This window comes from Bartonella japonica (genome assembly GCF_040545385.1).
In the GTDB taxonomy this organism is placed as follows: domain Bacteria; phylum Pseudomonadota; class Alphaproteobacteria; order Rhizobiales; family Rhizobiaceae; genus Bartonella; species Bartonella japonica.
Window position 1 is genome coordinate 1 of sequence record NZ_JBEPLT010000009.1, and the last position, 57,671, is coordinate 57,671.

The following is a 57,671-nucleotide window of genomic DNA, read 5'->3' on the forward strand; positions in this document are numbered from 1 at the left end:
GAGAGGGTTTGTGATGAGAAAATCTTACTATATTCGGAGGTCTAATTCAATATGAATAACGACAAATTATCTATATAAATCAATGTGTTGAATTCTCTTTGAGGTACTAGAGGATATAAAACCAGCACATATTCTATCATTTTGAGCTTTTATTATAGGGATTTGAGCTTTCATTATAAGGGATCTTTGTAACTCATTTTTAACTTATTATCGACTTTATTTGAACAATTTTCTCAATCGTATAAATTTTTTTTGGTGAAAGATAATATCCTCAACTTTGTATCTCAATTCCACTAGGTTAAATACCCTTTATTTTCTAAAGCGTTCAATAGAATATTTTTATACTTGTCTTTTCTTGTTCACTTCTCAAAAAGAATAAGTGCTTCATCCCTTTTTCATATTCATGACAAATATGTTTGAAAATACTCAATATTCCCCCTTTGTCTTTATCTTAAAAATTAAAAATGCGCTGTATGTTAGTCTTTCTCTTAGATCATAAGAGATTTTTACCTTCAGGAAGATGCAATCTATAATGTCTTTTTACATATTTCCTTTTTAAGATTTCTTCTTTACATCTTTTCGCTTAAAACCTTGCTGCCTCTGTATTTCTGTATTACAATGGAAGTATCTGTTTATATCACCTAGCATAGAAAATACGGTTTTAGATGGGGAGTGAAATAATGTCTGATCCCAACGATTCCATCTTACCGCCTCTGAACTGGCTATCTGACCAAAATCTTTCAGTACCAGAAAACATCCGCGATTGGCTTATGGAGTTGGGTTCAATGACTCTTCGATTGAAGAAACACTGCACCTGCCTACGCGTCGAACCACAACGTGAATGTTTTATTACGCGTGATAAATTGCAAGAACAAGGAGAAGCCGAGCATTTATCCAACAGTGCACGTTATTGGCTACGTGAAGTTGTATTAATAGGAGATAACCAGCCTTGGCTTCTTGGACGCACTGTAATCCCAGAAGAAACCCTACTCGAACACAATCAAGCAATCATGCAGTTGGGTAATGTTCCACTGGGACATTATTTATTTAACAGCGGTAAACTAACCCGTGATTACATTCATATTGGCCAACGAGGTGCATTATGGGCACGCCGTTCTCGTTTACGATTAACAGATAAGCCTTTATTATTAACCGAACTGTTTTTAACAGCTTCACCAATTTACGCAATAAACCCCACATAAATACCCCCACATAAATAGAGAATACTCTCCTTCTCCATGTCGCGACACAGCACCCGTGAGTAGTATAGCTAAAAACCATTGACACCATCACTTTCCACTTATGAATGTATAATCCAACAGCAGCATATTTGCCAGCTCATGGTATTGCCGACAACCTTGCATTAAGACAGTTCATAAGAGATATTTTTAGTCCTTTTTAAAGTGATTTTGCACACACACCAACTCCGCTTGTGGCATGAAAGCGAATGATTTTGATTGATTGAATATAAACAGATTTGAATGAGTAAAACTTACAATATTCAGAACTCTCATTCAATATACAAAACAGTAAATTATCATTATAAACCAATATGTTGCTATTAAAAGAAGTTTATTGATTTTTATATTTTTTAAAAGATAAAAACATAAAATCCTCAAATCTATCTCAACAGCATAACGTTCTAAAATTCTTTTCAAAGTTCTTTTTGAATCCTCTCAATTCAAAAATTTTACTTTTGAAAAAGGAATAAAAGATCCCTCTTCTCTTAGAAGAGTTATTAAAACATAATAAAAAATCGTCTTTAATAGTATTGTTGTGTGTAATATTAACAAAATTAGCTCTATTTAAATGAAGAACTTTAAAATACGACAGTTAATAATAAGAAGTATTTTAGAATATCTAAATAATTAAATATATCCGGTAAAATTCGCAATTTATATGAGAGCGATTTTTTTACTACCTTATTTTCTCGAAAAGACTTCCTAGATTGCAGACAGTAGATTTTTATAAAAGGTGACATACCCGTAGTCCTTCCAAAATGAAGCAAACACTTTGAAGAAGTGTAAAATAATCACACAGAAAGAGATAGATTCTTTCTCCATAAGTAGAAGAAAACCCTAGTCTAGTTGGCGACAAAACATTCCCTTATGATAAATGAAATAAGCATTGCTTATCCGCTTATCTCTATGTTCTTGAAAAACTTGATGAGTTCCTTGTTATAAAAAATGCTTTTTACATCTTATGACTCATTCTAATTTTTCACGGAGGCTCTTGCATACTTTAGAAAAGTTCATTTATCCTGCATAACGTTCCTTAAGCCATGCCATAACTTTACCGACATCACGTAATTTTTCAGCCTTTGTTTGTGCTAAGGCTTCCAAAAGCGCCTGTTCAACCTGCACTTCATCAAGCTGATAGGGAAGAAATTCACGAATGATTTCCATTTCCACTTGCCCTTTTTCTACTAACTCCAAGCAACCAGATTCTTTATAAATATGCATTGCCTTCTCACGCTGTTGAAGCATTTGTGTAAAGACAAACTGGATCTGCTTACCATTCACTTCTCGTTTTTCGTCACCACTTTGAAAACTATCACGATCTTTCACTGCAGCACTCATTAAACGAAGTGTAGCAAGACGTGTACTATCTTGTGCTTTCAAAGCAACTTCAAGTGCCCTATCAATCTGCTCACGTAACATGAATTTACCCAATTTATTCAAATGGAAAAGCAGCTTTTAGCCAACCTTTATATATCTTGCAATGCATAGTAAAAAAAATAATGAGCATACAAAGTCTCAGAAAATCTAAAAACAGGACTTTACCTCTTCGTAGAATATACTATACTTCCTGTCCCAAGCGAAACATTGCAAGAACAATATACAGAACCTCTGTTATGGTTGTGCTTTTTGTGTAACGTTGGTATTATCCTTTCAGATAATAACGATACCCTTCAGATAATAAATTGTAGGTGCATACTATGACACAAATTATCCCATCTTGCGATTCTTGGAGTGTAAAAAAGCCTACAGCCCTCTTAATACTAGCCGATGGCATAGTTATTGAAGGTAAAGGTGCAGGTGCTACTGGCATTGCTGAAGCTGAGGTGTGTTTCAATACCGCTATAACCGGCTATGAAGAAATCCTCACAGATCCATCATATACGCAACAAATCATTAACTTCACTTTTCCTCACATAGGAAATGTAGGAACAAACAACGAAGATATTGAGGATCTTACTCCCCTCAACTGTCATGGTGCGGTTGGTGCTATTTTCAAAGCAGATATTACGCATCCCTCTAACTACCGTGCAAATAAAAATCTTAATCAATGGCTTGAAGCACGCAAAATTATTGCACTTTGTAATATTGATACACGTGCACTCACCATTCTTATTCGTGAAAAAGGTGCACAAAATGCTGTCATCGCCCACAACCCTGATGGGCATTTTGATATTCCCGCTTTAAAAAAACGAGCACAAAAATGGTCTGGTCTCGTTAACCTTGACCTTGCGAAAGATGTGACATCTCAATCATTAAAGCAATGGAATGAAAAGCCTTGGGTATGGAATGAAGGATATGGTACAAACGATGTGCATAATCTTCATATTGTTGTGATTGATTATGGTATTAAACGTAATATTCTTCGTCTTCTGGCTGCCCAAAATGCACGCATCACTATCGTACCTGCACACACGAATGCAGAAGAAATTCTGGCAATGAATCCTGATGGTGTTTTTCTTTCTAATGGACCAGGTGATCCAACAGCTACAGGTGAATACGCTGTTCCAACAATCAAAACATTGATTGACCATAATCTACCACTTTTCGGTATATGCCTTGGTCATCAACTTCTCGCTCTTGCTCTTGGTGCAAAAACCATAAAAATGCATCAAGGACACCACGGTGCCAATCATCCTGTTAAAGACCTTAGCACCGGAAAAGTTGATATTGTATCAATGAACCATGGCTTTGCTGTAGAAACAACATCTTTACCACAGCATGTCCAAGAAACCCATATTTCCCTTTTTGATGGTTCAAACTGTGGCATTCGGATGATTGGAAAACCCGTTTTTTCTGTTCAACATCACCCTGAGTCTTCTCCTGGACCACAAGACAGCCACTACCTCTTTCAACATTTCTGCGATCTTATAGTGGATTACAAAAAACAGTTTAACTAAAGTGCTGCTCTTTTGGATTCTCTCCTTCAGATTATACTTGTTTTTTTTCAAGCAAACATGTTGCTTTGTTAATACCACAAAAATTCACATCACGAAAAGTGCAATCTACTTAGAGATACAAGTATCATTTGCTTTTTGCATTGCACAATCAATTAATGATCTATTACAGAACGCCAAGTGGTATCCTGAAACTTTCTTTCACGATCAATATTGTTACAATAAATGAACTGCAAGAAGCATTTAATTTTGAACACCCCAATATACTGGTTGAATCAAATATCTTGTAAAGACTATACTACCCTGCAGAAGATCTAAAGAAGAAATGTAGTAAAAAACCTTAAAATAACGAGAAATAAAAACAAGCATGCTCTTATCTATGTTGCTTCCTATAATATATATGAAAGCCATTTTTATATAACGGTTTTTTTTATAATAAAAATTATTTATTCTCTAAGAACTATCTGCCTATTAAATTACAAATAAATATGTAAAAAACATTTTAATACTTACTTTTTTCGTAACTTAACCTATAAATTATTTTATCCTCAAAGCTTAATACTGTCTGCAACAAAATCCACACGAATATTCATTATAGAGAAAAATCATTGTCAAAACATATACAGTATAAAATCTATTCTTAATCATTAGATGCGGGACCTATTATTAATCAAAAACATGAATTTTGCTATTTCAAGTATACAATCTTGTAAAACATTAAAAGAAGAAGATTATCGAATTATTTTGGTTAATTCTAACTCTGACACCATTATGACAGATCCATATTTAGCTGATATGGCTTTATATTAAACCTATCACCCCTAAAGTCATTGCACAAATTATTTTCCGCAAATGTCCCAATGCTCTTTTACCAACTATGAAAAAACAAACAGAACTCAATACTGCACTGCTTTGTCATTAAAGCGTATGAGCATTTAGACCGCTATCATGTTGAAATGATAAGTAGCCAATACCGATACTATCGATAACAACTGAACATAGTGCCCTCTTTCACAAGGCTACGGAAAAAATCGGTTTGGAAACACCGCATTCCATGTTAACCAATGTAACTAGAGCTTAAAGAAGAAAATCGCTGACTACATGCAAAAATACGTGACGAACTTAACGCAAAACTCTCTGAGGGAATACATTTGACCAAACATCGGAAGATGCTTGAGCGTAATTGGCGAAACATAAAGACTGATCATCAGTAACATTATATTGTACATATTTATATTGCATATGCCACTGCAAAAATGATTCAGGTTCTTGATATTGTTGGATTCACAATGATTACCCTTCCTTCATTCACACTTGGTAATTAGGTGGTGGAATTTCTTACAACTCTTCTGAATTTTATAAACTTATTTTCTACCCCTTGGAAATAAACCGTAAACAAAAATTCAATAAACATGGAATGCATTTAACTATTTTGAGAATACCATGATTAGTGTTATGATATATATCTTCTTACCTTTAATATTATTATCTTCAAAAACTCATCAAAAATTTGGTATCAAAATAATAACTATAAAATTCCTTTTAAAATAATATTTTATCTTTTTATATCAACATACTATAAACTCAAATGAATACAGTTAAAATATTTCACGTAAAAATAAATCATATTTTATTGTATAAAATATGATCTCATATAAAATAAGCATTTTTATTTAAATAATTGTTAGTATTTTAAAGTATTTTTCTAATAAAAATATATAAAATAATTTTTATTCTTATAATATTAGAAATATACATCCCATGTGTAATTTGTATAATATTAAAAGTTGTAAAAATATCTATTTAGGTTATGCTTCATAATATGCTATCATTAACTCAACGCCAATCTAATCAGCATAGGTGAAATACTACCTTTAATGACGATTAACCGGCAAGCTATTAATTCAAAAATGGTGTATAAAATGCGAAAAATATTTCAATTAATTTTACTCTCCGCGTTGGCCGCAGGATGTGACGTTCAGAATTCTGATAAGAACAAGGATATTCCAGAAAATAAAACGGAGATACAACAAACAACTAAAGTAAACCTAGATCCATACACTGTAAATAAACTGAATACCCTTCTTGAAAAACGCTCGAAAGCTGATCACAATGAGAGAGGAAAAATGATTGATTTACTTTCTAAAGATTTTTTAGAGACACCTTACCAAGCAAATATGTTACATGGCTCAGAAAATACACCAGAAGAACTAATTATTGATTTTAGAGGTTTAGATTGTTTCACTTATCTGGACTATGTTGCAGCATTATCGCAATCAACATCACAAACAGAATTCATAAATAACGTCATACGGACGCGTTATGTTGATGGTAACGTTAGTTTTTTGAATCGGAAGCATTTTTTCACTGACTGGGCTTATAGAGAATATAAAATCGCTACTGACATTACCGCTCAAATAAGCCCTAACGCAGTAAACACTGAAAAATATCTCAATAAAAAAGCCGATGGCGGAAACTATCTTCCCGGACTACCAGTTGTTAAACGCAATATAACATATATTCCTAGTAAATTTATTAACGAAGAAGTTATAAATCATTTACAAACTGGTGATTTCATTGGTATTTATACTAAATTGGCTGGGTTAGATGTAACCCATGTAGGTTTTTTTATCATGACAGAGAATGGTCCAATGTTCCGGAATGCTTCTTCACGAAAAGAAAATGAAAAAGTCGTCGACTCTCCTTTTATGGATTATATCGCGAAAACACCAGGAATTATTGTTTTAAGAGCCCTCCAATAATCTATATGGGGGTAAATGCCCCCATATTGCCATATATACTGAAATTATTAAGCTAAATATTAAATTCGTGTAATCTATATATCTATAATATATTTATTTATACTTTTAACAATAGAACAATTATTTTTATCTGGATTCATATACTAATAAAATATCGTACTTATTACTTATCATAAAATTGAAAATTATGTTCATGATTTTTATATTATTTTACTTTTAATATATCATCGAACTTATTTAAACAATAAAATATAAGTAATTATAATTTAGAAATTTATAATAATAGAAATATTAATAATGATAAAAATTATTAGTATTATATTTTATCATTCAAAGTTTTACTGTTATACAAATAACAACTTATCCTTTATTTATCAAATAATATACTTGAATATTTAAAATATGCTATGAATTATTATTTTATTAAAGATCATATTTTCACATCCCCAAAGAAGATATTTAGCTTCCACTCTATGAGAAAAAAAACATGGAAAAGGCATTTTAGTGCTTACTTTCTTTGTCACTTAACCTATAAAACTACTTTAGCCTCAAAATTTATGCTGTCTGCAACCATCGCACACGAATATTCATTATAAGGAAAAATCATGCCTAAACGCACAGATATAAAATCTATTCTTATCATTGGAGCAGGACCTATTGTTATTGGACAGGCATGTGAATTTGACTATTCAGGTACACAAGCATGTAAGGCATTAAAAGAGGAAGGTTATCGCGTCATTTTGGTTAATTCCAATCCCGCGACTATTATGACAGATCCAGATTTAGCCGATGCAACTTATATTGAGCCGATTACTCCCGAAATAGTTGCACAAATTATCGCTCATGAGCGCCCTGATGCCCTGTTGCCCACTATGGGAGGACAAACAGCACTCAATACAACTTTATCCTTAAAACGTATGGGTGTTTTGGACCGTTATAATGTTGAAATGATAGGTGCTAATGCCGATGCAATTGATAAAGCTGAAGATCGTGCTTTATTTCGCAAAGCAATGGCAAAAATTGGTTTGGAAACACCACGCTCTATGTTAGCCAATGCAACAGAGCTTAAAGAAGAAAATCGCCGACAGCACGCAAAAATGCGCGACGAACTTACAGCAAAGCTTTCCGGTAATGCACTTGACCAAGCATTGGAAGAGCTTGAGCGTAATTGGCGGCACACAGAATCTGATCGCAAACAACACTATATAGCCCATGCAACAGCAAAAGCAGTTCAAGCTCTTGATGTTGTTGGGCTCCCAGCGATCATCCGCCCTTCATTTACACTTGGTGGAACAGGTGGTGGAATTGCTTACAACCGCTCTGAATTTTATGAAATTATTGAACGTGGTCTTGAAGCTTCACCGACAACAGAAGTTTTAATTGAAGAAAGTGTTTTGGGATGGAAAGAATATGAAATGGAAGTTGTTCGCGATAAGAACGACAACTGTATCATTGTTTGTTCTATTGAAAACATTGATCCGATGGGAATCCATACCGGTGATTCCATTACTGTAGCCCCTGCTCTCACTTTAACTGATAAAGAATATCAACGGATGCGCAATGCTTCCATTGCTGTCTTGCGTGAAATTGGTGTCGAAACTGGTGGATCCAATGTACAGTTTGCAGTCAATCCTGAAAATGGCCGCCTCATTGTTATTGAAATGAATCCGCGTGTTTCTCGATCTTCAGCGCTTGCCTCAAAAGCAACGGGTTTTCCCATTGCCAAAGTAGCTGCTAAATTGGCAGTTGGCTATACGCTTGATGAATTAAAAAATGATATCACGGGTGGTGCAACACCAGCATCATTTGAGCCTTCTATTGACTATATTGTTACCAAAATTCCTCGTTTTGCCTTCGAAAAATTTCCTGATTCATCTCCTGTCTTAACAACTGCGATGAAATCGGTGGGAGAAGTTATGGCAATTGGGCGCACTTTTCAAGAATCTCTGCAAAAAGCGCTTCGTGGACTTGAAACAGGTCTTACTGGTCTTGATGAAATTACGATCCCTGAACATGCTGAAGGTGATGAAAAAAGCTCTATACGCTCTGCTATTGCAATACCAAGCCCTGATCGTCTGCGCTACATAGCCCAAGCAATGCGTGCAGGTTTATCCTTAAATGAAATTCATCAAATCAGCAAAATTGATCCATGGTTTTTGAAACAAATAGCCTCTATCATTGAAATGGAACAGCGCATCCGTACCAATGGTCTTCCCCAAAACGCAGATAATTTCCGTATGTTAAAAGCCATGGGCTTTTCAGATGCGCGTTTAGCCACACTTACAGGACAAGAGCCAGATGATATTTCTGCTTTGCGCAAATCTCTTAATGTGAAGCATGTTTTCAAACGGATTGATACTTGTGCTGCGGAATTTTCTTCACCTACAGCCTATATGTATTCAACCTACGAAGTTCCCTTTGCTGGCGTAGAATGCTCGGAAGCGCAAGTTTCTGAGCGTAAGAAAATTGCTATTTTAGGCGGGGGTCCAAACCGTATCGGGCAAGGCATTGAATTTGACTATTGTTGCTGCCACGCTGCTTTTGCTCTCCGTGATGCAGGCTTTGAAGCTATTATGATTAACTGTAATCCTGAAACCGTCTCAACCGATTACGATACCTCTGATCGTCTTTATTTTGAATCTTTAACCACTGAAGATGTTATCGCTATTTTAGAAACAGAACAGGAAAAAGGCGAATTAATTGGCGTCATTGTCCAATTTGGTGGACAAACACCCCTAAAATTGGCAAGCGCTCTAGAAAAACACAAGATCCCCATTTTAGGTACTTCACCCGACGCTATCGATTTAGCGGAAGATAGAGATCGCTTTCAAAAATTGCTGTTCAAGCTTAACTTAACACAACCTAAGAATGGTATTGCTCATTCGGTCGAACAAGCGCGCCTCATTGCCCATGAACTAGGCTTCCCATTAGTTGTACGCCCTTCCTATGTTTTAGGAGGGCGTGCTATGGAAATCATTCGCGACGAGCGTAGTTTGCAAAATTATTTGTTTGAGAGTGTTCCTGAACTGGTTTCAGAAGACATCAAAGCCCGTTATCCCAATGACAAAACGGGACAAATCAATATATTACTTGGTAAAAATCCACTTTTATTTGATACCTATCTGACGGAAGCGATCGAAGTTGATGTTGATTGTCTATGTGACGGTGAAGAAACACTGGTTGTTGGCATTATGGAACATATTGAAGAAGCAGGTATCCACTCTGGTGATTCAGCCTGTTCTTTACCAGTCCATACACTCTCCCATGAAACAGTCACTGAATTAGAACGTCAAACCAAAGCATTAGCTCACGCACTTCACGTTTGTGGCTTAATGAATGTACAATATGCTATTAAAGATGGTACAATTTATGTCTTAGAAGTAAATCCCCGAGCTTCACGGACTATCCCGTTTGTTGCCAAAACAATTGGCCGCCCCATTGCAAAAATGGCAGCACGTATTATGACAGGAGAAACTCTCCACCAAGTTCTTGAAGCTTATGGTGGATTAGTCTCAATCCAGAAAAAACAACATATTGCTGTTAAAGAAGCTGTTTTTCCTTTTGCACGTTTTTCAGGTGTCGATACGCTTCTTGGTCCAGAAATGCGTTCAACTGGTGAGGTTATGGGACTTGATTATGAATTTTCCCTTGCTTTTGCTAAATCCCAACTTGGAGCCGGTGTTGAACTTCCCAAAGAAGGAACTTTATTTGTTTCTGTGAGAGATGAAGATAAAAAACGTATCTTAAATCCCGTAAGAATTTTAACTGAGCTTGGTTTTTCTATTTTAGCAACAAGTGGAACACAAAAATTTCTTACCGAACATAATATTGAAGCAAAAAAAATTAACAAAGTGCTAGAAGGACATCCCCATATTGAAGATGCTATTCGTAATCGACAAATTCAATTGATTTTCAATACGACCAGCACTGCCAGCGCTATCTCAGACTCCAAATCACTACGTCATGCCGCACTGATGCAAAAAGTCCCTTATTATACAACAATGGCCGGAGCGGAAGCTGTCGTAGAAGCTATCAAAGCACTTAAAAACAATCATCTTGAAGTACGCTCACTGCAAAGCTATTTTACGTGATTTTCTTGCTATGATACAAAGCATGTTTTCCTTATATTCTGTATTTTCTTTGTATAAAAATATCGATTAAGACTTGCTTTTTACCCAAAACTTCTTTATATGAAAATTATCGGACTTTCGGTTATGTGACTTTCTTTCCTGTGCAATCTGCACTTTCAACGAAACTTCTCCCACCTAATTTCGATTTCAAATTGTATTGAGGGCTTTGCGCATTCAGTACACTATATAATATATAATTATCCTATTTTAAGGAGTCTTCTATGTCTACAGGAACAGTTAAGTGGTTTAACACAACAAAAGGTTTCGGATTTATTCAACCTAGCGATGGAAGTGCCGATGTATTTGTGCACATTTCCGCTGTTGAGCGTTCAGGTTTAAACCACCTTAATGAAGGACAAAAAGTTTCTTATGACGTTCTACAAGACCGTCGTTCCGGAAAATTTGCTGCAAGCAATCTTTCTACACTTTGATCTTTAAATTCTACAACAGTTATAAATCTTTGTCTTAACAGATGAAGATTTATTTTTTATGAGCGTGATTTACTTTTATAAAGCAAATTATGAACTCTTTTATTTACGCAATAATCAAGATATTCCTCCCCTTCTCTTTAAATCCTTCAGATTTTTTCTCCAAAATTTCAAAAAACAATAATAAGATCATAAGCATCAAAATGGCAGCCACCTAATAAGCTTATATTACTACCCCTTATGCGTGATAATCTTAAGAGATGGCGTTTTGAAAAAAGTAAAATGTCTTTCTAAATTTATAATACAACGCTATGCATTTTTTAAGAATTGCAATACATTTTTCGTATTTCCCAACTCAGTAGGAACATTCTAAAAATACGGGTTCTATAGCTTCACGCCAAATGGAATAATAAAAAGACAAAAATTTATCAGCGTCGGTTTGTCCCATTGCAATCACCTCTTCTATGGGAACAAGGAAATTTGTCTCATCACAACCATTTGCATCATATTGCTGACGATTTTTTAAACCCTTGCGTGAAATAGCAACAACCTGACGAGCTATTTCTAAAATGATAGTCTGACGAAAAGGTGTTCTTAATCCTTCTTTAGGAACCCGTTTGCGCATATCCCAAACTTCTTCAAAACACCAATCTTTAGTCAAAGCCTCTGCATCATTAAGAGCTTCACTATCATAGAGAAGTCCGACCCAAAAAGCGGATAAGGCACAGATACGTCTCCAAGATCCACAATCCGCACCTCTCATTTCTAAAAACCGTTTTAAACGTACTTCGGGAAATAAAGTTGATAAATGATTAATCCAATCTCCCATATTTGGTACTGAATTTGCAATTTTTTCTTTTAATGCCCCATTCATAAACTGACGAAAAGTTATATGTGTACAATCATAATAACGTCCGTCACGCACAACGAAATACATTGGTATGTCAAGTGCCCATTCAACATAATCTGCAAAACCAAAACGATCTGAAAATACAAAGGGAAGAACCCCAGTTCTTTGATTATCAGTATCACACCAAATTTCAGAACGCCAAGATAAAAAGCCATTTGGACTCCCATCTGTAAAAGGGGAGCTAGCAAATAATGCTGTTGCAATAGATTGTAATTTCATTGATACTTGCATTTTTCGCCGCATGTCAGATTCAGATGAAAAATCCAAATTAACCTGAATTGTTGAGGTGCGATACATCATATCAAGGCCACTACGACCAACTTTTGGCATATAATCAGCCATAATTTGATAACGTGATTTAGGCATTCGCGGTGTTTCAACCAATGACCACTTCGGACTAGCACCCATACCAAAAAAACCAATCCCCAATGGCTCTGAAATTTTTTTGAGAAGAGCTAAATGCTCCATTACTTCACAATAAGTATGACCAATTGTTTTTAACGGTGCACCAGATAATTCAAATTGTCCTCCAGGTTCCAGAGAAATAGCCCCTTGCCCCACTGATGACCCTACGAGCCCAATAATATTCCCTTCATCTAAAATAGGTTTCCATCCCAAAGCTCTTTGCATTCCTTCTAAAAGAACGCGAATTCCCCTTGTGCCCTCATAGGGAACAGGACTAAAATCAGCTATATAGAACGGAAATTTCTCATGTTCTGTACCGATACGCCAATCATTTTCTGTTTTACACCCCCCTTGGAAATAACTCACCAAGGAATCTAAGTTATAAATTTCACTTTCATCAGTTATATCAAGTGCCATAACTTACTTTATCCCATCATCAGTTCCATCATTTTAAACAAATCCTGTAAAATGATTCTATAGTTTACTCAATCCGTTGACCAATCCCCTAAAGTAGCATTAAGAAGAGCCAAAGCAGCAACAGCTGCAGTGTCAGCGCGTAAAACACGCGGACCTAACGATATCGGAATTACAAAAGAGTGTTTTTTTAAAAACTGCTGCTCCTCTCTACTAAACCCACCTTCTGGTCCAATAAGGACACCTAGTCTCGTCACTTCACGCCTTTTTAAAAGAGACAATAAATTATGCGATTTATGCGTTTCATCACAAAAGAATAAAGGCTGTGTTTCATCCCAATGCGATAAAAGTTCTGACAACGACACAGCGGGTAAGCACTCAGGCAAAGATAAAATACCACACTGCTCAGAAGCTTCAATGACATTAGCCTCCATCCGCGCCATATTAATACGCGTAACCTGTGTGTGATGCGTTACAACAGGCTGCAAAACAGACGCCCCCATTTCTACAGCTTTCTGCACCATATAATCCAAACGCGCATTTTTGAGTGGAGCAAAACAATAAATAAGACTCGAATGCGCTGTTTGTAATCTTTCTTGATGGATAAGCCGAACCACAACAAACTTTTTTCCAACAGTGATAAGTTTAGCAAGCCACTCACCATCCTGTCCATTAAAAAGTAAAATTTCAGCTCCTTCCTGCATACGCAAAACACGTATAAGATAAGAAGCTTGCGCTCCCTCTATTTTTATTTCTTCATTCAAAGCAAGTGGCTGTAGAATAAAAAGTCTTTTAAGTTTGTAATTTATACGCATAAAAATCGTACCAAATTCAGATATAATCACCTAAAAAATGAAGAGAAATATATAACAAAAAGAAAAAAATATATCTATAAAACTATAGAATTTTTTAGTTTTATGAAATAATAGTGGGAACAAATAGAATTCTAAATGATTCTATCTTTAATTCTATAATAATATACCATGCACCCTTGCATTTAGTATTTAATTACATGATTTAGAGAGAAAATATGTCTGCTAAAAAAGCAACACTCATTACCATTACCACATTCCTAGCCTTTATTCTTATTACCTTAGGCATCGGTTCCGTTGTTGCAGATGGAAAGCACACAACTATCACGGATGGCTACGGCATTTCTTCTGAGATTCAATAAAAGTATGCTAACTTATTCCTAAAACTTCATATCAAGATAATTTTCTAACATTTTTATCCACAATGAAAGGTGATACTCAATTTATATCACTATTCTTTCTAACCCAAAAATTGCCGCGATCTTGCTCTGTAGAACTAAGAGAAAAAACAAAGGGCTGTGCGAGACTGTTAGTAAGGCATTCAACATCTTTGCATAGAGTATCTGAACGATTTCTTTTTTGTAACTGTGCTTTCAATATCAATCCATTTTGCTGATCTTGAGCGATAGCAGTTGCTATTGTACCCTGAATGAATAAATTCCAATCCATTATATGCATTAATGACTCTGTAACCTTTATCATACCATCTGAAAAACTGGTTTTAATATCCCAACGGTCAAAGGTTGTTGAAAGAGCATTATCGTTCTTTAAAAGGAATTGCTCATTTTCTGAAAGTCTTGAGTATAAATCGTGTACATCATATCCTAATAGCCGTCCAGAAGACATATTGATTTCTAATTCCCCTTGCATTTTTGCAAAAACTTCCGACCAAGAACTGGCAAGCGTTCGCATCGTCATAGTAAAGTTAGCTTTGGTTTGTGCAAATGGGACAATTCCTAGAACCTCTGAAATATGCTGCATTTCAACAGAAGTACCTGAAAAACGCCCTTCACCTCGCATTTTTTCATCAGATGATGTAACTTCGATATTGCCTTGAAGCGAGCCACCAAAAACATTAGCATGTCCAAGATCAAAAATGCCATGCCCATTTTTCATTTGTATTGCGGCAGCTAAATGAGTAAGCGCAATGTTCCCTATTTTTGCTTGTGGAGCAGAGAGCCTAATATCTATCCCAATATGGTCAAAAATTGTCATATCAAGGGATGAATTTTTCTCTTTAATTGGAGAAAACATCGATCCCAAGAGATTAAAATCTAAATTATCAAATGCTAAAGATCCCATTACAATCGGAACATAATCTTGGAAATCAAGTTTCAAAGCTCCACGCGCGTTTGCTGTACCCATAGTAAATGTAACATTATCCATTTGGATATGCATTGGTTGTGCTAAAAAATGAGACTCCCATACAAGAGGTGCTTTTAATTCATATCCCCCAAAATGATTACCTCCAATCCAAGTTAATGTCTGATTCCAACTTGGCGAACGCATTGATACCTTTCCATCAAAAATATAATATTCAGATAATCGTGCCTGACCGATAAAGGTGATACCACCACGCACAGAATTAAAACTTGCCTTAACTTGACTTTTCCCTCCTGCCAAAAGCAACAAAGCTTGCTCAGCATCGATTGATAATTTTGTCAATTCTCCACGCCAACGAGCATCTGCACGAAACCGTGCTGCCTGCATTAATTCCGGCCAATCTAAAGTTGCATTTAATCCCGTTATTTTCTCTGCTACACTAGAAAAATCATCATGATATACAAGCACACCATCTTCAATGATAATCCGCCCAAAAGGTTGATTTAAAAGGTGCTTCATATCGGGTTGATGAGGATTATGCTTCAATATTTCACGAGTGTTGCGTATCGCTGATCCTAATACACCTTGTGAACGCGAAAATTGATCAAAAAAATCTGCTACTGTTTTAACAGGCTTTTCCATAACAAATTGTGGATGCACAATACGCGTTTCTGAAAAAGAAACAGATCCCCAAAAGAGATCTATCAAAGAAAGATCAACCTCTATTGATTCAGCTTCCATTAACGGTGAAGCGTTATTCATTTTTGATGTTAATGTAACACCAGAAAGAAATGCTTTAGGATAAGGAAAGAGATTCAATCGTGGTGGATCACGCAATTGTACATGATACCCCGTCCACGTACTTAAATCCTGTGCTAAACGAATACGAATCGCATCTGTTGACACAACATAAGGTAAGACAAGAATACCAACTACAAACAAAAAAATAACTGTAATAAAAATTCCGCTCAAAAATTTTATTATTCTGACGCGCACAATCTTCCTCTACATTTTCAGCCCTATATCAGCCATATAACAGATTAAAAGTAAATCTAAATGATTGTTAAAAAACTTTTTATGTTTTTAAAATTCGCTCTATTTCATTCAATAGATTAATTATTCTTGTTCTTATCCAAAATTTATGAGAACAGCAATATTGTTGCTTCTTTACAAAGAAATTATTCTAAAGTCCTTCAAAATTATAAACTATATAAAAATTATAAACTATATAAACGTTATCGAACCACTCTTACCGTTCTCATATGAATATTGCTACAAAGTTCTATTGTATTATTAGAAAATGCTTTACAAAGAAACAAACAGCTACCTGAAAGGATCTCTCTCATGAATAATATTATCGATGGAAAAAAGCTTGCTGAAGAGATTATTGTGAAAATTAAGGCTGAAACAACAAAACTCCGCACTAAATATAATATACAGCCAGGTATTGCTGTTATCATTGTTGGAGACGACCCTGCAAGTCAAATATATGTTACCTCAAAGAGCAAAAAGGCCGAAGAATGTGGTTTTTTTTCAAAAAAACATATGATTTCCAAAGAAACACAAGAAAAAGAACTCCTTCAACTCATTGCAACATTAAATTCTGATCCTAAAATCCATGGTATTTTGGTGCAACTTCCCCTTCCTGTCCATATTAATACCAACCATGTAATGCAAGCTATTGCTTTCCAAAAAGATGTTGATGGTTTTCATTACATCAATTTAGGAAAACTCGCTGCCAATGCACTTGAAGATGCTATCATACCCTGCACACCAGCGGGAGCCATGATGATGATTGAACAACAATGCGGACGAGATTTATCCGGTCTTGATGCCGTTGTTGTTGGGCGCTCTAATATTGTCGGTAAACCTATGGCTTCCCTCCTAATAGCAGCGAATGCTACTGTGACGATCGCTCATAGTCGTACCCGTGATCTTGATGATGTATGTCGTAGCGCCGATATTTTAGTCGCCGCCGTAGGACGCCCACAAATGATTAAAAAAGACTGGATTAAAAAAGGTGCGATTGTTATTGATGTTGGCATTAACCGTATTGTAGCACCAGAAAAAGGTGTGGGGAAAACACGTATCGTTGGTGATGTCGATTTTGAAGCAATAAAAGAAAAAACCACCGCGATCACTCCTGTCCCTGGAGGGGTTGGGCCTATGACTATTGCCATGCTTATGGTAAATACGCTTAAAGCCGCTGCTCGAGCACATAATTTGCCTGTACCCAAATTTTAAGCACTTTACGAAATTTACCGCACACGCATTACTTTTTTCTTTTCCCGTTTTGTTTACACCATAAAAACAGAAGCTCCTTGATCTGCACAATTAACAGATTGACGAAAAACTCGAAAGAACTCGCGCTCAACCCCATATTCATTTTCCAGAAGGTCAGGAAATATGACCGTTTGAGCGCTCAATTGTGCTATATCTTCCAAAATAGCTAACTTACCCACATAAGTATCCAAGCAAACGATATCACCATCCTACAAGCAACGCAATGAGACTATTATCGCAAAACTTCTGATGTCACATAAATTGCAGCAGGGATTTTTCCTGATGCTCCAGACATACGTCCGTCCATTATTAATGCTCCCTTTTGCCTCTGATCTTGTAAAAGACCTAAAATTATTGTTCGTCTGTGCAGTTCTGGCATACCATTGGATTTTTGTTTTTGATAGAGAATAACAGCTATAAAATCTCTATTATTCAACATTCAAGCTTTAAAAGCCTGTTGGAGTTCCTCTTGATCATTAAAGATAAGGATTTGAGATTCAAATCCTCTAATGCTTAGATTTACAGATGAAAATTTCATGACAGCTGTTCCTAAATTTCCTAACAAAACACCAATACCACCATCAGGTTGGAACGGCTTTCTCTACTCCACTAACACCTTATGATTACCATTTTCATTGAGAACAGACTCGCGCACCACATAACCATCAGCACAAAATTTGACATCAATTGCATAAACATTAAAATATTTATCAGAAACTGTACAGATATCTTCATGCCCTAAGCCAGCCTCAATGAACTCACAAATAATAAACTCCATCCCACCAACTGCATGAAAATGATTTATATCAGCTAAACCATTAAGATAAATACGTTCTAAAAGAAGAACAATTGACGAAATTTCTACAATATCATGCCATGCTAAACGAATACCGCAAGCAGCAGCAATAGCAATCAAATGAATCGCATGATTGGGTAGATTCTCCTGTTGCACTTAATCACACAATAGCATTCACAAAAGAACGCTCATTAACTATCATAGCAAGAGGTCTATAATCACCGATAAGAACTGTCATTTCAAAGAACACGCTGAATTTTTTCCTTTGTTAAAACATCACGCAATGGTATATTCGCATTGATGAAAGAAGCTAAGCATGTGTAGCCCCGCCATCCCCAGTACCACCTGATTTAAGTTATAAATCTCATAAAATGTACATGTTCTAGATCCATGATAAGAACGTGCTTCTTATTCCGGTAGTGTTTGGCGATCTATTTTATTTTCTGGATAAAGCTGACATATTTTTACTTTTTATCATTGCCTTGATTACTGGACTTGCAGGAACAAAAATTCTTAGTAAATGACCAAATGTTAGCATCCCAATCATTAAACTAGGTATGATTTTATCACAAACCCAAAGATACAACGCGGCATCAAACATATCGTGTGAAAACCTATAGCCATCGCAATCACGTCACGTGAAAAAAGTGAAAGTTCCATACTAGCGTACTCTTGTGGTACGTCATCACATATTATAGGCACAACACCTGCCACCTGTGCCACACCGCCCGCCATACAGGCAGACTCTTTAATTAAATGAGGAAAAGACTCAAAAGGCTGATGAGCTGATGAGCTGATGAGCTGATGAGCTGATGAGCTGATGAGCTGATGAGCTGATGAGCTGATGAGCTGATGAGCTGAAACTATATCATCATACCTAACAATAATACCAATATTTTCAACGATATTACACTTAAAATACTCTTTATCTATTTGACCACAAGCTGCAAAACCATGGGGCTCTGATTAGCATACTTCAAAAAACTCCGATTTGGGCGATTTTCCCGTGCTTTAGCAATATGGTCTAGATAAATTTCCCGTGTTGGTAGAGAACGTTTATAAATCTTCTGTGTAACGGTATCAATTGTTTTGGAAAGTGCCATGTTTATCCCCCCATCACTTACGCATCCCATCATCAAAGATGAAATTGCTCTCTACTACATTCGTATCATGGTTTTACTTCACTTATTTCATTTGCATCTGGTGACCAATAAACTTGAACAAGATGATGAGCATGACGCAAAACTGCTCTAATAGGCATTTCCATTTCAGGTCCATCTTGACAAGCGACTTCAAAACAATCGCGTTTTTGATCACCTTCAAAATGGAGAATAATACAACGAGACTGTATGATAACTGGCAAAGTCAACGAAAGTCTTGGTTCAGGAGCACTCTTTGCATAAAGTGGTAAAACAAGTGCCTGCGTTTGAAGATCAAGCGCTTGCTTCAAACGGTCAGCACTAGGAAAAAAGGAAGCAGTATGTCCATCCGTTCCCATTCCTAAAACAGTAACATCAAAGGGTCTCGGCAAAGTATTGATACGAATCGCTGCTGAAAAAGCAGCAAGCTCAGCAGTAATTGCTTTATGATAAAGTCCTACAAAATGCGCTTTAGCTGCAAAGTTTTTCAATAAATGACATCGTACCATATGTTCGTTAGAACGCTCGTGATGTACAGGAACAAAACGTTCATCAACCAAAGTAATAATAATATTTTGCCAATTAATATCAGCTTTTGATAAATAATGAAAAAACAATTCTGGTGTTTTACCACCAGAAACTGCTAGAATTGCTTTTTTCCGCTCAAGAACAGACACACTAAGCTCTGCCGCAACACGGTCAGCCAATGCTAAAGCTAAGGTTGTCGGTGTTTCAAAATTTAAACGATCAATATTCATTCCATGCATATTTATTGCTCTAAATTAAATTGTTCCACATACGTCCATCATGTTCCATTAAAAATGCCGAAGCAGACGGTCCCCATGAACCAGCGCTATAACCATGAAGAGGCTGTTTTATTGCCTTCCATCCTTCAAGAATTGGATCAATCCAACGCCAAGCAGCCTCAACTTCATCACGACGCATAAACAATGTTTGATCTCCACGAATAACGTCCATCAATAATCGTTCATAAGCATCAGGATTACGCTGAGAAAATGCAGATGCAAAACTCATATCCAATGGAATATGACGAAATCGCATACCACCAGGCCCAGGATCCTTGATCATCAACCACTGTTTTACACCCTCATCAGGTTGAAGACGAATAATAAGCCGATTAGAAAAAATCTCATCCGAATAAGTATTAAAAATATTATGAGGGATAGGTTTAAAAACGACAACAATTTCAGATATCCTCGTGGACATACGCTTACCAGTCCGTAAATAAAAAGGTGTATCTGCCCAGCGCCAATTATTAATTTTAACTTTTAACGCCACAAATGTTTCACTCTTACTAACCTCTTTTCCTATATCATCAAGATAAGATCTCAGAGTAATACCATCCGATAAACCAGAAAGATACTGTCCACGTACGGTATTTTTCTCCACATTATGAATATCAAGAGGTGTTAAAGAATGCAAAACTTTCAATTTTTCATCGCGCACAGCATTTGCAGTGTTAGCAAATGGAATTTCCATTGCAACTAAACAAAGCAATTGTAGCATATGGTTTTGTACCATATCGCGTAACGCACCTGCACACTCATAATATTCTGCACGTCCTTCTATCCCCAAAGACTCAGCAACCGTTATCTGAACATGATCAATATAATTAGAATTCCATAACGGCTCATAAAGCGTATTAACAAACCGCAACGCCATCAAATTTTGAACAGTTTCTTTACCCAGATAATGATCAATGCGGAAGATCTGACCTTCATTAAATACTTTTGCAAACATATCATTAAGTTCAACAGCTGTTTTTATATTCCAACCAATGGGTTTTTCGATGATAATCCGTGTTTGTGGAGTTACCAAACCGCTCTGCCCTAATTTTATTGTGATCTTATCAAACAGTGACGAACCAACCGCAAAATAAAATGCTCTGATGTCAGCTGGATCTTTTGACAATAATAGAGCTAAATCCTCCCACCCTCGGTTTGAAGCAATATCAATAGACACATAAGTCAAACGTGCAAGGAAACGATTGAGTTCAACTTCGTTTAGATCTTTTGGATGAACATATTGCTTTAAAGAAGCGCGAACAAAATTTCGATATTCTTCATGACTTAATAAAGAACGTGAAGCTCCAATGATACGTGTTTTTTCACGAAATTGCCCCACACACTGACAATGATAGAGAGCAGGTAAAAGCTTGCGCAATGCCAAATCACCATTGCCACCAAAAACAACACAATCAAAGGGAGAAACTGGAATAATTTTACATGCCATGAACTTGTTTATTTTCCCATTCGATTATGAAAGCTGAAAAAATGATAGACGCTTCCAATCGTTAAAACAGACAGATACAAAACAAGCCATCGATTTTCTCTATTTCAAACAATATTCCATTAAAAATGATCCATCAAAGAAAACCAATGCATTGCCAAAAATACAAGTGGATAACGCAAAATTCTTCCACCTGGAAATGATGAAATCTTCAGATCTTGAAAATAGGAAAAGCGCTCGCGCTTGCCTGTTAGCCATTCAGCGTATAATTTTCCTATAAAAGGTGCAAGCATTACTCCATGCCCTGAATAACCTCCACAATAAATTATTCCAGGTAGAAGTTGGCGAACATAAGGCATACGTTCAATTGTTATAGCAACTGTTGCCCCCCAATGATGAGTCAAATTTATAGATTGTAAATGAGGATAAATTTCAGTGATTTGCCGTCTTATACGTTTATCTAAATTTGTAGGACACTGATTATCATAACTTTCTACCCCACCAAATAATAAGCGATTATCAATAGTTTTGCGAAAATAGCGAACCATAAAACGAGAATCATCTACCGATTCACCTCCCAGTAAAATTGAATTGTCTTCTGGTAATGGTTCCGTTGCTCCAATATAAGAACGAATAGAAAAAATATTTTTCTCAACAAAATGCTGAAGTCCAAGTTTATACGCATTGGTTGCCAATAAAACATGCTCAGCCTTTATGTTGCCTTGTTCTGTTATCACTTTCCAATGACGCCCATTGCGCTCTACTGCACTGACTTTTGTCTTTTCATAAAGCTTAGCACCAGCACCTTTTGCTTTTTTTGCTAAATAAACAATCAATTTTAAGGGATTGATATGACCAGTGTCTGCATCATAAATGCCACCACAATAAAAAGACGAACCAAGCCGCTTCACTGTTTCATCCCTATCCATAAAAGTGAGACCATGATAACCATAACGCTGCATCGTCTCAACATGTCGTTGATAAGATACAAGCATACGCTTTTTATGTGTAACAGACAATTGTCCTGTCATAAAATCGCACTGGCAATCAGACATCGAACACCAAGATAAAATATCCCTTTTGGCTTCTTCAGCTAAGTCAAAGAGTGCTTTACTTCGCTCAAAATCATATTTTTTCTCTAGGGTTTCCACCCATTGTCGTTGCCCCGTTCCCAATTGCCCACCATTGCGCCCTGAAGCCCCATCACCAAAACGTGAAGCTTCAAACAAAACAACACATACTCCAGCCTTAGCTAAATGATAAGCAGCTGAAAGCCCTGTAAATCCCCCTCCAATAATCACAACATCACACTGTTTCTGTCCATCAAAAAACGGATAGGAAGGACGTTCTTCCAAACTGTCTTCATACCAAGAAATACCTGGAGAAATCGGATTATAATTAATCATCGTGATAAAGCTCAAACATTAAGCAAGAGATATTCGCGCTCCCAAGGGCTAATCACTTCCATAAAAGTCTCAAACTCTTGCCGTTTAATTGCAGCATAAGTGCTTACAAATACATCTCCTAGAATAGCACGTATTGCTGTATCTTGCTCGAATAAATTAACTGCTTCAATGAGTCCGCGTGGTAATTCAATGTTATCAGTATTCACATTACTTGTTGTTGGCTCATCTGGTTCTAGATTTTGCTGCAAACCAATAAGACCACAAGCCAAAGAAGCGGCAAGCGCTAAATAAGGATTAGCATCTGACGAAGGAAGCCTATTTTCAACACGCCGCGCCTGTGAAGAAGAACGAGGCACACGAAACGCCGTGGTGCGATTATCATACCCCCATCGTAAATTAACAGGTGCCGAAATATCAGGCATAAGACGTCGATAAGAATTTACATAAGGAGCAAGCATCACAAGTACCCCAGCCATATGTTTTTGTAATCCACCAATAAAATGGCGAAAACAAGCACTTTCCCCACCATCCTTTTGTGTAAAAATATTCATACCTGTTTTCTTATCAACAACTGATTGATGAATATGCATAGCAGAGCCTGGCTGCCCTTGAATAGGTTTAGCCATAAAAGTCGCGTACATATTATGCTTAAGTGCTGCTTCACGAATTGTTCGTTTAAACATAAAAACCTGATCAGCTAATTCAATTGGATCACCATGACGTAAATTAATTTCAAACTGTCCCGCCCCTTCTTCATGAATGAGCGTATCAATTTCTAACCCTTGTGCTTCTGAAAAATGATAAATATCATCAATGAACTCATCAAATTCATTCACACCAGCAATTGAATACCCCTGGCCTCCACCAATTGAACGTCCAGAACGACCAACCGGAGGAACCAAAGGATAATCAGGATCGGGATTCTTTTCTACTAAATAAAATTCAATTTCCGGTGAAACAACCGGCTTTAATCCCATTTGCGTGTAGAAATCTATGACTTTTCGCAAAACATTTCGTGGCGTATAATCTACAAGCTGTCCATTCTGATACACAAGATCACAAATCACCTGTGCAGTAGGCGCTTCTTCCCATGGCACAATACTTAACGTAGAAAGATCAGGCTCAAGACGCAAATCACCATCAGCTTTGGGATATTCAAAACCATGCCCATCTTCAGGATAATCTCCTGAAATTGTTGCTATAAAAACAGCTGAAGGCAATGCCAACGATGTTTCTGATGTAAATTTTTTAGAGAGCATCATTTTGCCACGCGGAACGCCTGCTTGATCAGGTGTAATACATTCAATATCTTCTGCATTACGGAAAGCAAGCCACTGCGAAACTTGCTCCCAATTATCTACACCACGTAAATTTTTAAGAAAATGAGATACAGGCTTAGAACCTTTTTTTTTCATTTGTTTATCATTTTTCACAGCCATAACATACCAACTTACAACACAATCAATTCCCGTTATTATGGTACCATTCTACGCATAAATGTCACAAAAAAAATTTTAATCAACTTAACTTTTATAGAATGTATAATATCTATCAAGGTAGAATCGACCTTATCATCATTATAAACCGCTATTATACTAAAAATGATGGGAAAATGATCCTGCACACGATAAATCGGTCTAACTTTCTCCTCATATAAAACAGCATAAAGGAGCGTGATCATTGTCCTTAGTCTCTTGCCAATATCGTTTGACAGACAACAGAAAATTCGTAACATTTAGCAGAAAAAGACACATTTTAGAAGGTATCAGATGCCCCCTAAAAAATTAATTATCCACAATAACACTGCTGAATTTCTGATTTTCACTCAACAAGCTGGTGAAGATGGCATTGAAGTTCGCTATGAAAATGATACAATCTGGCTTAATCAAAGCTCATAGCAGAATTATTCAGTGTAGATGTATATACAATCAGCGAGCATTTAAAAAATATATTTGAAACTCAAGAATTAGATGAAAATTTAGTTATCCGGAAAATCCGGATAACTGCCTCTGATGGTAAAAATTATAATACTCAATTTTACAACCTAGATGCCATTATCGCTGTTGGATATCGGGTTAACTCCAAACACGCGACACAATTTCGACAATGAGCGACACAAATATTACGTAATTTTGCAATTAGAGGCTATGTCATAGACAAAAAGCGCCTCGAAAAGGATCTAACTCTTAATGAAAACTATTTCGAACATTTACTCGCTGAAATAAGAAAAATTCGCCTTAGGGAACGGCGTTTTTATCAAAAAAATACAGATATTTATAAAACCAGTATAGATTAAACAAAGATGCGCCAACGACGTGCGATTTTTTCGCACAGATTCAGAATAAGTTGTTGCTGTGCATAGACACACAACAGCTGAACTAATTGCTAAGCAATAAGACAGAAAAAAACATATGGGCTTAGCAACATGTGAGAATTCTCTACATGGTAAAATTGTAAAAACCGATGTTACAATTGCTAAAAACGACTTAACACAAGATGAACTTAAGCAGCTTGGCTTAAGTGTTAATGCTTATCTTGATTTAGCAAAGAACCGTGCCGAGCGAAAATTGCCAATGACGATGAAAGACTAGGCAAAACAATTAGATAAGCTCCTCGAGTTCGATGGGCGAGATATTCTACAAAATGCTGGAACAATCACAACAAAAATTGCCAAAGAACATGCCAAAACTGAATTTGAAAAATATCATATCATTCAGGATAAATTATTTGAATCTGATTTTGATAAAGAAATCAAAGCCCTTGAGAAAACTAAGCGAAAAAAGGTGATGACTAAGCTTGCAATGTACTTGAATAAAGCTGTCTTAAGCGCGGTGTATACTGACCAACGCTTCTAAAATATTGAATCTCGGCACTTTCCACAAATGTGTATATGCACGCAACAACACTCCCAGCACAAGCCAACAATCCTGCATTCATGAACACCAACGCCTAATTCCCACCTCAATCTCACCCTGCCCCAAACATAGGATTGCGTTTTATTAAATGACCCACGCGCATATAATTAAAAAGAGAAACAATTAAACTTGCACCAATCATTCTGGAACAACTACCGCAGCACTGGGAAACTCATGCGTGCCTTCGGGCAAAGTACGCTTATATTCGCGCCAATTTGTCACCGGCTGGTCATTAAACGCAACGCCCGTCTGCAGTGCAGCAAAATGCGCTTTGCCGCATTTAATCTTCAGCATTTCTTTAAGGCGCAAATCAAACTCGCTGTTTGCTCCTTTTGTCTCCAACACAAAGTAAAGCTTTTGTTCGCCATCCTGCTCTAAAAAGATCGCCCAATCAGGCGTATAAGAACCAATGGGAGTGGCTATTTTAAAATTTCTTGGCAGTTTAAAAAACAATCTGACTTCAGGATCATTTTCAAGACTTTGTGCAAACTCTTTCTCCACACTGCTTTCATAAACCACATGATCATACACACTCTTCTCACTCACAACAGCTGTACGCTCTAAATTCGCCACAAGCTCTTCATTGGTAAAAAACTCTTGCACACTATATTCTTGCCCAGCCAGCTTTAAATATTTAATGCCATCAATTGTAAGATTAACATAGGTTTTATTGAGTATTTCTTCTATGCGCTCTAAAAAAGCTTGTGGATTTTTCACAAACTCATGCTCACGACCACTCTTCATCAAAATACCAATAATCGTCTTTGCAGTTAATTTCAGCTTTGAGGCCAAATAATGTACAATGTTCGGCAGTGCACACAAACTATAATCAAGTGCACTCTGCTTTAATAACTGCTCTTCATAGGTCATACCATCACTATCCAGTTCTATCTCTGCTGTCTGATAAACTAAATATGCGGGCGCAACTGGCGCCATTTTTTCCACTGCATCCACTGCTTCGGCGACAAACTCTGTGTGGTCAAGCTTTGCGCGATAAGTGGTCTTTTTATTGATTTTCTCCCACAAGTCCAAAAACTCTGGCGAAGCCACTGTTTGCTTTTTAAGCTTAACCTGCACCTCTCGCGTAGCATTACGAATAATCGGCATGGCTTGGCTCGCTTCTAGCGCCTGCAGCACAGCCTGTTTTTGCCCCTTACTAAAACGTTCACTTAAATCCAACGTCCCAGTTGCCCATTGCGCTTTTAATGTATCTGTGATTTTTCCTGCTGATGTAAGCAAGCCTTTTTCACGCAACTCAACCAATATATCAGCAGTCTCTTGCGAAGACAGAATCTTTGTTTCCGTCACAGCTGTCGTATAAATCAGATCTTGCAACGTCTCAACATTAATAAGCGCGCCCGCATCAGTTTTTTTCACAATTTCTTGACGCAATTCGCGTGGCATTTCTTCCTCCCCTATAGCTTCAAATTCGCTCGCCACTAAATCTTGATCTACTCTAATGACACCCGCCTCATCAATCAAATCTTTTGCAACAAGTATTTTAACAATTTTTTGTGCTTGCGATATTTCCACTTTAGCAGCCACATATTTTACATCTTCATAACTACGGCCAACCAACCGATCCATCTGCAATGTACCAAGTTTATAACCAATATCCGCCTCTAATTCTTTTTGCAATGTACTTATAAACTCAGAAAAGCTTTCATTCACCATAACATGCAGCACATTTATATCTTTATCTTCTACCTGTTCACCTTGTTGGTTTACGCACAAACGCAAACCGCGACCAATTTTTTGCCGTACAGTAAAATTCGATTTTTGCTCAATCAACATGCATACTTGAAACACATTCGGATTATCCCAGCCTTCTTTCAAAGCCGAATGCGAAAAGATAAAACGCAAGGGACATGCAAAAGATAATAACCACTCCTTATCGCGCATAATCGTGTTATAAGTGTCATCATCAGCTTGGCTATCGCCCTTTGTATCCTTATACACGCCTTTCTTGTCTTGCGAAAAATAACCGCCGTGCACATTTCGAACATTTTGTGCAAGATTCGTTCGCAAAGAAGCGTATTTCTCTTTCGCCAACAGCTCTTCATAACATTCTTCAAACATACGCTCATAAAATGCTGGCTCTTCATCATTGCTACGATATTTAGCCACCTCATCAATAAAAAAAAGTGATAAAACTTTAATCCCTAAGGGCACAAACCGCAGTTCTTTATCTAAATGTGTTTCTATAGTGCGATAAATTTGCGCGCGTTTCAGCTCTATTGTATTCACATCACCAAGAGCGTGGCCAAATTTGACAATTTCAGTATCAGAAAACTCAACGGCTTCATCCCCCGCCATGCAATTGATACCCGAAACAATATACCCCCTATAAAGCTCACGCCCGCCCGTAACGCGATACAGATCATCGCCTTGCCTCACTGTAACTGTTTTGCGGCTAACAATACCATTTTTCCCCGCAATATCCAACTCTAAACGTGCCTTAAAGCCATGTTCGTGTGATACGGATTTCAAGGCAATATAGGGACGGTTAAAATCTTGCTCTATCTGATTAGAAGAGACACAAATTTGCTTCACCAGTCCTTTTTGATAAGCATCAACAGGTGTTAAACGATATAAAAGATTAATCTCATCTTTATGCGTAGCACTATAGCGGAAAACACAAAGCGGGTTAAGGCTCGCAATAGCTTCCTTCGCTTTTACTGTATTATCCACCGATTACGGTTCATCTATGATCACAATCGGATTTGTGTCTTGGATATAGCGCATAGCACTTTCGCCATTCAGTCTATCCTGCGGAAGGTTGATAATATTTTCTGCTTTTTTAAATGCATCAATATTGATAATCATAATTTCAATATTGGCAGAGCATGCAAATTGGCGAATTTGCGAAAGATCTTTTGAATTATATATAAAATAATGATAGGGTAGATTATTAAACTCTGCTTGAAAATGCTCCCTCGTTACCTGCAGTGATTTATATACCCCTTCGCGAATAGCAACACTTGGTACGACAATAATAAATTTGGTAAAGCCATAGCGTTGATTTAACTCAAAAATCGTCTTACTATAGACATAAGTTTTGCCTGTTCCCGTTTCCATTTCAATAGAAAACTGCTTTTGCTCTAGCGTCTTACTCACCAAGAGTTTATTGTTCTGTTGCACCTCTTGTCAATTTGCTAATATGCTTTCATCACTGATCAATAATTGATTACCCTAGCCAAATTCATTTAACGCAAATAGAAGAATCCCGTCGTGGTTGGCCTTTAAATAAATCAATGACGCTTTTAACCGCATCATTTTGAAATTCTTGTTGTCTAAACTTAAGTTTCATATCGCCGCCCCAATCGTCTCTCTATAGCTTAAATTTTATCAAAACTTACTTCATTGTCTTTAAAGATAAAGTCGCAATTAATAAGCGCCTCATCACTTTTAAAGGCTGTATCAAGCGCTACGATTTTTACGGGCAGGTACTTTATCATCTCTTCGGCATCTTCTGGTTCAAAGGGCGAGTCTATGGCTATAATCACCAAGACATCGCCTTCGCTCTTGCCTATGTAATAGAATTTTTTGCCATTGATTGGTAAAGGATAAATTTTTAAATCCAGTGGCCAACCATATTTAAGTATAATCTCGAAGATAATATCTTGGTGAGAACGCTCAGGTTTCACCACCTGCAAAAGACGATCAAAGCGCATCTTCAATTGTTCTTTAACATCAAGTGCATTCGGATCAATCGGACTATCGTCCCATATGGGAAAGTTTGAACTATCAAGCTCTAGCACACGAAATCCAGTATCTAGAGGCTGCTCGCTTGTGCGTTCTGCTTCATACTTTTGCTTGATTTGTGTACCAGCACGGCGAATACGTTCGCTACCTATATCGCAAATAGTTTTATAACCAACTTTATAAGCTTCGCTCTTTTCATCACATAATTCAGGCAATTGCACTATGATGAATTTGCGATTGCCGCCATCTTGGGCATTTTGCGCCATCACTGCATGCGCCGTTGTGGCAGAACCAGAGAAAAAATCGAGAATGATGTCGTCTTTGTTGGTGCCAATTTGCATGAGCAATTTTATGAGTTTGGTAGGTTTAATATATTCAAACAGTCCTTGAACATGCATTAATTGATCAATTTCACGTTTGGAAAAAGCGGTATCTCCTGCAAATTCACGTTTAAAAATCCCCGCAAATTCTTCATCAAAATCAGCATCAATTTCCTTGCCAAAAAACGTTGTGGGCACCAACCCATCTTGCGTTTCACTTAAAAAACGTTTGATCATAGGATAGGATTCGCCTTCGCCCCATATGATCTCATCATTAGCAATTTTTTCTTTCAAAACTTTTTCGCTAAAACGCCAATACCCGCCTTGGAGGCGTTTTAACACAACACCATTCGGCTTTGTAATTGTATAATTGCCGCATAAGGCTTATGCGCAGTAATAGGGTCTGCTTTCCAAGGACCCTTGGGGTGATTATCTGGATTCTTATATGCAGAGCTATCCTGCCGTGGTAGTAAATTCCTCTTAAAATTCTCCTTATGCTTTGCGTAGCATATAATATATTCATGGCTGACAGAAAAATATTTCGCTGAATTCTTGCGTGTGTGAACCTTCTCCCACACCAATTGTGCGACAAAATTCTCCTTGCCAAACACTTCATCACAGAGCTTACGCAAATTATGCACCTCGTGATCATCTATTGATGATAAATATCACCCCATCATCACGCAATAAAGTCTGTGCCAAACGCAAGCGCGGATACATCATATTCAGCCATGCCGTGTGAAACCGCCCCATTGTCTCAGGGTTTGACTTCGTTGTCTGCTTGGTCACTTCCTTATATCGCGCCAACGGGTCTTTAAAATCATCATCATAGATAAAATCATTCCCCGTATTATAGGGCGGGTCTATATAGATCATCTTCACTTGGCCAAAATAAGCCCGCTGAATAAGTTTTAACACTTCAAGATTATCGCCCTTAATATAAAGATTATGCGTATTATCAAAGTTTACGCTCTCCTCGCGCTTCGGGCGCAATGTCGCCAGTGAAGGCTTTTGTGCAAGCTTTAAACTTGCTCCTTTGCCCTTCCACTCAAATTTGAACTTTTCAAAATCATTATCGATATATTCACCGCAGAGATTAAGAAGCTGGTCTATATCCAGCTTTCCCTCAGCAAAACATTGCGGAAAGGCTGCTTTTAACTTTTCTATGTCTGGATTAATTGGGCTTTGACTCATGCCTTCTATTTTATCTTCACCCGTTATTATACTCATCTTTGCGCTTCTCCATTACGCTCAGTATAAAATATGTCTATGAATATTTCCTTTGTACATCGCAATTCCTTTTATCCTATTTATTTCTGTATCCTCTGCAAATTTACTTTCATGAAAAATGTCGTATAAGCTATTCTCTTTATTTTTTAAAGTTTCTTGTACTTGTTTTATATCTTTCTGCTCACACAAGTCAGCTAGATCAATTAGCATTACCACATTTTGATCATTTTGCTTTTCTTTGATTTGCAAGAGCAATAATTTCACGCTCTACGTTGGCGCGCTGTTTGGCATAATAAAGACGGCTATTTTATATTTTTTCTTGTATGCTATTATGGGCACTTACAAACATTATCAGTAAGCTTATCAATTGGTACAAGCCCATCCAAAATATGTCTATCTTTTGTCCTTGTCATATTTACGACAAGTCGAAGAGCTGAATCGTCAATTTGACGACATGTCATTATGGATAATTTTAAAGACGCAATAAAAACCAATTTCTCAAGGGATTATATCAGCATCCACTTCTAGTTCTCTTTTGTCTACGCAAGCAAGATTTGCTAAAATGTCTTTTAGGGAGAGTAGAAGCATACTCAAACGCCCGCCAGCAGGCTAAAAATCCTTCCCATGCTAAAGACGCTTTTCCTTCATAGATTCTATATTGTGCGTCAGCTTCATAATAAAATAAAACATAGCTCTTATCATTTTGTCCCTGAATGATTTGTGTTGCCTCATCAATCATATAATTAGGCTCATGTGCAAATCATGCTTTTACAATCTGCCATAAGAATGTATTAATTTTTTATACTCGCTCCTTAAATGTATTGCGGCACGATTTTTACATTATCAGCAACGTTGGTATTCATTGCTAACCTTCATGACAGTAAGCTTTAACAAAGCTTTCCCCTGCTTCTTTTTGTCGTCCAGTGAATTAAACACTTGTTCTAAACCTTCTTCAGTGATTTACGTCTATATATAACACCACCTATTGGTTTTATCGCTTGTTTAAGCACCTTTCTTGTCCCCTGTCATCCCTCTCATCCCCGCCTTACAAGGTAAAAAAACAAATGGCCATTCCAATTGATGTCGGTAATATGCTTGGCAATAGCTTTCAAGCTTTTGTAAATCTTGCCCCCATATTGATAGCCTTTGGGCACCACAAGCACATGATGTGTCTGTCCTAAATAGTCGTCGCGGCGCAATTGTATACCCTGTATACCCAAAACGGACGCTTTTCTTTTGCGTGCTCTTTATTTTAGCCGACTATTCATCACGCAAAAAGACCAGTGTCTCTTAACTTAAACCAGCATCTTCAAGCAATTGCATGCGATCAACCAGATCATAGCCAGTGTTACTTTATTGCGCCTTAGCACATCCTCACTGAAATAAGTGTGCCATAAGGCTTTGATCTCCTACATTGACGTATACTTTACAGTAGCTATTTCTTGCTCTAATTGTTCACAACTCATTGTCTAATCCCCCTCAACATATGGATGTTCTATTTCCTCGATTAGTCCAGAAAATAGTGTGTGTTCACAAAGTCAGAAAAAAATGCAATTATATCGAAAAATAACCTATGCTCAGTGCAAAAAAACAATTTATTCTTTTGCATTATAGCTCAACCCTCCTCCACGCTTAGAACCAATAAATCTAAGCTTATTGATCACGTTTTTCTATATACCTCAATCGATCAAACACAATTTAAATAAACTCCTCAATAATGACGGTGTCTGCTAACTATACGCTTAAGCTTGTTGCTGCTATAAGCCTACCGTGCACCCAAAACAAGTAATTTATATCCTATTGAAAAAAATAATAAATTTAGAAGATCCCTTCTTAGACGAAATCTCGACTAAATAAGATGGTTTGGGCATTTTTAGCAAAGAGAGAAAAATTTCACCGTCTCAAGGGTCTTCGCTACGTTATCGATCATATGCAAAAAAGACCGAGAAATGCAGATTTCTTAAAGAAACAAAAGAAATGAGAAAAGTTGTAAGGAAATCAATGGTACGGTTGGTGGGATTTGAACCTACGACCTCTGGTGCCACAAACCAGCGCTCTAACCAACTGAGCTACAACCGCATAAAATAAATGTATCATAACTGTTTACAATTTCATAAACACTTATTCCCTATCTGTGTGACATAAGGAAGATCAGAAGAGTTTGCAAGCCCCTTTAAAAAAATCCCATTGTTTTTATCCAGAAAAAATAATTTCATCACGAAGGCAGCACATATTTTGCCCAATACTCAACACGATGATCACGGTAAGCTTTAATGCTATCAATACCATCTTTCTGCATAAACTGCAAAATCTCTTCTAGAATAGTTATAGCAAGATCTGGCCCCTTATAAACCATTCCACTATACAATTGAACTAAGTCTGCTCCAGCTTTCACTTTTTCCAAAGCTGTCTGTGCATCCTTCACACCACCAACACCAATGATTGCAATTTCCTTACCTAATTTTTGGCGCATTTTTGCAAGTACAATCGTTGAGCGTTCAAAAAGTGGCTGACCAGAAAGTCCTCCTTCTTCACTGCTTAATAGACTGTTTGTAAGTCCTTGGCGTGAAAGAGTGGTATTTGAAACAATGAGACCATCAAAATCAGAAACTTTTATTTCTTCAGCAATATCATCCAATTCCTTTTCCGATAAATCAGGTGCAATTTTTAAAAAAATGGGAACGGAAAATTCATGCTTTTTCTTTTGCTCATTGCGCGCCTGCGAAATTGCATTCATCAAAAGATGTAAATTATCCCGCACTTGTAAATCGCGTAACCCCGGCGTATTCGGTGAAGAAATATTCACAGTAAAATAATGAGCAACATCATAAAAATAAGTGATACCCGCAGTATAATCGTCAATTTTATTGATCGTATCCTTATTGGCACCAATATTAATACCTACAATACCGCGTTGTTTATGCGCGCGAAGTCTGTTGTAAACAATTTGATGTCCATCATTATTAAAACCCATTCTATTAATAATCGCTTCATCTTCTCGTAAACGAAAAAGTCGCGGTTTAGGATTTCCCGCTTGAGGTCTTGGCGTCACCGTACCAATTTCAGTAAAACCGAATCCTAAACGAAAAATAGCATCGACAACCTCTGCATTTTTATCAAACCCCGCAGCAAGACCAATGAAATTTTCAAACTCAAGCCCCGCAATAGTTACACACAAACGCGAGTCAATGATCCTCCGACAACTGTTCAGTCCACTTTTTAGCGCAATAATCGCTAAACGGTGTGCATGTTCTGGATCCAACATAAACAAAGTAGAACGACCAATACAACGAAAGAGACTCATAAATCCTTCTCCAAATATAAAATTGATCCACTGCACCACATATAAATCTTTTTTTTAAAGATCATCCATAAGAATGGCATATCATTTAAATTAAGAACATCTACACACTATAAAAAAGTTTATAGTTATACACTGTAAAAAAAATTATAGTATAATGACAAAAAGTTCATAAGATTATCGCCATTAACATTTGCGTTTACGCACACTAAGCAAAAAAGACTCTCAGCTTTTTTCAATTGTTCAAACGTTTAAGATTGGAAACCTACACAAATAGGTCGACACATTGATTTACAATAAATAATTTATCTTTTGATATTTAGATGAGAGAGAAAAATACTGTAAGACTTTCTCATTTAAAATCCTTTTTATGATGTATCAATCAGACTCTTTCCTTGCATATCATAATTAGGATCAGTATGCGGATAAAATCACTTTAGAAAATAAAGATACCTAGCCCTTCTCAATGCAAAAGTTATCGTAATATTGGGAGTTATCAAATAGAATGATGACGCCAGCTTGTATTAAAAAATAAACGTCCCATAAAATAGCTTTATAATATTATAATTATAACGGATTTATAAAGCAAACGTTCTTTTTTTCTTTTAATGGAAAGAAGATAAATCTTTTATCAAAAAAGCTTTTTATCGTTCAGAATTCCGCGAGATACCCTTATATTTAAATCAAACAGAATTCTTGATTGGATTTTCTCTCATGTCATCATACTCTTGGAAAAGCTTTAAGAAAATAAAAACTGCCCTTTCTTTTTTCATTAAAAGCGGTAATTAAGTATTACTATTGCATATATACAAGGGGAAAACACAATGCTCAAAGAATTCAAAGAATTTGCTCTCAAAGGCAATATGATTGACCTCGCTATCGGTGTGATTATAGGAGGTGCTTTTGGGAGTCTGGTTAATTCAATTGTTAATGATATTTTTATGCCAGTCATTGGACTGATTACAGGTGGAATTGACTTTTCTAACATGTTTATTCAACTTGCTGGTGAAAAACAGTCTACCTTGAATGCCGCTAAAGCAGCAGGAGCGACCATTAGCTACGGAAACTTTATCACGTTGCTTATCAATTTTCTCATTATTGCTTGGGTTCTTTTCCTATTTGTTAAAGCTATGAATAAACTACGTCGCAAACAAGAAGAAGAGGAAATTTCTCAAAAGATGTCTCTAGAAGAACAACTTTTATCAGAAATCAGAGATCTTTTGGCTAAGAAAAAATAAATTTATGCGCGATTTGCTTCATGGAACAGAGGAAAAAACATTTCCACCGTTGTTCCATGACTGGGCTTTGAAAATAACAAAAATTGACCACCGCTTTCTTCCACCATTGCTTTGCACATCGGAAGTCCTAACCCCGTTCCAACAAAACTACTATCACCAGCTCGTCCATCTTTGCGCTTTATTTGACCATAAGGTTTGAGTGCCTGTACAATCTCTTCATCACTCATCCCTATACCATTATCACTGACTGAAATTTTAACACGCTCTTTTTTTCCATAGGACACATGAACCACAATTTGCCCACCTGATGGTGTAAAACGAATAGCATTTGAAAGAAGATTCCATATAATTTGCCGAAATATCTGTTGCGATACACGAATAAATGGCACACAAGCCGGAGCAGCAATGCGCATGATAATGCCATTATGATTAGCCTGCATTTCAAGAAAAGCCATACTCGCACGCAAACAAGCTATCACATCAAATTTCTCAGCTATAAGGGAATGGTTTACCTGGTTATTTGCATCCAAATAGTCTGCTTTCGAGCACTCTAGTAATTGATTAACCAACGATAATATATGTTTTCCAGATGAGATAATATCGTATAAATATCCACGATACCGCTCATTGTCTATCGGACCAAAACGGCCATCCCTCATAATTTCTGCAAAACCGATAAGAGCATTCAAAGGTGTCCGTATTTCATGAACTATTCCAACTGTCTTATTCTCTTTTTTCTTTTTATCCACAGGTAAATCTCCTGTCGTATTATGTAACATAACAGCATAATTGCCTTGTCGTGCCAAAGATACAATTGTCATGAAAACCGTTATATTTTTGTGACTTTTTGTCTCTAAATCAACTGTCACACCACAATTAAAACCTGATTTTTTCCTTTCACACGGATCAAATAAAAATATTTATCAACGAGCAGTTGATTTTGCAAAGTAAACAATGACAATAATGGCTGTGCCAATAATTCATTTATTTCATATCCAATTAATTATTTTATATCCAATGAATGCCAAAGCAACGCTACTTACTGATTGAATGCCCCCCTGTCCATCTAACCAAAAAACACCATCAATCGCTGTATTCAACAATGATAAAACCACTGCGGGTTCTTTTATAAGAGTCTGTTCTATAACACTTACCGACCATGCCTCTGCACGCTACAATTGAATTGCCGTTTCCTCACCCACATGCTCACCTCCGACAGATAAATGCAATTCTTCACGCAATCGCTCTGCGATTTCACGAAAAGCTGAATGCTCTAACTTCGAAAGACTTGTTGTTCTTGTATCCAGATTTTCATCTTTTTTCTCTTGCCCTTTTGCTTGTATCTTCAAAACACCAAAACTACAAAATTCTTTAAGACATTGTTTATTATCAAAATTGGCATAGCAGACAATTCAACCTCAAAACACTCTAAAAAATCATCAATAGGCCAGTGAATTGTCCGTTTTCTCCAAAGTAAAGATTCTGCAATAAGAACTAAATAATTGATATAACTTAATTATTAAATCTATCACTAAGCTTATAAAAATCAGATTCTAAAATAGAGAAAGAGATAGGTCCAACAATTTCAGCTAATTCTTTTGAGACTTCACAAAACCGTCCATTTTTGTATCAGCTATCAGCTTACGCACTGCACCAGTGATCCTAATACAAAATATCGCTGCTATTTTATTACTCCCCATTTAATATTTTTAATATTTCACAATACAAACAAGCGTACAGCAACAATCACTCTCATATAGTAAACATAAACCATTAAAATAACGAACCATTAGATATTTTAAAAATTATTTATTCTTAAAGATTGCCTACTTATTGTCATACTCATTGATCAAAATTTCACGTTTTCCAACATGATTAGCACTTCCAACGATACCTTTTTCTTCCATGCGCTCAACGAGCGAGGCCGCTTTGTTATAACCAATTGCAAGCCGACGCTGAATATAAGATGTCGAACATTTTTTATCACGCATAACAATCTTTACAGCTTGCATATAAAGTTCTTCACCCTCATCATCCGAATTTTCTTGCGTAGAAGCTCCAGTAACTGAATCAATCGTCTCATCGACTTTATTATCGTCTTCACCATCCGTTACCGTGGTTAAATAATCAGGCTTTCCTTGCATTTTAAGGTGGGCAACCACAGACTCAACTTCTTCATCAGAAACAAAAGGACCATGAACACGTACAATGCGTCCACCACCTGCCATATGAAGCATATCTCCCTGCCCCAACAGTGTTTCAGCACCTTGTTCTCCCAAAATTGTACGACTGTCTATTTTTGATGTTACCTGAAAAGAAATACGAGTAGGAAAATTTGCTTTAATCGTACCAGTAATAACATCAACAGACGGACGCTGTGTAGCCATAATAAGATGAATTCCTGCCGCACGCGCCATTTGCGCCAAACGCTGAATGGCATTTTCAATTTCTTTACCTGCCACCATCATAAGATCGGCCATCTCATCAACAACCACAACGATATAAGGAAGCTGCGTAAGATCCATGGCTTCTTCATGATAGAGCATTTCGCCACTTTCTTTATCAAAACCCGACTGTACAGTACACATGATCGTTTCGCCTTTTTGTGCCGCAAGAGCAACACGTGCATTAAAACCATCAATATTACGCACACCTAACTTAGCCATTTTGCGATAACGATCTTCCATTTCACGAACCGCCCATTTTAAAGCTGTTACCGCTTTTTTGGGATCTGTGACAACAGGCGTTAAAAGATGTGGAATTCCGTCATAAACAGAGAGTTCTAGCATTTTAGGATCTACCATGATTAAACGGCACTGCTGTGGTGTCATTCGATAAAGAATCGATAAAATCATTGTATTAATTGCAACCGATTTGCCCGCCCCTGTTGTTCCTGCAACCAATAAATGAGGCATTTTTGCTAGTTCTGCAATGACAGGATCTCCATTAATACCCTTTCCCAAAGCAAGGGCTAATTTAAATTCGCTTTCACGAAAAGATCTTGTTTGAATTAATTCTCTTAAATAAACAGTTTCACGAACCGCATTTGGCAATTCAATCCCAATAACATTCCGTCCAGGAATCACAGCAACACGTGTAGAAATAGCAGACATAGAACGAGCAATATCATCAGAAAGATTAATAACACGCGATGATTTTACTCCAGCAGCAGGCTCAAATTCATACATTGTCACCACTGGTCCTGGATGCACATGGATAATTTCACCCTTAATGCCAAAATCTTCTAAAACACTTTCCAAAAGCCCAGCACTGCGCTCTAATGTTTCCTGTGAAATTGTAGAATCTTCATGAAAAACAGGTTTTTGTAATAAATTAATAGAAGGAAATTCATAAACATCATCAAGAGATTGAACCCTTGGCGTAAAAGAAGAATGATAATCGCCTAACAACGTGCTAGAAGATTGCAATATTTTACCTTTTTGCTTCATTCCAGAAAAATTTTCTGAATTCTTTGTGTTTCCTTCAGTTCTAGCATCAGAAATACTACTGCTATTCGGAACTTCTGTAGTCGACTCTCCATCATTTAATGTGTCATTTTTATGTAATCTGTCATTTTTATGACTTAACGTATCAGCAGAATCTTCAACAACAACTTTAGAAGAAGATTTTGAAACCTCTTTAATAGGATCATTCTTTGCATGCATTAAATTAGAAGTTTTCTCAATTTTCTGTATTCCTTCTGCATGAGATTCTGAGGTAATAGAATCATAGAATTGTGGGAAACGGTATTCAAGAACACGATAAAGAGCCGTAATTGACTCATCAAAAGCAGAAGTTGTACTGGAAGAAATTTCATTACCCGTAGAATCAACCGATGTTACAACCTCTCTCGGAATTTGCACATCAACCTGTTCTAAGATACAGGATCCACACTCAAAAAATGCGTCATCAGAAAGATAAAAAACAGAATTTGTTTTTTGCATCAAATTTTCTACTTGTAATTCATGCTTCTTTGTATCTTTCTCAAGTGGCTGACGATCCGCTTTCTGCGACAATTGCTTCAAAACTGTTTCATGACAAATTGATGCCTTATTTTTTATTGATTGAGAATTAACGACTCTTTTTGTTGAAGGGATCTTCTTTGTGTCCTTATTACAGTGTGTAATATTTGTAGGATCTTTTTGCTCTTTCCTATCCGTAAAAACTTTAAACTGTTTCGCAAAAACTGGATCTTTTTCTATGCGACGACGCAGAATCTCAATCTCTGGTGTTCGCGTAAAACGCACATTTTGTCCGAGAGTGAATGCCTTTTTCCACACTTCTGGATAAGGAAATGTCTCGGAAAGCTTAGTATATGAATTTCCTTCTGATATATCTTGAACACTCTCATCAGAAAAAGAGGACGTAGAAATGGATTTTATTTTTGAATTATGCATGGCATCCAACAAACTTATAGCAATGAGAACAATCACTTCTTCAAAAAGAATGCATAGAAACTATAATATGAAGGTTAATAACATTTTGCTGACTGTCATTTTTTAGCAAAAATAATGTAACAATTTTTCTCAATGAGACTTTTTTCAAAAGTATGAGGCTTTTTTCAGAAATATCAGATAAATTGCAACGTCCATGGTGGCATAGAGCTATCCTTCATATTTTTATAAAGAAATTTTTTTATAAAAAATTACAGAAAATTTGCTCATTATTTTATTTTCTTCTCATTTCATAAATGAGTACAATAATTACAATTATTTAGCATAAAAATATCTAGCATAAAAAGTCCTCTTATAACTTTCCCGTCTTATTGTCACACAATAGACTGGTTTAGACTGGTTCCTCGACCGTTTATAAGATTATCCTTGTTATTTTTATCCAAAAAAGCTCAAATAGGATATTATAATAATACAACAATAAGGGAGTGAAACATGTTTAATAAGCAAAAATTTTATATCAATGGTTTATGGGACGATCCAAGCACTCCTCATGATTTCCACGTCATTGATCCATCAACAGAAGAGGCTTGTGCTGTTATTAGCCTAGGCAGTGCAAAAGATGCAGATAAAGCAATTAGCGCTGCTAAAACAGCTTTTCAAACTTGGAAAACAACGAATCCCAATGAACGCCTCAGCTTCGTTGAAAAAATTTTAGAGATCTATGAAAAACGTTCGAAAGATATGGCAAAAACCATTTCAATGGAAATGGGAGCACCTATCGATATGGCCCTTAATGCACAAACCGCAGCCGGTAGTTCCCATATTCGCAACTTTATCAAAGCTTATAAAGAGTTTTCATTCCAAAAAACTTTAATAAAAGGAAATGAACAAGCGATTCTTCATTATGACCCTATCGGCGTCGTAGGATTGATTACTCCATGGAACTGGCCCATGAATCAAGTAACCCTTAAAGTTATTCCAGCTCTTTTGGCTGGCTGCACCATGGTGTTAAAGCCCTCTGAAATTGCTCCTCTTTCTGCTATGCTCTTCGCTGAAATTTTAGATGAAGCTGCCCTCCCAGCCGGTGTTTTTAATTTAATCAACGGAGATGGTCAAAATGTTGGCTCTTACCTCTCTGCTCATCCCGATTTGGAAATGATTAGCTTTACCGGATCAACAAAAGCAGGGAAAGATATTTCTAAAAATGCCAGCAATACTTTAAAAAGGGTCTGTCTGGAACTGGGAGGCAAGGGAGCTAATATTATCTTTGCCGATGCTGATAAAAATGCTATTCAACGTGGTGTACAACATTGCTTTTATAACAGTGGACAAAGCTGTAATGCACCAACACGCATGCTTGTGGAACAAACCATTTATGATGAAGCTATTAAAATAGCCAAAGATATTGCTGAAAAAACAAAAGTAGGACCAAACTACCAAGCAGGAGACCACATTGGTCCGGTTGTTTCAAAACAACAATATGATAAGATTCAAAATCTTATCCAATCTGGAATTGATGAAGACGCAACACTTATCGCCGGTGGAACAGGCTTACCCATAGGAATGGAACGGGGTTATTATGTCCGCCCAACAGTTTTTGCTGATGTAAAACCTAATATGCGTATTTTTCAAGAAGAAATCTTTGGCCCAGTTCTCTCGATTCTTCCCTTTAACACAGAAGATGAAGCTGTAGCCTTAGCCAATGATACAAAATACGGTCTTACAAACTATATACAATCGCAAGATCGTAACAAATGCCGCCGTATTGCTGCACAAATACGATCGGGTATGGTAGAAGTGAATGGACATGATTTACCCGATGGGAGTTACTTTGGAGGCATAAAATTCTCTGGACGTGCCCGTGAAGGTGGTCACTGGGGAATCAAAGAATTTCTTGATACCAAAGCAATTTCATACTGGTAAGTGACTTTATGAAAAGTTTAATAGGAATCATATGATAACACAGAAAATAACGGATGAATGTTCTCTTGGACAAAGACTAGATCAGTGGCTTGCTCAACAATATCACAATGCACTGTCGCGTTCACGTCTGCAAACCCTCATCCGTGAAGGCTATCTTAAAATTGACGGTCAATGCGTAAAGGAACCAAAAACAAAATTAAAACCTCATCAAATCATTGAACTGTCAATGCCTGTTCTTCGTGATGCAGAACCTAGCGGTGAAGCCATTGCATTAGATATTCTCTTTGAAGATGATCATGTCATTGTTATTAATAAACCAGCTGGTCTTGTTGTTCATCCTGGTAATGGAAATTGGACGGGAACATTAGTTAACGCTCTGATCTATCATTGTGGGAATAGTCTATCTGGTATTGGCGGTGTTAAACGCCCCGGTATTGTTCATCGTCTGGATAAAAATACAAGTGGCGTTATGGTTGTTGCAAAAAATGATTTTTCTCATAAAAATCTTAGTGCCCAATTTTCTGATCATGGACGTACCAACGCACTAGATCGACGTTATCATGCCTTGATTTGGGGATGTCCTAGCCGTCATGTTTGGACAATTGATGCACCTCTTGGACGTTCTCCTCATAGCCGAACAAAGCAAGTTGTCTTTCATGAACAACATCCTCATGCTCGACATGCTGTTACGCATTTTTCTCTCTTAGAAAAATACGAAATTCATGCAAAAACAGCTTCCTTGGCTAGCCTTCTGGAATGTCGTTTGGAAACTGGACGTACTCACCAAATCCGTGTTCATATGGCACATATCGGGCATCCGCTCATAGGTGATCCTGTTTATGGAAATGCTTTTAAAACGAAATCAAATATGCTGAATCCCATCATTAAAAATGCAATCGATCAATTTAACCGACAAGCACTGCATGCAGTTAGTCTTACTTTTGAACATCCTGCTACAGGTAAAATTATGTCTTTTTCTTCACCACTTCCTCAAGACATGGCTGAACTTATCGAGCATTTAAAAAAATAAATTGCAACCTTTAACCTTTTCAGGATTTCACAATAAAATATCTATTTTTTAAAAATATCTCTTTTTGAACAAAATTGAAAATTATGCTAAAGTAAAGTCAAAGAGATGTTTAACATCTAGAAATGGAATTTGCCTTATGAGGGAATTCATGAAAAAGGAGGGTGCTATATGGCCCATATGAATATGCTATCAGTAACAATAGGTGACGGAGGATTGAATCGTTACCTTGAAGAAGTGCGTCGTTTTCCAATACTGGAGCCAAAAGATGAGTATATGTTGGCTCAACGTTATCGTGAACATAATGATCTAAAAGCTGCACATAGGTTGGTAACCAGTCATTTGCGCCTTGTAGCAAAAATTGCAATGGGATATCGGGGCTATGGGTTGCCTATTGGAGAGGTCATTTCAGAAGGGAATATAGGGCTTATGCAGGCTGTTAAGCGCTTCGAACCGGAACGCGGATTTCGCCTTGCAACCTACGCTATATGGTGGATTAAAGCATCAATCCAAGAATATGTATTGCGATCTTGGAGTTTGGTGAAAATGGGAACGACTGCGAATCAAAAGCGCCTTTTTTTCAATCTTCGTAAATTAAAAAATAGGCTTCAAGCACTCGATAGTGGCGATCTTAACTTAGAACAAGTGAGAGAAATTGCAACCCAATTGAATGTTACAGAAGATGAAGTTGTATCGATGAATCGTCGACTTGGAGGTGACACTTCACTCAATGCACCTCTTCGTACAAAAGAAGGTGAAAATGGCGAACTGCAAGATTGGTTAGTAGATGATTCCAAAAATCAAGAACAAGCTTTGATCGAACAAAATGAATTGGAAAATCGCCGCTCCATGCTTACAGATGCTATAGATAATTTGAATGAACGCGAAAAACGTATATTCAAAGCACGTCGTTTAAATGATCAACCACTGACGCTAGAAGAGCTCTCAAGTGAATTTAATATAAGTCGGGAACGCGTACGACAAATTGAAATGCGTGCATTTGAAAAAGTACAAGATTCTATCAAAGCTATTGCTTCATCCCAAAATCAGATGTAGCGTTGTTGAGTATAAAGCCAACTTTTTGTATATTCTTAAAATGAAGAAAGAGTAAGTTTCGTTGGCTTTATGCTTTTTGAAGTTAAACTTCCAAACTCTTTTATGGTGAAAATTCTATCATAACTTCACCCATATCATGATTTATTTTTTCTGACCAAAATCTGTTAGTTTATTTGGTTGTGCAAGCCATTGTCCAATTACTTCATTGAAAATGGATTTACCTGTTTGTCCCTTTGTAAAAGTCAATTCCTTGATACGTCCGTTTTTATCAGTTATTATCAGACGCATCCAGTCTAATTCCCGCATCAATTGTAAATTACGGTCAAGAACTGAATGATTACCACTCAATGCAACAAGAAAAAAATTATCACTAATCTTTGCTGTGACAGTCTTTAATAAATCCTGCCCAATGGATTGTTCACTTGCTTTAAACGCTAATTTTTGAACACTGCTTATAGCTTGACCTGAAAATTTATCAGAAGCAACAAAAATAAGATCCATAATATAAGCAGCAGGAAAAGAAAAATCAGTATTACGACGCAAAATCAACCGTAACGATAATCCTTCATCTGGTATCGTTATATCACCTCGGATTGCCAATTCTTCTGGATCCCCCTTCACACGAGACTCTTTTATAAGTGTCCAACGAGCATTCCCCATTGCCACTTTTTCCGCCTCATTATTTGTCCGCGCTTGATAAAAGATAGCTTCACCTAGCTGTTCCAAATTGCTTTCAATAATACTTGAGGTTTCTACTTCATTTGAAGAATCTGCCATTTGATCTAAACCAACATCAATTTCGCTCCCATCTTCTAATAAACGCTTTGTTAACTTTCGATATCCCAAAAGTGCCTTTGGTAATGCATGAGAAACTTGAAGGTCTCCCTCAAGAATCTGATAGTCATTTGATACAAACACACGCCCCACAACAAAACAAATACCAATAGTTAAAACGAAAAAACTAAAAAGAGCAGAAGTACCTATCACAATACGCCTTCGCATCGACAACCGATTAGCACGGCGCACAGCTTGAGAAAAAATATGCGAAACAATATGCGGATTATCTCCTTGTGAAAAGGCAGGCAAAGAAGAACTTTTTAATATACTGTCTCCAACATGCTGAGGATCCGAATAAGCTTCCATATTAACAGGCTCTGCATCTGGCATAGCGAACACAGAAGATTTATCAAGCGTCGTATTATTCTTTAAACTTGTGATCGCTTCCTGCTTTTTTTCTATTTTTCCCTCTGAAAACACATCACCTTGTGACAATGGAGAATTTTTTGTGTATCCGTCATTTTCAGATACACCTTGAGGGTTCCACCCAATAACTGAAGCAAGCAGCTTCTTTTCTATCGCTAAATATTCTTCTTCAACAGTTGCAATAGCACTTTGCAAAATCTTTCTTTGTTCATCTGCCATTGCTTGTGGCACTGTTGCTACAACAAACTGATGTTCTATTGTTTCGATAGCTCGCTCATAAATCCGCTTGCGCACTTGTGGTGTTGTATTACTTTGCGCATCAATTGCCTTCTTTAAGATTCCAACGAAATCTACCATACCCTCGATAATCTTTCTCAAACTGAGAAAATAGATCCCAGCTTTCAGACCAAAAAAATCCTTTATTTTAGCCTTCTCAATTGATTGTCATTTATTGATATATTGTAACAGTTTAAAATGAATATGAAAAATAAACAATGCTATTTCATACCTCTCTCCTGTTCCTATATCTTTCTTCATAAAAAAGCACAGCAATAAACGAAAAAATCTATACTGCAATCTCAAAATAATTATTAATTTGCAAAAGGATCCGTAATAAGAATCGTATCTTCACGTTCAGGACTCGTGGATAATAAGGCAACCTGTGTACCAATCATTTTTTCAATATAGCGTATATATTTGACAGCCTGCACCGGTAAATCTTCCCAGTTTAATGCATGTGCTGTTGCTTTTTTCCAACCTTCGAATGTTTCATAAATAGGTTTCACACGCGCTTGTGCTCCCATAGAAGATGGTAAATAATCAATTTTTTTACCATCAAGCTCATAACCAACACAGATTTTAATTTCATCCAGTCCATCTAAAACATCAAGCTTTGTTAGTGCTATACCCTGAACTCCACAAATTGTTACCATCTGACGTACTAGAACAGCATCAAACCAACCACATCGACGTTTTCGTCCCGTCACAACACCAAATTCCTTCCCACGAATCCCAAGAAGTTCGCCAATATCATTCATTTGCTCTGTTGGAAATGGCCCTTCTCCAACACGTGTTGTGTAAGCTTTTGCAATCCCTAAAACATAATGAATTGAAGTAGTTCCCATACCTGAACCAGTGCATGCCTGTCCAGAAACTGTGTTGGATGACGTTACGTAAGGATAAGTCCCAAAATCATTATCTAGTAAAGCACCTTGCGCACCTTCAAATAGAATATGTTTTCCCATCTTATAATTTTCTTCTAAAAGACGCCACGTGCAATCCATAAAGGGGAGAATTTCATCCGCTACTTGCATGAGCTCATCATAAAGCGCTTGAGGATTAATTTCTGCAACGCCCATACCTCTGCGCAAAGCATTATGATGTCCTAAAAGTCGTTCGATCTTAGCCATAAGCGTATCAGATTCCGCCAAATCCATCACACGGATAGCACGACGCCCTACTTTATCTTCATAAGCAGGACCAATACCACGCTTTGTCGTACCAATTTTTAAACCCGATAAACTACTTTCGCGGGTTGCATCAAGATCACGATGTAAAGAAAGAATCAAAGGAGCATTTTCTGCAACACGTAAAATTTCCGGTGTAATTTTTACACCCTGATCACGTAATTTTTTTAATTCTTCTACAAAATGATGAGGATCAACGACAACACCATTACCAATAACTGATAATTTCCCACGAACTAAACCAGACGGCAAAAGCGATAATTTATAACTAACCCCATCAATAACTAATGTATGACCTGCATTATGACCACCCTGATATCTTACCACGATATCTGCTCGCTCGGATAACCAATCTACAATTTTACCTTTGCCTTCATCGCCCCATTGTGTACCAACAACTACTACATTGGCCATAACTTTCTCCGTCGTGTTTGGTCAACTAAAACCAGCATTCAAAAACAAACACCTCTTTATAACGAAACCTTAGAGCAAGTGCGACTCTTCATTTTAATTTTCCCAATCTTCAAGCAATTAAAACTTCAATTTTATGATAATAAAGGCAAAAAATACCGAAATCTAAAATATATTTTTATTTTAAATCCGTTATTTCTCCTGCAAAAAGTATAAAAATTTAAAGATTTTGGTTTTTAATTTCTCCAAAATCTAATACCATTTCTGTACAATCTTCATAACTTTTTGTAATCTGACAGTATCTGAAAACTATCATCTGATACAATAATATGACAAATCATCGTGGCTTCCCATATTCTTTGTTTTGCAAAAAAGTTTTGTTATAAAGAATCGCCAATAATTACTTAAAGTAAAGCTTTTTCAACCTGAAAAGCCCATTCAAGCCATTCTGTTAAAATTTCAATATCAGAAGCTTCAATCGTTATCCCTGTCCAAACCCGAAGCCCTGGAGGAGCATCTCTATACGAACCAATATCGTAAGCTACCCCTTCTTCATCAAGACGGTTTACAACTGCTTTTATAAAAGATGCGCGTTTTTCAACACTCAAAGCAGTAATAACAGGATCCACAATATCTAAACACACAGATGTATTAGAACGTGTTCTAGGGTCTTTTGCCAAATATTCTAACCATGGTGTTTTACAAACAAAAGCATCAAGTACAGAAAAATTTTTCTCAACTCGCGCCCTTAGAGCCCGCAAACCACCCTGTGCCTTTGCTCACTTTAATCCATCAAGAAAATCTTCAACACATAGCAAAGAAGGAGTATTAATTGTGACCCCCTTAAAAATACTTTCATTCAATTTACCATCTTTTGTCATACGGAAAATTTGAGGTATGGGCCAAGCTGGAACATAATTTTCAAGCCGCTCAACAGCACGAGGACTCAAAATCAACATACCATGCGCAGCCTCTCCTCCTAAAACTTTCTGCCATGAAAAAGTAACAACATCCAATTTTGAAAAATCAAGATTTTGTGCAAAAGCAGCTGATGTTGCATCACAAATTATTAATCCTTCCCGCTTATCTGGAATGAAATCTGCATCAGGAATTCGCACACCAGAAGTTGTTCCATTCCATGTAAAACAACATCACGATCAAAATCAATTTGCGTTAAATCTGGCAATTCACCATAAGGAGCTTCAAAACATCGTACATCAGAAAGCTTTAATTGCTCAACAACACTGCAATCCAGCCCGAGCCAAAACTTTCCCATGCTGCTATATCGACGCCGCGCTCACCCAATAAAGACCATAAAGACATCTCAACAGCGCCAGTATCTGAAAGCAGGGACAATCCCTATACGATATTCAAAAGGTACTTCAAGAACTTCACGTGTTAAATCAACAACTTCAGCAAGCTTTAAATCTGCTACTCTTGACCGGTGTGAACGCCCAACTAGTGCCTTTTTAAGAACTTCAAAAGTCCAACCAGGGCGCTTACTACAAGGACCCGAAGAAAAATTAGGATTATTTGGACGATAACTTGGTTTTTTTAACATTACCATTATTTCTCCCCCTATATATGCCCCATTTTTCTTTAAAGAAAAATAAATTGTTATTGCAAAAAACTTTTCCAATAATCTTTTTCGAAATCAAAAATGTTTTCTATTTATTTGTAAGCTTAAAATACGTAAAATCCTAGCCAGAAATATCCCCCTTAAATCATATCCCAAGATTGATTCTAAAAAGGGAATTACTCGCATCATTACCACAATAAGACAGCATATCTTGATGGTCGTAAAGTAATGCATCGTAATATAGCTATCAAGTTTATTTTATGATAAAAAGTTATTATAATTTCCTAGATTACGGAGAAAAATTATAAAAAAATCAATTATTTTTCTTTTGATGGCTGGACAGAGAAAATTTTAATGTTATAACCGCACACGTTTCACGTGTTTTGTGGAATGTGCCCAGATAGCTCAGTTGGTAGAGCAGCGGACTGAAAATCCGCGTGTCCGTGGTTCGAATCCGCGTCTGGGCACCATGTCTTTTCCTTATTGTATTTAGTATATTATTCTTATTCTATTTTTTTCACTATGAGGGATTCATAAATAAAAGTGAGGGGATAGATTTTTACATTTTCCTCTGGAGTGTATTGTAGATTTCAAGATTAATTGTTTATTTATGAGAGAGGTCTAAAGCATTTCTTATTCTGAGAATTGATTCTATAATCCCCTCCCTATCCCAAAAGACAAGAATTTATCACTTGGTTCTCTGAGCATATTTTCACCCACATAAGCACTCACCTTGCTTGTTATGTTTTAATATCTCTCTTGCTAAGTTTGTGCTTATCACAAGAAGATCTTTCTGTTCCAAATAAATTGAAAACCAACCAATACAAGAAGCGTATTTATTTGTTGCGCACCCAGCGAGAAAGCTCAACCCGCACATCAGCATCGCTTTTCTTGTTTACTGCATTTTCTATTTTCAGCCGTATTATTGCTCTCTTGACGATAATCCTGTCTGCTTTGTAATTGGACCAATCATATTCAGCACCCGAACCAATGCCACGTTTGTCATTTGACTTAATTGAAGCCTCCCCTACCTTGTAATAATCCCTTAAAAAATCATGCGCTTCTATTGCTCGCTTAATCTCTTCTAAAGAACTTTCCGCGAGTGAGTTTTGAAACTGCCTTGCACACAAGATTACCCCTGAGATACCCTCCATGCCAAATTGATAGCCTTTTAAAGCAGCCATCAAAGCAAATGATCTTGTCTTTCCTGATCCTCGTCCACCCCAAGCCGCACGCACCGCTGCCTTGCCTGTAAAAATAGGAATGAGCTTTGGAACAATCTTAATCTGTCTTGTCGTCATTCATTGTTAAAGGAGCGATTTCCACATGCCCGATCAGCTTTATCGCTCCTCCATTCTCCCCTATTACCTGTAAAGGCAACACCTTACCAAGCAACGCTAAATAAGCCGCTGGGCAACTAACAGCTTGCTTTTCTAAATAAGAAACCAAACCATCATTGCCTATTTTATTGCCTGCATTCTCAGCGGCTTTAATCACCGCTTCTTTCAAAATACGCGTCATTTTATTTGGAACGCCTTTGACACGTCCCACTCCTGCTTTAGGAGGTATACGCTTAGGAGGTGACTGTGGAGTTTGAATAGCATTTTGTGACGTCATAAAATACGCCCTCTAGATAATAAAAAAACCCCGCAAATGCAGGGCTTACAAAATAAATACAACCAATTTTAGATACAATACGACTAGTGTAGCGACACCATTAGACACTAAACAAAACACTCTGTCAACAAAAAATCATGATATTGTGTTTTTTTATTTTCTTCACCTAAATATAGTGTTTTTAACAACAGATGAAATGTCGTTGTACCATCTTAACGAATCAATTATACAATAGTATCAAGTATTTGTGCTCGTAATAAAGTAAAAATAGGGGGGAAACAGATGATAAGCACAATTATATTATCCATAATCATAACAATTACAGAGGTTTTATTTTGCTCTGATTAAAAAAGAGCGAAATGCGAATGATTCATAAAACCGGAAAAATGTTAAACAAGCAAGTAATACCAATATGACAATACAAACACCACAAACATCAGAGACATTTCTTGAAAGATAAGATGATACATCTTCTCAATGGGAAGAAATACTCAATATACAAAAAGAAATCCATGAAACAAGAAACGCTGGTATTGTTTCAAAAAAAGAAATTACATTAATAACTCTTATAAGCATATGTTTATCTATTATTCTCATGATACTAGGCAATGCAGATAGAGAGCAGATGGATGCTATAACCGCAATAGGACTAGTTATGCGTGTTGCTCATATACACTTCCCTACCAATCTCTACGGTAGTGTACATAGTGACAAAGAAAAAACTGAAAAAAGCTATTAAGCAACTAGACGAAGAAATTACTAACCAAACCACAGAAATAAGAAGAGAAAAATAACTATGGCAATACTTGCAATGATCTTTTTTATTTTTCTTCCTTACTCTATTATTAAGCACCTAAAACTATACCGTAAAGTGACTAGAGCAAGGAATTTATTGTTTCAAGAACTAAACAGAGCGATTGACGAGTAAAAAAGCGGGGGCATTAATGTTATTTTTCAGAAAAGATGATGTAATAGTTGTAATAGCAATACTCATATTTATCAGTATAATGTCTATCATTATTAATTTACTTTGGCGTTTTAGATTGAAAATTCCTGCTTATTTATTTTCATTAACAACCGCTGTACTTATTTGCCCTATGTTATTCTTTTTATTCTCTAAATGAGAATCAAAATATTTCTGTAGAGCATTCAGAGCAACTCGTAGTGAACTTACAAGATGCGGTAATGATTGATCTTCTATAACGATAGACTGTAACGCTGCATAAAGATTATACTGTCTATAGAGACACTGTGCTTCTTTTAGTGCCTCTTGCACAGCTTGATAGTGATTGGTTGTTTTTTGAACCCACTGTTCAAGTTTATTTGGATCTGAGCTTGTACATACATCATCATAAACAGCGCCAAGCAATCCTTTTGCACAAAGATAATTGTTCCTTATCTGTAGATATTGTTGCGCATCTTCATATTGCTCTTGAGTGAGCTCACCTTTCAAACAAAACCGTCCTATATAGGTACCAGCGAACAGCTTTTTTGCCTCTTGTAGCGTTAAACAAAAACGCTTTGCACACGCATTTTTCTATTGCCAACGTATCAGACGACTTCACGGAGTATTTTTTTCATGATATACGGCCTTTTGGTGCGTCTTAACTGCCCCATAATTTAGAATATCGCCTATTTTCGTTTTTTCACTTATACCCTCTAATGTATATTTTCTCCGCTTTTGTAAATGCTCATTAATTTTTTGCGTGAAATATTCTTCGATCTAATCGTCTTTTAGCTTCACACCTAATCGCCAAACATCGTACAATCTTGACAAAGAATTATGCGTAAAATACAATAAAATCAATATGTTATATAATTATATTATATGTGAATCCCTTTTAGAATCCATAGTTTTATACGTGATTCATTTGATCATTTACATAAAATTGTCATGTATTATAGACCATAAAAAGCAAATCATGATGCAAATATTATAATGCATGTGTGCATTCAAATGAAATGATGCGCAACAAAGATTTTCTTCCGGTCTATATTTTGCAAGATGGTGTTCTCATTAGCCAGAAATCCCCCTTCTTTTCTTGCCACTAGCCATGCAAGCCATTCACCCGTAACGCAAACTAAATCAATAACAAATAAGAAAAGGACAAAAGCTGTTCACTTCAAAAAACGAGACATCACTTTTTAACCTTAAACAGACTTATAAAATTAAGTTCAAAAAAATTGTTATGAAAAAACACTTACATTGCTTTATAAAACCATTTCAGTGTTTCTCAACACATTGGAAAACATTAATGATATAGCTATTTAAATTGATTACGCTGATAAATTAGCACTTTATATATTCAACATATAGATATAAATAGTCTATATTGAATAGATTAAAACTGTAATATCTTACCTTTATATAATAAAATTAAGAACTTTTTTAAAATTTAAATATTAAAAAATAAGTTATAACTTTAATGTAAAAATTAAGATAACAATAATAGTTGTGTATTTTTTACACCCTACCATCTGAATATAGAGAATATAGAAGCGTATAAATATGATCCTAAATCAATATATATACGTTTTATCTTCTGAAAAATTGGTGCTAGGCTTTTCCAAAATATATCATGATCACCTGGATATGCAGGAATAATAACTTTATTCAATAAAGAATCAACTTCATCGTCAATAACTATGTTTGTTGTGCAAACAGTATAAACAACAATAATAGATGCTTCTTCTTGAAAAACTGCACGCTCAGACGCTTTTACGCCAAATGAAATACTTAAAATAACAGCGCATATAGCAAAGAAATATCTTATATTCATATTTTTACTTTTCTTTATATTTTTTAACAAATATACATAATGTAAATAACACAATATTATATTTATGTAAATAAAAAATAATACAGAAATAAAAATTACATTTTGTATTTAAATTAATGCTTATACTATATATAATAAATTTATTATAACTAAAATAAGAAAAAACAATTTACAATGCTTGTTAATGATATTTAAATATAAATACTATATAAGATACATTACTGTTTTTAGATTGTCATTTATACAGTATATAAAGCTTATTTTCTCCTAGTATATTCCCTTTCATCACTGCCAAAAATAAAAAAGAAAACTTTATTATATTCTCTTTTTTGGTCTTTATATAACCCTCAACGCCTTGGCTAAAAATAGAACTACCCTTTCTTTGACTTAATAAGAGGTGTGGATTTTTTGATCGCCAATGCAACAAAAGATGCAATCAATACTTTCAGAAAATCACCAATCAAAAAAACGAATGTACTCATTATTGCTGCCCATAAAGGAGTCTTAGTAATATACGCCATCCATGGTATTCCCAAAAGAAAGACGACGCCAACTCCACCCACAGCATTTATCACACATAATATAACAAAATTTAATCGCTGCCAAAAGAGCTCAACCATAAAGCCAATAAAAAATGCACCAACCGCAAAACCAATCAGATAGCCAGCCGTAGGACCTAAAAAAACGCTCATGCCTCCATGTCCACCAGGTAATACAGGCAATCCAACTGCTATAAGTACAAGAAAAAGCAATGATGCCAAGAAGCCTCTTTTCGCCCCAAGTATAGATCCTGCTAACATAGGCCCCATCGACTGAGCAGTAATCGGCACACCAAGAGAAATGGGAAGATAAATAGCAGGAAAACTACTTAAAACCACGTAAATAGCCGCAAATAAAGCAATATAAGTTAGATCTTTTGTGTTCATTAATTACCCCCTTACTATGAATAACTGTGTACCATCGTTAAATATTTTCAGTATCACCGTCATAACATCGCGCATCGAGTGCTTCAGCAACTTCTGAAGCCATCCTTATTGTTCGTATAATTAACGGTATTGCCAGAGCGGCAATATTTTTATCAAGTCCACGTGCTCGCTGTGCTTCATGCACTTCATTAAATTTCTCACTAACAACCGGAATAAACCTGATTGCCAAAGATAAAACCATACTAAATTTTGATGGGTTTATTCCAAAACGTCGAAATGGTTGAAGCCATGTTTCAATTGCACTCACCATATCCGAAACTTTCGTTGTTAAAGATACAAGTAATGCTAAAAAAATGAGAGAAAGAAACCGCAATATAACCTCACAACCTGTAAACCAACCTTTAAAAATAACTTGGAAAACAAAGATAAATATTAAAAGTAACCCCATTGATTTAAGCTGCTTCAACACATTGTTAAAAGGAACCTTAGCAATTCTATACAGTAAAACTACAAATAATAAAAAAAATAAAAGAAGTGGTACGGCTGATACCATCAATAGAATGGTTGTACACACAACAAGGAAAAGCAACTTAATTCCTGGTTTGAGTCTATGAACAAAAGTATCTTGAGGAAGATATAAACCGATCACGACATTCTTCTTACATATTCTTTGATAGCAACAAAAGGTACATCATCAACAACTATTTCCCCCTTATCAAATACAAGCACTCTATCAAACCTTTCGAGAAACTCCAAATCATGTGATACAATAATCACCGTTTGTGATAATTCTTCTATAACTTGCGTAACACGGCGCTTATTTCGCAAATCAAGTAATGTCGTCGGCTCATCGAAAACAATATAGTCTGGTTTCATGGCCACTACACTAGAAATGGCAACGAGTTGTTTTTGTCCACCACTTAATAAGTGAACTGCGTGATTTCTAAACGTTTGAAGATCATAGCGCTGTAAAATTTCATCTACACGCTCCTTAATTTCATCTTTACTAAGTTTCAGATTTTTAAGACCAAAAGATAAATCTTCTTCCACCAATGGTAAAACAATTTGATTATCTGGATTTTGAAAAACAAACCCTACTTTACGCTTTACTGCCTTTGCATCACGCTTTGTATCAAGCCCATCAACACTTATAAAACCATAAGATGGTAATTGTAGCCCATTGATCAAACGAACAAATGTACTTTTTCCAGAACCATTGGCACCAATAACAGCAATTCTCTTTTCTGTAAGCTGTATAGTAATATCTTTCAAAACACACAAATCACCAAAGACTTGTGTCACCTTATCAAATTTTATAATCCCCAAAACTTTATTCCTATCAATCCCTTTTATTATCTCTTTTACCGCTATCGCTTCAGTTTATAGCCCAAGAATAAAAATAAACACCATACAGGAATAATAATAACGGACAAACTCATATCAGGCATCTGCACAGGAATATATGTTTCAAGAAAAGATACTCTTATTCCTATCATATCAAAAAATTTGACCATTAACCCATTCTGTCCAAAGCCACTTAAAAACATAATACAAAATAATAAGGCTAGAAAGCAGAGGCAAAAATAGTTGGCGTAAGGATATAAACCAAATGCATAAATAAAATCGCCTTTTTTATTTTTATGTGCCTTTCGAAACTTCAAATGAACAATAACAATAATAGCCCAAGTTATAACCGCTGCCGCAGTTGCAAGAGCCATAATCCGCATAAAACTATTATCAGGAACAAAAGCATTAACAACGATAATCAACGCAGTACAAATTGATGAAAAAAGGATAGCGACATAAGGAACACGAGCAGCACTAAGTTTACTAAAAATATGTGGTGCATTTTTCTGCATAGATAAACTATAAAGCATACGTCCATTGGAATAAATGCCACTATTGTAAACAGAAATAGCAGCCATAATGACCACAAAATTCAAAATATGACCAGCAGCTGGAATTCCTATAGTCTCAAAAATTGTGACAAACGGACTACCATTTTTCTCGATCATGTTCCACGGGCTTATCATCATAATGATGCTCATAGAGCCAATATAAAAAATTATAATCCTCCACATAATTTTACGAATAGCTATGGGTATTGTTTTTCGTGGATTTGATATCTCTCCAGCAGCAATACCAATCAGTTCTGTACCTCCAAAAGAAAACATCACCACACATGTAGCCAAAACAACGCCCACTACACCATAAGGGAAAAAACCGCCATGTGCCCAAAGATGGTAAATACCTGCTTGATCCCCACCTATTCCAGTTATAATGAGAAAAATTCCCAAAATAATCATACCAACAACAGCAGCGACTTTAACCAAAGCCAAACCAAACTCAAATTCACCATAAAAACGAACATTCAATAAATTGATTAATGTCACCAACAAAAGAATACTAAAAGATGACTTCCAATGATCAATCAAAATCCAGTGATCTAGATAAAACCCAATAACTGTAAGTTCAGTCATACTAACGAGAACATAAAGAAACCAATAATTCCAACCTGTTATAAAACCAGCTAAATCTCCCCAATATTTATAAGCAAAAAAACTAAAAGTACCAGATGTTGGTTCTTCTACAGACATCTCACCAAGCATTCGCATGATGCAATAGATAATAATCCCCCCAAAAAGATAAGCTAGAATGGTTGAAGGACCAGCTAATTTTATAGATTCTGTTGACCCATAAAAAAGCCCCGTTCCAATGACGCCTCCCAAAGCAATCATTTGAACATGACGATTTTGAAGGTTACGCTTTAATTCATTATGCTTTTCTTCAAACATCATTCCTCATTACTTTTGTTGAATTCAAACTCAATTTTTATAGAAATAAAATAATCGGAGTTTTTATACCTCTTATAAAAAAATACAAAACGGACATAAACTTATTTTTTTGTCACAATGCAACCGCTTATTTTGCTGTGCATTATGCAATTGTTCCATTTAAATTATAGGAAGAAATATGCTTCGCCCTTTACTCAAATTCATGACATTCATTTTCGTTACACTAACAATTATAGTCTTTGCCATTGATAGCGTACATTCTATGAGCGCATCACACTGGACAACAACCCCCTTGAGTAAAATATTGGCAAATCTTCTGCAAACAGATATCTATGAATTGAACCAATCTCTACATAATATCATACCTTCTCCCCTATCCTCAATTTGTATTGCGCTTACTTGTTTACCAGTGTGGTTTATATTGGGTGCTATAGCAATAATATTTTGTACATTGAATCGCGAAAAACAAAAGCCCTTTCATAAAATATCGTATATATAAAAGGAAGAATATAACTGATATTGAAAAGCCTTTTCTAAAGTCATTGTACCATACACAATCAACACACGTTAGAGAGTCTTATTTTATCAAGAG

Annotated in this window: 41 protein-coding genes, 2 tRNA genes and 6 pseudogenes; 17 read left to right on the plus strand and 32 right to left on the minus strand. The window is 36.3% G+C overall.

All coding sequences use genetic code 11. The features are described from left to right. Positions 1 to 677 precede the first annotated feature (677 nt). Positions 678 to 1,202, plus strand: a complete 525-nt coding sequence (ubiC, locus tag ABID39_RS04895; protein ID WP_354186732.1) for a chorismate lyase — start codon at positions 678 to 680, stop codon at positions 1,200 to 1,202. 1,053 nt (positions 1,203 to 2,255) lie between these two features. On the opposite strand, the gene ABID39_RS04900 is transcribed toward ubiC, so the two are convergent. After that, a complete protein-coding gene (locus ABID39_RS04900; RefSeq protein ID WP_354186624.1) occupies positions 2,256 to 2,660 on the minus strand; it encodes a GatB/YqeY domain-containing protein in 405 nt (134 codons plus the stop codon). A gap of 278 nt (positions 2,661 to 2,938) precedes the next feature. On the opposite strand from ABID39_RS04900, the gene carA reads away from it, so the two are divergent. From carA to ABID39_RS04925, 5 genes and pseudogenes are all read left to right on the plus strand, one after another. Beyond that, entirely contained in the window at positions 2,939 to 4,138 is a 1,200-nt protein-coding gene (gene carA / locus ABID39_RS04905; RefSeq protein WP_354186626.1) for a glutamine-hydrolyzing carbamoyl-phosphate synthase small subunit, read from the plus strand. A 659-nt stretch (positions 4,139 to 4,797) separates the two neighbouring features. Further along, a pseudogene (locus ABID39_RS04910) lies at positions 4,798 to 5,519 on the plus strand (carbamoyl phosphate synthase preATP-grasp domain-containing protein); the annotation flags it as partial. Positions 5,520 to 6,057: 538 nt separating this feature from the next. After that, positions 6,058 to 6,897, plus strand: a complete 840-nt coding sequence (locus ABID39_RS04915) for a DUF1460 domain-containing protein (protein ID WP_354186734.1) — start codon at positions 6,058 to 6,060, stop codon at positions 6,895 to 6,897. A gap of 605 nt (positions 6,898 to 7,502) precedes the next feature. Next, a complete protein-coding gene (gene carB / locus ABID39_RS04920; RefSeq protein WP_354186628.1) occupies positions 7,503 to 10,988 on the plus strand; it encodes a carbamoyl-phosphate synthase large subunit in 3,486 nt (1,161 codons plus the stop codon). 260 nt (positions 10,989 to 11,248) lie between these two features. Continuing rightward, positions 11,249 to 11,458, plus strand: coding sequence for a cold-shock protein (locus ABID39_RS04925; protein WP_354186630.1), 210 nt, complete (start codon positions 11,249 to 11,251; stop codon positions 11,456 to 11,458). Between the two features lie 352 nt (positions 11,459 to 11,810). Here ABID39_RS04925 and ABID39_RS04930 read toward each other — a convergent pair whose 3' ends face one another. Then, positions 11,811 to 13,187 (minus strand): glutamate--cysteine ligase, encoded by a 1,377-nt coding sequence (locus tag ABID39_RS04930; RefSeq protein ID WP_354186632.1) that lies wholly within the window; start codon positions 13,185 to 13,187, stop codon positions 11,811 to 11,813. A 68-nt stretch (positions 13,188 to 13,255) separates the two neighbouring features. Continuing rightward, positions 13,256 to 13,999 (minus strand): 16S rRNA (uracil(1498)-N(3))-methyltransferase, encoded by a 744-nt coding sequence (locus ABID39_RS04935; RefSeq protein ID WP_354186634.1) that lies wholly within the window; start codon positions 13,997 to 13,999, stop codon positions 13,256 to 13,258. A gap of 215 nt (positions 14,000 to 14,214) precedes the next feature. Between ABID39_RS04935 and ABID39_RS04940 the strand changes: the two genes are divergently transcribed. Continuing rightward, positions 14,215 to 14,358, plus strand: a complete 144-nt coding sequence (locus ABID39_RS04940) for a hypothetical protein (protein WP_354186636.1) — start codon at positions 14,215 to 14,217, stop codon at positions 14,356 to 14,358. Between the two features lie 76 nt (positions 14,359 to 14,434). Here the strand turns inward: ABID39_RS04940 and ABID39_RS04945 are convergent, their stop codons facing one another. Continuing rightward, positions 14,435 to 16,315 (minus strand): AsmA family protein, encoded by a 1,881-nt coding sequence (locus ABID39_RS04945; protein ID WP_354186638.1) that lies wholly within the window; start codon positions 16,313 to 16,315, stop codon positions 14,435 to 14,437. A 348-nt stretch (positions 16,316 to 16,663) separates the two neighbouring features. Here ABID39_RS04945 and folD point away from each other — a divergent pair, with 348 nt between their 5' ends. After that, positions 16,664 to 17,563 carry a bifunctional methylenetetrahydrofolate dehydrogenase/methenyltetrahydrofolate cyclohydrolase FolD gene (gene folD, locus ABID39_RS04950; RefSeq protein WP_354186640.1) on the plus strand — a complete coding sequence of 300 codons (900 nt, stop codon included), beginning with the start codon at positions 16,664 to 16,666 and terminating at the stop codon, positions 17,561 to 17,563. 53 nt (positions 17,564 to 17,616) lie between these two features. On the opposite strand, the pseudogene ABID39_RS04955 reads toward folD, so the two are convergent. The 5 genes and pseudogenes from ABID39_RS04955 to ABID39_RS04975 form a co-directional block, all read right to left on the minus strand. After that, positions 17,617 to 19,501, minus strand: a pseudogene (locus ABID39_RS04955) (dihydroxy-acid dehydratase domain-containing protein). Positions 19,502 to 19,566: 65 nt separating this feature from the next. Then, on the minus strand, positions 19,567 to 20,304 hold the full coding sequence (gene pgl, locus ABID39_RS04960) for a 6-phosphogluconolactonase (RefSeq protein WP_354186642.1): 738 nt from the start codon (positions 20,302 to 20,304) through the stop codon (positions 19,567 to 19,569). 10 nt (positions 20,305 to 20,314) lie between these two features. Then, complete coding sequence (zwf, locus tag ABID39_RS04965) at positions 20,315 to 21,790, minus strand: glucose-6-phosphate dehydrogenase (protein ID WP_354186644.1); 1,476 nt, start codon at positions 21,788 to 21,790, stop codon at positions 20,315 to 20,317. 119 nt (positions 21,791 to 21,909) lie between these two features. Further along, entirely contained in the window at positions 21,910 to 23,193 is a 1,284-nt protein-coding gene (locus tag ABID39_RS04970; RefSeq protein ID WP_354186646.1) for an NAD(P)/FAD-dependent oxidoreductase, read from the minus strand. An 11-nt stretch (positions 23,194 to 23,204) separates the two neighbouring features. Then, positions 23,205 to 24,632 carry a glutamine synthetase family protein gene (locus ABID39_RS04975; RefSeq protein ID WP_354186648.1) on the minus strand — a complete coding sequence of 476 codons (1,428 nt, stop codon included), beginning with the start codon at positions 24,630 to 24,632 and terminating at the stop codon, positions 23,205 to 23,207. 330 nt (positions 24,633 to 24,962) lie between these two features. Between ABID39_RS04975 and ABID39_RS04980 the strand changes: the two genes are divergently transcribed. From ABID39_RS04980 to rhuM (ABID39_RS04990), 3 genes and pseudogenes are all read left to right on the plus strand, one after another. Continuing rightward, entirely contained in the window at positions 24,963 to 25,091 is a 129-nt protein-coding gene (locus tag ABID39_RS04980) for a virulence RhuM family protein (protein WP_354186650.1), read from the plus strand. Between the two features lie 95 nt (positions 25,092 to 25,186). Then, a pseudogene (gene rhuM / locus ABID39_RS04985) lies at positions 25,187 to 25,489 on the plus strand (RhuM family protein). Between the two features lie 115 nt (positions 25,490 to 25,604). Continuing rightward, positions 25,605 to 25,784: a RhuM family protein gene (rhuM, locus tag ABID39_RS04990; RefSeq protein ID WP_354186652.1), complete on the plus strand. Its 180-nt coding sequence runs from the start codon at positions 25,605 to 25,607 to the stop codon at positions 25,782 to 25,784. 199 nt (positions 25,785 to 25,983) lie between these two features. On the opposite strand, the gene ABID39_RS04995 is transcribed toward rhuM (ABID39_RS04990), so the two are convergent. From ABID39_RS04995 to ABID39_RS05040, 10 genes are all read right to left on the minus strand, one after another. Continuing rightward, the gene (locus ABID39_RS04995) at positions 25,984 to 26,130 is read right to left on the minus strand and encodes a hypothetical protein (RefSeq protein ID WP_354186654.1); all 147 of its coding nucleotides are present in this window, start codon (positions 26,128 to 26,130) and stop codon (positions 25,984 to 25,986) included. A gap of 116 nt (positions 26,131 to 26,246) precedes the next feature. Further along, the gene (locus ABID39_RS05000) at positions 26,247 to 28,799 is read right to left on the minus strand and encodes a restriction endonuclease (RefSeq protein WP_354186656.1); all 2,553 of its coding nucleotides are present in this window, start codon (positions 28,797 to 28,799) and stop codon (positions 26,247 to 26,249) included. A gap of 3 nt (positions 28,800 to 28,802) precedes the next feature. Then, positions 28,803 to 29,249: a DEAD/DEAH box helicase family protein gene (locus tag ABID39_RS05005; RefSeq protein ID WP_354186658.1), complete on the minus strand. Its 447-nt coding sequence runs from the start codon at positions 29,247 to 29,249 to the stop codon at positions 28,803 to 28,805. A 197-nt stretch (positions 29,250 to 29,446) separates the two neighbouring features. Next, complete coding sequence (locus ABID39_RS05010) at positions 29,447 to 30,475, minus strand: DNA methyltransferase (RefSeq protein ID WP_354186660.1); 1,029 nt, start codon at positions 30,473 to 30,475, stop codon at positions 29,447 to 29,449. Beyond that, the gene (locus ABID39_RS05015; protein ID WP_354186662.1) at positions 30,469 to 30,774 is read right to left on the minus strand and encodes a DNA methyltransferase; all 306 of its coding nucleotides are present in this window, start codon (positions 30,772 to 30,774) and stop codon (positions 30,469 to 30,471) included. The genes ABID39_RS05010 and ABID39_RS05015 overlap by 7 nt, the downstream gene beginning before the upstream one ends. Before the next feature lie 7 nt (positions 30,775 to 30,781). Next, entirely contained in the window at positions 30,782 to 31,363 is a 582-nt protein-coding gene (locus ABID39_RS05020) for a DNA methyltransferase (protein ID WP_354186664.1), read from the minus strand. Positions 31,364 to 31,384: 21 nt separating this feature from the next. Continuing rightward, entirely contained in the window at positions 31,385 to 31,618 is a 234-nt protein-coding gene (locus tag ABID39_RS05025; RefSeq protein ID WP_354186666.1) for a hypothetical protein, read from the minus strand. A gap of 779 nt (positions 31,619 to 32,397) precedes the next feature. After that, positions 32,398 to 32,583 (minus strand): DUF2924 domain-containing protein, encoded by a 186-nt coding sequence (locus tag ABID39_RS05030; RefSeq protein WP_354186668.1) that lies wholly within the window; start codon positions 32,581 to 32,583, stop codon positions 32,398 to 32,400. A 782-nt stretch (positions 32,584 to 33,365) separates the two neighbouring features. Then, a tRNA-His gene (locus ABID39_RS05035) sits at positions 33,366 to 33,442 on the minus strand. 136 nt (positions 33,443 to 33,578) lie between these two features. Next, entirely contained in the window at positions 33,579 to 34,667 is a 1,089-nt protein-coding gene (locus ABID39_RS05040) for a quinone-dependent dihydroorotate dehydrogenase (RefSeq protein ID WP_354186670.1), read from the minus strand. 821 nt (positions 34,668 to 35,488) lie between these two features. Here ABID39_RS05040 and mscL point away from each other — a divergent pair. Further along, positions 35,489 to 35,902: a large conductance mechanosensitive channel protein MscL gene (gene mscL / locus ABID39_RS05045; protein WP_354186672.1), complete on the plus strand. Its 414-nt coding sequence runs from the start codon at positions 35,489 to 35,491 to the stop codon at positions 35,900 to 35,902. A 2-nt stretch (positions 35,903 to 35,904) separates the two neighbouring features. On the opposite strand, the pseudogene ABID39_RS05050 reads toward mscL, so the two are convergent. Together ABID39_RS05050 and ABID39_RS05055 are read right to left on the minus strand one after the other, a co-directional pair. After that, a pseudogene (locus ABID39_RS05050) lies at positions 35,905 to 37,528 on the minus strand (sensor histidine kinase); the annotation flags it as partial. 200 nt (positions 37,529 to 37,728) lie between these two features. Next, positions 37,729 to 40,299: a DNA translocase FtsK gene (locus tag ABID39_RS05055; protein WP_354186674.1), complete on the minus strand. Its 2,571-nt coding sequence runs from the start codon at positions 40,297 to 40,299 to the stop codon at positions 37,729 to 37,731. Between the two features lie 489 nt (positions 40,300 to 40,788). Between ABID39_RS05055 and ABID39_RS05060 the strand changes: the two genes are divergently transcribed. The 3 genes from ABID39_RS05060 (at position 40,789) to rpoH (ending at position 44,302) form a co-directional block, all read left to right on the plus strand. After that, positions 40,789 to 42,219, plus strand: a complete 1,431-nt coding sequence (locus ABID39_RS05060) for an aldehyde dehydrogenase family protein (protein WP_354186676.1) — start codon at positions 40,789 to 40,791, stop codon at positions 42,217 to 42,219. A gap of 31 nt (positions 42,220 to 42,250) precedes the next feature. Beyond that, positions 42,251 to 43,249, plus strand: a complete 999-nt coding sequence (locus ABID39_RS05065; RefSeq protein WP_354186678.1) for an RluA family pseudouridine synthase — start codon at positions 42,251 to 42,253, stop codon at positions 43,247 to 43,249. 168 nt (positions 43,250 to 43,417) lie between these two features. Further along, entirely contained in the window at positions 43,418 to 44,302 is an 885-nt protein-coding gene (gene rpoH, locus ABID39_RS05070; RefSeq protein ID WP_354186680.1) for an RNA polymerase sigma factor RpoH, read from the plus strand. A gap of 141 nt (positions 44,303 to 44,443) precedes the next feature. On the opposite strand, the gene ABID39_RS05075 is transcribed toward rpoH, so the two are convergent. The 3 genes and pseudogenes from ABID39_RS05075 to ABID39_RS05085 all read right to left on the minus strand — a co-directional run bounded on the left by ABID39_RS05075 (position 44,444) and on the right by ABID39_RS05085 (position 48,949). Then, positions 44,444 to 45,862 (minus strand): hypothetical protein, encoded by a 1,419-nt coding sequence (locus ABID39_RS05075; protein WP_354186682.1) that lies wholly within the window; start codon positions 45,860 to 45,862, stop codon positions 44,444 to 44,446. A gap of 233 nt (positions 45,863 to 46,095) precedes the next feature. After that, positions 46,096 to 47,385 carry an adenylosuccinate synthase gene (locus tag ABID39_RS05080; protein WP_354186684.1) on the minus strand — a complete coding sequence of 430 codons (1,290 nt, stop codon included), beginning with the start codon at positions 47,383 to 47,385 and terminating at the stop codon, positions 46,096 to 46,098. Between the two features lie 401 nt (positions 47,386 to 47,786). Continuing rightward, a pseudogene (locus tag ABID39_RS05085) lies at positions 47,787 to 48,949 on the minus strand (phosphoserine transaminase). A gap of 406 nt (positions 48,950 to 49,355) precedes the next feature. On the opposite strand from ABID39_RS05085, the gene ABID39_RS05090 reads away from it, so the two are divergent. After that, positions 49,356 to 49,431, plus strand: a tRNA-Phe gene (locus tag ABID39_RS05090). 525 nt (positions 49,432 to 49,956) lie between these two features. Here ABID39_RS05090 and ABID39_RS05095 read toward each other — a convergent pair. From ABID39_RS05095 to ABID39_RS05130, 8 genes and pseudogenes are all read right to left on the minus strand, one after another. Continuing rightward, positions 49,957 to 50,262, minus strand: a pseudogene (locus ABID39_RS05095) (phage terminase large subunit); the annotation flags it as partial. Next, positions 50,243 to 50,578 (minus strand): hypothetical protein, encoded by a 336-nt coding sequence (locus ABID39_RS05100; protein ID WP_354186686.1) that lies wholly within the window; start codon positions 50,576 to 50,578, stop codon positions 50,243 to 50,245. The pseudogene ABID39_RS05095 and the gene ABID39_RS05100, both read right to left, overlap by 20 nt. Positions 50,579 to 51,635: 1,057 nt before the next feature. Beyond that, positions 51,636 to 52,064 carry a hypothetical protein gene (locus ABID39_RS05105; protein ID WP_435521308.1) on the minus strand — a complete coding sequence of 143 codons (429 nt, stop codon included), beginning with the start codon at positions 52,062 to 52,064 and terminating at the stop codon, positions 51,636 to 51,638. A gap of 985 nt (positions 52,065 to 53,049) precedes the next feature. After that, complete coding sequence (locus ABID39_RS05110) at positions 53,050 to 53,358, minus strand: hypothetical protein (protein ID WP_354186688.1); 309 nt, start codon at positions 53,356 to 53,358, stop codon at positions 53,050 to 53,052. Between the two features lie 371 nt (positions 53,359 to 53,729). Further along, positions 53,730 to 54,284, minus strand: coding sequence for a biotin transporter BioY (locus tag ABID39_RS05115; RefSeq protein ID WP_354186690.1), 555 nt, complete (start codon positions 54,282 to 54,284; stop codon positions 53,730 to 53,732). A 37-nt stretch (positions 54,285 to 54,321) separates the two neighbouring features. Next, on the minus strand, positions 54,322 to 54,933 hold the full coding sequence (locus ABID39_RS05120) for an energy-coupling factor transporter transmembrane component T family protein (RefSeq protein WP_354186692.1): 612 nt from the start codon (positions 54,931 to 54,933) through the stop codon (positions 54,322 to 54,324). Then, positions 54,930 to 55,610, minus strand: a complete 681-nt coding sequence (locus ABID39_RS05125) for an energy-coupling factor ABC transporter ATP-binding protein (protein WP_354186694.1) — start codon at positions 55,608 to 55,610, stop codon at positions 54,930 to 54,932. The genes ABID39_RS05120 and ABID39_RS05125 overlap by 4 nt, the downstream gene beginning before the upstream one ends. Positions 55,611 to 55,651: 41 nt before the next feature. Further along, positions 55,652 to 57,079, minus strand: coding sequence for an amino acid permease (locus ABID39_RS05130; RefSeq protein ID WP_354186696.1), 1,428 nt, complete (start codon positions 57,077 to 57,079; stop codon positions 55,652 to 55,654). Between the two features lie 178 nt (positions 57,080 to 57,257). Here ABID39_RS05130 and ABID39_RS05135 point away from each other — a divergent pair, with 178 nt between their 5' ends. Then, on the plus strand, positions 57,258 to 57,578 hold the full coding sequence (locus ABID39_RS05135; RefSeq protein WP_354186698.1) for a hypothetical protein: 321 nt from the start codon (positions 57,258 to 57,260) through the stop codon (positions 57,576 to 57,578). Positions 57,579 to 57,671: the final 93 nt, after the last annotated feature.

Excerpts from the sequence above, each read along its gene's own strand:
- ABID39_RS04915 (WP_354186734.1), top strand. The coding sequence starts at position 6,058 with ATGCGAAAAATATTTCAATTAATTTTACTCTCCGCGTTGGCCGCAGGA.
- ABID39_RS05080 (WP_354186684.1), bottom strand. The coding sequence starts at position 47,385 with ATGGCCAATGTAGTAGTTGTTGGTACACAATGGGGCGATGAAGGCAAA.
- ABID39_RS05130 (WP_354186696.1), bottom strand. The coding sequence starts at position 57,079 with ATGTTTGAAGAAAAGCATAATGAATTAAAGCGTAACCTTCAAAATCGT.
- ABID39_RS05040 (WP_354186670.1), bottom strand. The coding sequence starts at position 34,667 with ATGAGTCTCTTTCGTTGTATTGGTCGTTCTACTTTGTTTATGTTGGAT.
- ABID39_RS05110 (WP_354186688.1), bottom strand. The coding sequence starts at position 53,358 with ATGAATATAAGATATTTCTTTGCTATATGCGCTGTTATTTTAAGTATT.
- mscL (WP_354186672.1), top strand. The coding sequence starts at position 35,489 with ATGCTCAAAGAATTCAAAGAATTTGCTCTCAAAGGCAATATGATTGAC.
- ABID39_RS05115 (WP_354186690.1), bottom strand. The coding sequence starts at position 54,284 with ATGAACACAAAAGATCTAACTTATATTGCTTTATTTGCGGCTATTTAC.
- ABID39_RS05065 (WP_354186678.1), top strand. The coding sequence starts at position 42,251 with ATGATAACACAGAAAATAACGGATGAATGTTCTCTTGGACAAAGACTA.
- ABID39_RS04975 (WP_354186648.1), bottom strand. The coding sequence starts at position 24,632 with ATGGCTGTGAAAAATGATAAACAAATGAAAAAAAAAGGTTCTAAGCCT.
- ABID39_RS04970 (WP_354186646.1), bottom strand. The coding sequence starts at position 23,193 with ATGATTAATTATAATCCGATTTCTCCAGGTATTTCTTGGTATGAAGAC.
- ABID39_RS05060 (WP_354186676.1), top strand. The coding sequence starts at position 40,789 with ATGTTTAATAAGCAAAAATTTTATATCAATGGTTTATGGGACGATCCA.
- ABID39_RS05020 (WP_354186664.1), bottom strand. The coding sequence starts at position 31,363 with ATGAGTATAATAACGGGTGAAGATAAAATAGAAGGCATGAGTCAAAGC.
- carB (WP_354186628.1), top strand. The coding sequence starts at position 7,503 with ATGCCTAAACGCACAGATATAAAATCTATTCTTATCATTGGAGCAGGA.
- ABID39_RS04935 (WP_354186634.1), bottom strand. The coding sequence starts at position 13,999 with ATGCGTATAAATTACAAACTTAAAAGACTTTTTATTCTACAGCCACTT.
- ABID39_RS05100 (WP_354186686.1), bottom strand. The coding sequence starts at position 50,578 with ATGACGTCACAAAATGCTATTCAAACTCCACAGTCACCTCCTAAGCGT.
- ABID39_RS04940 (WP_354186636.1), top strand. The coding sequence starts at position 14,215 with ATGTCTGCTAAAAAAGCAACACTCATTACCATTACCACATTCCTAGCC.
- rpoH (WP_354186680.1), top strand. The coding sequence starts at position 43,418 with ATGGCCCATATGAATATGCTATCAGTAACAATAGGTGACGGAGGATTG.
- ABID39_RS04930 (WP_354186632.1), bottom strand. The coding sequence starts at position 13,187 with ATGGCACTTGATATAACTGATGAAAGTGAAATTTATAACTTAGATTCC.
- ABID39_RS04980 (WP_354186650.1), top strand. The coding sequence starts at position 24,963 with ATGCCCCCTAAAAAATTAATTATCCACAATAACACTGCTGAATTTCTG.
- rhuM (WP_354186652.1), top strand. The coding sequence starts at position 25,605 with ATGGGCTTAGCAACATGTGAGAATTCTCTACATGGTAAAATTGTAAAA.
- folD (WP_354186640.1), top strand. The coding sequence starts at position 16,664 with ATGAATAATATTATCGATGGAAAAAAGCTTGCTGAAGAGATTATTGTG.
- pgl (WP_354186642.1), bottom strand. The coding sequence starts at position 20,304 with ATGCATGGAATGAATATTGATCGTTTAAATTTTGAAACACCGACAACC.
- ABID39_RS05075 (WP_354186682.1), bottom strand. The coding sequence starts at position 45,862 with ATGGTAGATTTCGTTGGAATCTTAAAGAAGGCAATTGATGCGCAAAGT.
- ABID39_RS05135 (WP_354186698.1), top strand. The coding sequence starts at position 57,258 with ATGCTTCGCCCTTTACTCAAATTCATGACATTCATTTTCGTTACACTA.
- ABID39_RS05055 (WP_354186674.1), bottom strand. The coding sequence starts at position 40,299 with ATGCATAATTCAAAAATAAAATCCATTTCTACGTCCTCTTTTTCTGAT.
- ABID39_RS04995 (WP_354186654.1), bottom strand. The coding sequence starts at position 26,130 with ATGAATGCAGGATTGTTGGCTTGTGCTGGGAGTGTTGTTGCGTGCATA.
- ABID39_RS04925 (WP_354186630.1), top strand. The coding sequence starts at position 11,249 with ATGTCTACAGGAACAGTTAAGTGGTTTAACACAACAAAAGGTTTCGGA.
- carA (WP_354186626.1), top strand. The coding sequence starts at position 2,939 with ATGACACAAATTATCCCATCTTGCGATTCTTGGAGTGTAAAAAAGCCT.
- ABID39_RS04900 (WP_354186624.1), bottom strand. The coding sequence starts at position 2,660 with ATGTTACGTGAGCAGATTGATAGGGCACTTGAAGTTGCTTTGAAAGCA.
- zwf (WP_354186644.1), bottom strand. The coding sequence starts at position 21,790 with ATGGCATGTAAAATTATTCCAGTTTCTCCCTTTGATTGTGTTGTTTTT.